This is a genomic window from Frigidibacter oleivorans (assembly GCF_003993775.1).
Lineage (GTDB): Bacteria > Pseudomonadota > Alphaproteobacteria > Rhodobacterales > Rhodobacteraceae > Frigidibacter > Frigidibacter oleivorans.
Genome location: NZ_RJRZ01000001.1, coordinates 495,326 through 548,968 on the forward strand (window position 1 = coordinate 495,326; position 53,643 = coordinate 548,968).

General features: G+C 70.8%; 58 protein-coding genes (2 of these 58 only partly in view). 25 read left to right on the plus strand and 33 right to left on the minus strand.

The annotated features are described in order from the left end of the window. Together EEY80_RS02550 and EEY80_RS02555 are read left to right on the plus strand one after the other, a co-directional pair. A protein-coding gene (locus EEY80_RS02550; RefSeq protein WP_235829685.1) for an oxidoreductase crosses the window boundary here: on the plus strand, positions 1–132 show its final stretch. 1,920 nt of this gene lie to the left of the window's left edge; 132 of the gene's 2,052 nt are visible here — the last part of the coding sequence; its start codon lies beyond the left edge, outside the window; its stop codon occupies positions 130–132. A 169-nt stretch (positions 133–301) separates the two neighbouring features. Further along, positions 302–1,207: a LysR family transcriptional regulator gene (locus EEY80_RS02555; protein ID WP_126974965.1), complete on the plus strand. Its 906-nt coding sequence runs from the start codon at positions 302–304 to the stop codon at positions 1,205–1,207. A gap of 75 nt (positions 1,208–1,282) precedes the next feature. Here the strand turns inward: EEY80_RS02555 and EEY80_RS02560 are convergent, their stop codons facing one another. The 3 genes from EEY80_RS02560 to EEY80_RS02570 are packed head-to-tail and all read right to left on the minus strand — an operon-like array spanning position 1,283 to position 3,792. Beyond that, positions 1,283–2,311, minus strand: coding sequence for an OmpA family protein (locus EEY80_RS02560; RefSeq protein WP_126974966.1), 1,029 nt, complete (start codon positions 2,309–2,311; stop codon positions 1,283–1,285). A 54-nt stretch (positions 2,312–2,365) separates the two neighbouring features. Then, the gene (locus EEY80_RS02565) at positions 2,366–3,043 is read right to left on the minus strand and encodes a GNAT family N-acetyltransferase (RefSeq protein ID WP_126975104.1); all 678 of its coding nucleotides are present in this window, start codon (positions 3,041–3,043) and stop codon (positions 2,366–2,368) included. Positions 3,044–3,063: 20 nt separating this feature from the next. After that, positions 3,064–3,792: a competence/damage-inducible protein A gene (locus EEY80_RS02570; protein WP_126974967.1), complete on the minus strand. Its 729-nt coding sequence runs from the start codon at positions 3,790–3,792 to the stop codon at positions 3,064–3,066. 127 nt (positions 3,793–3,919) lie between these two features. Here EEY80_RS02570 and map point away from each other — a divergent pair, with 127 nt between their 5' ends. Further along, positions 3,920–4,729 (plus strand): type I methionyl aminopeptidase, encoded by an 810-nt coding sequence (gene map, locus EEY80_RS02575; RefSeq protein WP_126974968.1) that lies wholly within the window; start codon positions 3,920–3,922, stop codon positions 4,727–4,729. A 128-nt stretch (positions 4,730–4,857) separates the two neighbouring features. On the opposite strand, the gene rpsU is transcribed toward map, so the two are convergent. Next, positions 4,858–5,064 carry a 30S ribosomal protein S21 gene (rpsU, locus tag EEY80_RS02580; protein WP_011748553.1) on the minus strand — a complete coding sequence of 69 codons (207 nt, stop codon included), beginning with the start codon at positions 5,062–5,064 and terminating at the stop codon, positions 4,858–4,860. Between the two features lie 122 nt (positions 5,065–5,186). Between rpsU and EEY80_RS02585 the strand changes: the two genes are divergently transcribed. Beyond that, positions 5,187–5,924, plus strand: coding sequence for a COQ9 family protein (locus tag EEY80_RS02585; RefSeq protein WP_126974969.1), 738 nt, complete (start codon positions 5,187–5,189; stop codon positions 5,922–5,924). 32 nt (positions 5,925–5,956) lie between these two features. After that, positions 5,957–6,925 (plus strand): NAD(P)H-quinone oxidoreductase, encoded by a 969-nt coding sequence (locus tag EEY80_RS02590; protein WP_126975105.1) that lies wholly within the window; start codon positions 5,957–5,959, stop codon positions 6,923–6,925. 8 nt (positions 6,926–6,933) lie between these two features. Here EEY80_RS02590 and EEY80_RS02595 read toward each other — a convergent pair whose 3' ends face one another. Beyond that, positions 6,934–7,581 carry a ribonuclease T2 family protein gene (locus EEY80_RS02595; protein WP_126974970.1) on the minus strand — a complete coding sequence of 216 codons (648 nt, stop codon included), beginning with the start codon at positions 7,579–7,581 and terminating at the stop codon, positions 6,934–6,936. A 128-nt stretch (positions 7,582–7,709) separates the two neighbouring features. On the opposite strand from EEY80_RS02595, the gene EEY80_RS02600 reads away from it, so the two are divergent. Continuing rightward, the gene (locus EEY80_RS02600; protein ID WP_126974971.1) at positions 7,710–8,462 is read left to right on the plus strand and encodes a DUF1013 domain-containing protein; all 753 of its coding nucleotides are present in this window, start codon (positions 7,710–7,712) and stop codon (positions 8,460–8,462) included. A 181-nt stretch (positions 8,463–8,643) separates the two neighbouring features. Here the strand turns inward: EEY80_RS02600 and mscL are convergent, their stop codons facing one another. Then, on the minus strand, positions 8,644–9,081 hold the full coding sequence (gene mscL / locus EEY80_RS02605; RefSeq protein ID WP_164738111.1) for a large conductance mechanosensitive channel protein MscL: 438 nt from the start codon (positions 9,079–9,081) through the stop codon (positions 8,644–8,646). A gap of 142 nt (positions 9,082–9,223) precedes the next feature. On the opposite strand from mscL, the gene EEY80_RS02610 reads away from it, so the two are divergent. Beyond that, on the plus strand, positions 9,224–9,937 hold the full coding sequence (locus EEY80_RS02610; protein ID WP_126974972.1) for a glutathione S-transferase C-terminal domain-containing protein: 714 nt from the start codon (positions 9,224–9,226) through the stop codon (positions 9,935–9,937). 4 nt (positions 9,938–9,941) lie between these two features. On the opposite strand, the gene EEY80_RS02615 is transcribed toward EEY80_RS02610, so the two are convergent. The 3 genes from EEY80_RS02615 to EEY80_RS02625 form a co-directional block, all read right to left on the minus strand. After that, on the minus strand, positions 9,942–11,981 hold the full coding sequence (locus EEY80_RS02615) for an NADH:flavin oxidoreductase (protein WP_126974973.1): 2,040 nt from the start codon (positions 11,979–11,981) through the stop codon (positions 9,942–9,944). 97 nt (positions 11,982–12,078) lie between these two features. Next, complete coding sequence (locus EEY80_RS02620; RefSeq protein ID WP_126974974.1) at positions 12,079–12,369, minus strand: type II toxin-antitoxin system RelE/ParE family toxin; 291 nt, start codon at positions 12,367–12,369, stop codon at positions 12,079–12,081. 2 nt (positions 12,370–12,371) lie between these two features. Then, positions 12,372–12,635 carry a type II toxin-antitoxin system ParD family antitoxin gene (locus EEY80_RS02625; protein ID WP_126974975.1) on the minus strand — a complete coding sequence of 88 codons (264 nt, stop codon included), beginning with the start codon at positions 12,633–12,635 and terminating at the stop codon, positions 12,372–12,374. Positions 12,636–12,747: 112 nt separating this feature from the next. Between EEY80_RS02625 and EEY80_RS02630 the strand changes: the two genes are divergently transcribed. Beyond that, positions 12,748–13,791: a class I SAM-dependent methyltransferase gene (locus tag EEY80_RS02630; RefSeq protein ID WP_126974976.1), complete on the plus strand. Its 1,044-nt coding sequence runs from the start codon at positions 12,748–12,750 to the stop codon at positions 13,789–13,791. A 55-nt stretch (positions 13,792–13,846) separates the two neighbouring features. Next, complete coding sequence (locus tag EEY80_RS02635) at positions 13,847–14,671, plus strand: SDR family NAD(P)-dependent oxidoreductase (protein ID WP_126974977.1); 825 nt, start codon at positions 13,847–13,849, stop codon at positions 14,669–14,671. Positions 14,672–14,682: 11 nt separating this feature from the next. Here EEY80_RS02635 and EEY80_RS02640 read toward each other — a convergent pair whose 3' ends face one another. Together EEY80_RS02640 and EEY80_RS02645 are read right to left on the minus strand one after the other, a co-directional pair. After that, complete coding sequence (locus EEY80_RS02640) at positions 14,683–15,090, minus strand: hypothetical protein (RefSeq protein ID WP_235829686.1); 408 nt, start codon at positions 15,088–15,090, stop codon at positions 14,683–14,685. 2 nt (positions 15,091–15,092) lie between these two features. Beyond that, positions 15,093–15,518, minus strand: coding sequence for a hypothetical protein (locus EEY80_RS02645; RefSeq protein WP_126974978.1), 426 nt, complete (start codon positions 15,516–15,518; stop codon positions 15,093–15,095). A gap of 127 nt (positions 15,519–15,645) precedes the next feature. Between EEY80_RS02645 and hemF the strand changes: the two genes are divergently transcribed. From hemF to EEY80_RS02690, 9 genes are all read left to right on the plus strand, one after another. Then, positions 15,646–16,545: an oxygen-dependent coproporphyrinogen oxidase gene (gene hemF / locus EEY80_RS02650; RefSeq protein WP_235829687.1), complete on the plus strand. Its 900-nt coding sequence runs from the start codon at positions 15,646–15,648 to the stop codon at positions 16,543–16,545. Between the two features lie 4 nt (positions 16,546–16,549). Further along, positions 16,550–17,170 carry a LysE family translocator gene (locus EEY80_RS02655; RefSeq protein WP_126974979.1) on the plus strand — a complete coding sequence of 207 codons (621 nt, stop codon included), beginning with the start codon at positions 16,550–16,552 and terminating at the stop codon, positions 17,168–17,170. A 3-nt stretch (positions 17,171–17,173) separates the two neighbouring features. Then, positions 17,174–17,512 (plus strand): hypothetical protein, encoded by a 339-nt coding sequence (locus EEY80_RS02660; RefSeq protein WP_126974980.1) that lies wholly within the window; start codon positions 17,174–17,176, stop codon positions 17,510–17,512. Positions 17,513–17,610: 98 nt separating this feature from the next. After that, the gene (locus EEY80_RS02665) at positions 17,611–18,075 is read left to right on the plus strand and encodes a RidA family protein (RefSeq protein ID WP_126974981.1); all 465 of its coding nucleotides are present in this window, start codon (positions 17,611–17,613) and stop codon (positions 18,073–18,075) included. Beyond that, the gene (locus EEY80_RS02670; protein WP_126974982.1) at positions 18,075–18,857 is read left to right on the plus strand and encodes a glycerophosphodiester phosphodiesterase family protein; all 783 of its coding nucleotides are present in this window, start codon (positions 18,075–18,077) and stop codon (positions 18,855–18,857) included. The genes EEY80_RS02665 and EEY80_RS02670 overlap by 1 nt, the downstream gene beginning before the upstream one ends. A 114-nt stretch (positions 18,858–18,971) precedes the next feature. Next, on the plus strand, positions 18,972–20,141 hold the full coding sequence (locus tag EEY80_RS02675) for a GNAT family N-acetyltransferase (protein ID WP_235829688.1): 1,170 nt from the start codon (positions 18,972–18,974) through the stop codon (positions 20,139–20,141). Positions 20,142–20,219: 78 nt separating this feature from the next. Then, the gene (locus tag EEY80_RS02680) at positions 20,220–20,834 is read left to right on the plus strand and encodes a glutathione S-transferase family protein (protein ID WP_126974984.1); all 615 of its coding nucleotides are present in this window, start codon (positions 20,220–20,222) and stop codon (positions 20,832–20,834) included. After that, positions 20,831–21,193: a 4a-hydroxytetrahydrobiopterin dehydratase gene (locus EEY80_RS02685; RefSeq protein WP_126974985.1), complete on the plus strand. Its 363-nt coding sequence runs from the start codon at positions 20,831–20,833 to the stop codon at positions 21,191–21,193. The genes EEY80_RS02680 and EEY80_RS02685 overlap by 4 nt, the downstream gene beginning before the upstream one ends. A gap of 94 nt (positions 21,194–21,287) precedes the next feature. After that, complete coding sequence (locus EEY80_RS02690; protein ID WP_126974986.1) at positions 21,288–22,166, plus strand: mechanosensitive ion channel family protein; 879 nt, start codon at positions 21,288–21,290, stop codon at positions 22,164–22,166. A gap of 42 nt (positions 22,167–22,208) precedes the next feature. On the opposite strand, the gene EEY80_RS02695 is transcribed toward EEY80_RS02690, so the two are convergent. After that, positions 22,209–22,697, minus strand: coding sequence for a peroxiredoxin (locus EEY80_RS02695; protein ID WP_126974987.1), 489 nt, complete (start codon positions 22,695–22,697; stop codon positions 22,209–22,211). Between the two features lie 128 nt (positions 22,698–22,825). On the opposite strand from EEY80_RS02695, the gene EEY80_RS02700 reads away from it, so the two are divergent. Beyond that, complete coding sequence (locus EEY80_RS02700; protein ID WP_126974988.1) at positions 22,826–24,025, plus strand: NAD(P)/FAD-dependent oxidoreductase; 1,200 nt, start codon at positions 22,826–22,828, stop codon at positions 24,023–24,025. 10 nt (positions 24,026–24,035) lie between these two features. Next, entirely contained in the window at positions 24,036–24,614 is a 579-nt protein-coding gene (gene rsmD, locus EEY80_RS02705) for a 16S rRNA (guanine(966)-N(2))-methyltransferase RsmD (protein WP_126974989.1), read from the plus strand. A gap of 41 nt (positions 24,615–24,655) precedes the next feature. Here the strand turns inward: rsmD and brnA are convergent, their stop codons facing one another. Genes brnA through EEY80_RS02720 form a run of 3 tightly spaced genes read right to left on the minus strand, consistent with a single transcriptional unit; the run spans position 24,656 to position 25,637 of the window. After that, positions 24,656–24,871 (minus strand): type II toxin-antitoxin system BrnA family antitoxin, encoded by a 216-nt coding sequence (brnA, locus tag EEY80_RS02710; RefSeq protein WP_126974990.1) that lies wholly within the window; start codon positions 24,869–24,871, stop codon positions 24,656–24,658. Then, entirely contained in the window at positions 24,858–25,121 is a 264-nt protein-coding gene (locus EEY80_RS02715; RefSeq protein WP_126974991.1) for a BrnT family toxin, read from the minus strand. Before EEY80_RS02715 ends, brnA begins: the two co-directional genes overlap by 14 nt. Before the next feature lie 57 nt (positions 25,122–25,178). Continuing rightward, positions 25,179–25,637 carry an Lrp/AsnC family transcriptional regulator gene (locus EEY80_RS02720; RefSeq protein WP_126974992.1) on the minus strand — a complete coding sequence of 153 codons (459 nt, stop codon included), beginning with the start codon at positions 25,635–25,637 and terminating at the stop codon, positions 25,179–25,181. 142 nt (positions 25,638–25,779) lie between these two features. Between EEY80_RS02720 and ald the strand changes: the two genes are divergently transcribed. Then, on the plus strand, positions 25,780–26,898 hold the full coding sequence (ald, locus tag EEY80_RS02725; protein WP_126974993.1) for an alanine dehydrogenase: 1,119 nt from the start codon (positions 25,780–25,782) through the stop codon (positions 26,896–26,898). Here the strand turns inward: ald and EEY80_RS02730 are convergent. The 7 genes from EEY80_RS02730 to EEY80_RS02760 all read right to left on the minus strand — a co-directional run bounded on the left by EEY80_RS02730 (position 26,895) and on the right by EEY80_RS02760 (position 35,890). Beyond that, positions 26,895–28,721: an ABC transporter ATP-binding protein gene (locus EEY80_RS02730; protein WP_126974994.1), complete on the minus strand. Its 1,827-nt coding sequence runs from the start codon at positions 28,719–28,721 to the stop codon at positions 26,895–26,897. The genes ald and EEY80_RS02730 overlap by 4 nt on opposite strands. Before the next feature lies 1 nt (position 28,722). Then, positions 28,723–29,658 (minus strand): ABC transporter permease subunit, encoded by a 936-nt coding sequence (locus tag EEY80_RS02735; RefSeq protein ID WP_126974995.1) that lies wholly within the window; start codon positions 29,656–29,658, stop codon positions 28,723–28,725. A gap of 10 nt (positions 29,659–29,668) precedes the next feature. Then, the gene (gene oppB / locus EEY80_RS02740; RefSeq protein WP_126974996.1) at positions 29,669–30,592 is read right to left on the minus strand and encodes an oligopeptide ABC transporter permease OppB; all 924 of its coding nucleotides are present in this window, start codon (positions 30,590–30,592) and stop codon (positions 29,669–29,671) included. A 140-nt stretch (positions 30,593–30,732) separates the two neighbouring features. Next, positions 30,733–32,361 (minus strand): peptide ABC transporter substrate-binding protein, encoded by a 1,629-nt coding sequence (locus EEY80_RS02745; protein ID WP_126974997.1) that lies wholly within the window; start codon positions 32,359–32,361, stop codon positions 30,733–30,735. A gap of 225 nt (positions 32,362–32,586) precedes the next feature. Further along, positions 32,587–34,140, minus strand: a complete 1,554-nt coding sequence (locus EEY80_RS02750) for a dipeptide ABC transporter ATP-binding protein (protein ID WP_126974998.1) — start codon at positions 34,138–34,140, stop codon at positions 32,587–32,589. Beyond that, positions 34,137–34,949, minus strand: a complete 813-nt coding sequence (locus EEY80_RS02755; RefSeq protein WP_126974999.1) for an ABC transporter permease — start codon at positions 34,947–34,949, stop codon at positions 34,137–34,139. The genes EEY80_RS02750 and EEY80_RS02755 overlap by 4 nt, the downstream gene beginning before the upstream one ends. Then, positions 34,946–35,890 (minus strand): ABC transporter permease, encoded by a 945-nt coding sequence (locus EEY80_RS02760; protein WP_126975109.1) that lies wholly within the window; start codon positions 35,888–35,890, stop codon positions 34,946–34,948. Before EEY80_RS02760 ends, EEY80_RS02755 begins: the two co-directional genes overlap by 4 nt. Positions 35,891–36,010: 120 nt before the next feature. On the opposite strand from EEY80_RS02760, the gene EEY80_RS02765 reads away from it, so the two are divergent. Continuing rightward, positions 36,011–37,030 carry a P1 family peptidase gene (locus tag EEY80_RS02765; protein WP_126975000.1) on the plus strand — a complete coding sequence of 340 codons (1,020 nt, stop codon included), beginning with the start codon at positions 36,011–36,013 and terminating at the stop codon, positions 37,028–37,030. Positions 37,031–37,063: 33 nt separating this feature from the next. Beyond that, entirely contained in the window at positions 37,064–38,542 is a 1,479-nt protein-coding gene (locus tag EEY80_RS02770) for an NAD-dependent succinate-semialdehyde dehydrogenase (RefSeq protein ID WP_126975001.1), read from the plus strand. A 90-nt stretch (positions 38,543–38,632) separates the two neighbouring features. Here EEY80_RS02770 and EEY80_RS02775 read toward each other — a convergent pair whose 3' ends face one another. The 5 genes from EEY80_RS02775 to EEY80_RS02795 all read right to left on the minus strand — a co-directional run bounded on the left by EEY80_RS02775 (position 38,633) and on the right by EEY80_RS02795 (position 44,431). Further along, positions 38,633–39,121, minus strand: a complete 489-nt coding sequence (locus EEY80_RS02775; RefSeq protein ID WP_126975002.1) for an Hsp20 family protein — start codon at positions 39,119–39,121, stop codon at positions 38,633–38,635. Positions 39,122–39,285: 164 nt separating this feature from the next. Then, positions 39,286–40,098 carry a trypsin-like serine peptidase gene (locus EEY80_RS02780; protein ID WP_126975003.1) on the minus strand — a complete coding sequence of 271 codons (813 nt, stop codon included), beginning with the start codon at positions 40,096–40,098 and terminating at the stop codon, positions 39,286–39,288. A 351-nt stretch (positions 40,099–40,449) separates the two neighbouring features. After that, positions 40,450–41,826 (minus strand): glycolate oxidase subunit GlcF, encoded by a 1,377-nt coding sequence (glcF, locus tag EEY80_RS02785; protein WP_126975004.1) that lies wholly within the window; start codon positions 41,824–41,826, stop codon positions 40,450–40,452. Positions 41,827–41,835: 9 nt separating this feature from the next. Continuing rightward, complete coding sequence (locus EEY80_RS02790; protein WP_126975005.1) at positions 41,836–42,933, minus strand: FAD-binding protein; 1,098 nt, start codon at positions 42,931–42,933, stop codon at positions 41,836–41,838. A gap of 67 nt (positions 42,934–43,000) precedes the next feature. Then, positions 43,001–44,431, minus strand: coding sequence for an FAD-linked oxidase C-terminal domain-containing protein (locus EEY80_RS02795; protein ID WP_126975006.1), 1,431 nt, complete (start codon positions 44,429–44,431; stop codon positions 43,001–43,003). A 93-nt stretch (positions 44,432–44,524) separates the two neighbouring features. Here EEY80_RS02795 and EEY80_RS02800 point away from each other — a divergent pair, with 93 nt between their 5' ends. Further along, the gene (locus EEY80_RS02800) at positions 44,525–45,229 is read left to right on the plus strand and encodes a DUF599 domain-containing protein (RefSeq protein WP_126975007.1); all 705 of its coding nucleotides are present in this window, start codon (positions 44,525–44,527) and stop codon (positions 45,227–45,229) included. A 7-nt stretch (positions 45,230–45,236) separates the two neighbouring features. Here the strand turns inward: EEY80_RS02800 and EEY80_RS02805 are convergent, their stop codons facing one another. The 4 genes from EEY80_RS02805 to EEY80_RS02820 form a co-directional block, all read right to left on the minus strand. Further along, positions 45,237–47,330, minus strand: a complete 2,094-nt coding sequence (locus EEY80_RS02805) for a hypothetical protein (protein ID WP_126975110.1) — start codon at positions 47,328–47,330, stop codon at positions 45,237–45,239. Positions 47,331–47,345: 15 nt separating this feature from the next. Next, complete coding sequence (locus EEY80_RS02810) at positions 47,346–50,147, minus strand: DUF4159 domain-containing protein (RefSeq protein WP_126975008.1); 2,802 nt, start codon at positions 50,145–50,147, stop codon at positions 47,346–47,348. Continuing rightward, on the minus strand, positions 50,144–50,983 hold the full coding sequence (locus tag EEY80_RS02815; RefSeq protein WP_126975111.1) for a DUF58 domain-containing protein: 840 nt from the start codon (positions 50,981–50,983) through the stop codon (positions 50,144–50,146). Before EEY80_RS02815 ends, EEY80_RS02810 begins: the two co-directional genes overlap by 4 nt. An 80-nt stretch (positions 50,984–51,063) precedes the next feature. Further along, complete coding sequence (locus EEY80_RS02820) at positions 51,064–52,098, minus strand: AAA family ATPase (protein WP_126975009.1); 1,035 nt, start codon at positions 52,096–52,098, stop codon at positions 51,064–51,066. Positions 52,099–52,159: 61 nt separating this feature from the next. On the opposite strand from EEY80_RS02820, the gene EEY80_RS02825 reads away from it, so the two are divergent. Next, positions 52,160–52,774, plus strand: a complete 615-nt coding sequence (locus EEY80_RS02825) for a DUF1285 domain-containing protein (protein WP_126975010.1) — start codon at positions 52,160–52,162, stop codon at positions 52,772–52,774. A gap of 2 nt (positions 52,775–52,776) precedes the next feature. Here EEY80_RS02825 and EEY80_RS02830 read toward each other — a convergent pair whose 3' ends face one another. Continuing rightward, entirely contained in the window at positions 52,777–53,565 is a 789-nt protein-coding gene (locus tag EEY80_RS02830) for an endonuclease (RefSeq protein ID WP_126975011.1), read from the minus strand. Continuing rightward, positions 53,558–53,643 carry the 3' portion of a DNA cytosine methyltransferase gene (locus tag EEY80_RS02835; RefSeq protein ID WP_235829689.1) on the minus strand. Its footprint extends 1,273 nt past the window's final position, so the window shows 86 of its 1,359 coding nt (coding positions 1,274–1,359); its start codon lies off the right edge, out of view; the stop codon is at positions 53,558–53,560. The genes EEY80_RS02830 and EEY80_RS02835 overlap by 8 nt, the downstream gene beginning before the upstream one ends.

Below are 53,643 nucleotides of genomic sequence, written 5' to 3' on the forward strand. Positions count from 1 at the left end.
GTCCGCGATCTGGCCGAGGCGCTGGCGGCGCAGGGCCGGACGGTGCATGTCATCGGCGGCGCCGATGTCGCGGCGGAACTGGACGCGAAGCGCGCCATAGACCAGGCGGCGCGGCTGGCGGCGGCGCTCTGACCCTGCCCTGCACCTGAGGCAATATCCCGAGCTGGGTCCGGGGAGCAGCCTCCCCGCGCCGGATTGCCCGCCGGCGACAAATCCGGGAAATGCCGGCTCCTTTCCCCAATCCTGCCCGATTTGTCGCCGATACCCGGTCCTGAGCTGGAGTGTTCATCGAAGGTGCACAATGGACCGACTGACGGAAATGGAAGCGTTCGCCACGGTGGTGGATCAGGGTGGGTTCACCGACGCGGCCAAGAAGATGGGCATTTCCAAGTCGGCCGTCTCGAAACATGTCTCGGCGCTGGAGGCGCGGTTGGGCGCGCGGCTGCTGAACCGCACCACCCGCCGGGTCAGCCCGACAGAGATCGGCCTGGCCTATTACGACCGGGCGCGGCGGGTCCTGAACGACGCGGGCGAGGCGGATGCGCTGGTCACCTCGATGCAATCGGCGCCCTCGGGGCTGCTGCGCATCTCGGTCGCCACGGATTTCGGGGTCAGCCTGCTGTCGCCGGTGCTGGGCGACTTCCTGCAGGCCTTCCCCGAGATCACCGTGAACATGGTGCTGAACAACCGCTATGTCGAACTGATCTCGGAAGGCTTCGACATGGCGATCCGTATCGGCGAGCTGGAGGATTCCACCCTGCGCGCCCGCAAGCTGACCGACACGGTGCGCCGGATGATCGGCTCGCCCGACTATTTCGAACGCTACGGCCGGCCGCAGAAGATCGACGACCTGAACGACCACAAGCTGCTGCATTACTCCAACCAGTCCAGCGCCAATGTCTGGCGGATCACCGCCGCCTCGGGCGAAAAGCGGCAGGTGCGGACGGCGGGCTGGCTGACGGTCAATGACGGGCAGTCGCTGCTGAATGCCGCGGTCTCGGGCCTCGGCATCGCCTACCTGCCCTCGTTCCTCTATGCCGACGCGATGCGCAAGGGGCTGGTCGTGGACGCGATTCCCGAACTGCCGCAAGAGGTTCTGGGCATCTATGCCGTCTATCCGCCGGGCCGGTTCACCCAGCCCAAGGTGCGCGCCTTCATCGACTTCCTGGCCGAGACTTTTGCGGACAAGGGACCCGATCACTGGTAAGAACCGGCGGTGCGCCGTGCGCGCCGCGCAATCATCAGGGGCGCCGTGCGTCCCCGCAAATCCCGAGGGACTTGCCTACTGGGTCGAGGTCAGCATGGCCTCGACCCGCCTGTTTCTGGCCCGCCCCTCGTCCGTCAGGTTGCTGGCGCGCGGGGCCAGCCAGCCCGCGCCCTCGGCCGACAGGCGCGCGCGGGGCACGCCGTAGCTGTCGACCAGCCGTTCGACCACCGCCTCGGCCCGGGCGCGGGACAGCGCGATATTCGCGGACAGGCCGCCCGTCGCGTCGGTATGGCCGACCAGCGTCACGCTGCGGTCGGGATGCGCGTCCAGATAGGCGGCCAGCGCCGCAAGCGAGGCGAACGCCCCCTCGGCCAGCCCCGACGCGCCCGAGGCGAAGACGAGGTCGTCCAGCGGCACGGCACCGCGGTCTTCCAGCGCCGCCGCGAAGCCGGCGGCACCGGTATCGGGCGGGGTTGACGGCCGGTCCGCGCCAGCGCCAGGCGACGCGTCGGTCGCATCGGGCTCCTCGGCCCCGGCGGGCGTGATGGCGGTGACCTGCACATATCCCGCGGCGTCGGACCGGCTGACCCACAGTTCCAGATACTCGGCTGCCGCGCCCTCGCCCCGGCGGGCGGCGAGATAGCGGTAGTCGCCCAGATCCACATGCATGTCCGGTTCCGGCAACAGGAAGCCGCGATAGCGGAAGTCGAAGCCGCCGCAATCGCGCGCCTCGCAGGAATAGAGCGGGGTGAAGCCGAGGGCGACCAGCCGGTCGCGCAGCGGCGCGAGCAGGGACAGCGTACCCTGCCCCGCCCCGCCCTGGCCCGCCTCCTCCGGCGTCCGCCACGCGCGCCGGTCGATGCGGCCCTCGAGCTCGATCACCGGGACGCGTCCGCCGGCGAAGGGACCGACCGGCAGGCGATGGCTCGACAGCGGCTCGATGCGCGCCACGGCCAGCTCGCCCCGCTGGGGGCGCAGCAGCGGCGGCGGCAGGGGCTGGGTCCCATCCGGCGCCGCATCCGGCACCCCCTCCTGCGCAAAGCCGGCCGGGGCGGACAGGATCGCGACGGCCAGCAACAGCCGGCGAAGGGCAGAAACGGTCATCCGCACCCCATGCCAGAACAGGCCCTCCGGCCCGCCATCATCGAAACCCGGGCGTCATCGCACCCTGTAGTGGTAGGCGCCCGCAATCTCCAGCCCCAGCCCGGAATAGAGCGCGCGCGCCGGCGCGTTCCCGCTAGTGACGGCCAGCGCGATCCGCGCGCAGCCCCGGGCCTGCGCCCATTGCGCCGCCGCCCGCATCATCTGCCGTGCCAGCCCCCGCCGGCGCCAGGGCGGCAGCACCTCGACGGCATGCACCATCGCCAGATCGCCCGCACGGGCCACGAAGGCCGCACCCGCGGCACGATCCTCGATGCGCCCCAGGATCGCCGTCTTGTCGCCCCCCACGCGGGCCATCACCGCCAGCCGTTCCGGCCCGATCCCCTGTTCGGCCCACAGATCGCGCTGGATCGCCAGCGGCGGCCAGACATCGAAGGCGGTCACCGGCGTCAGCACGCCCGCCGCCACGGCATCGACCGGCCCGGCCATCAGCAGCACCGGATCGACCAGGCGATAGCCCGCCGCCTCCAGCCGCGCATCCAGCGCCTCCTGCCCCGGACGGATCATCGCCAGCGCCGGCTGGCCCAGGGCCTGCTGCGCCGCCTCCATCGCCGCGATGTCGGCATCCGGCCGGGCGGTGCTGGCGGCCGAGACGCGCTTGCCGCCGCCCCGCCCCTCGCGCAGCAGCCAGTCGCCGGCGCGGTGCAGCGCCGCCGCGGGCCAGGTCGCGTCCATCGCCTCGAACAGATCGTCGGTCACGCGGGCCCACCGAAGGCATCGGCCAGCGCCGTCATCGCCGCCGACACCGCCTCGGCCTCGGGGCCGCGCACCACGAGGTTGGTGCCATAGGCCCCGTCCTGCACGAAGGGGTAAGAGCCCATGCTGACGCCCGGATGCGCGGCGGCGAGTTCCCCCAGACGGCCCGCCACCTCGCCCTCGGGCCGCATCACCCGCAGCGACTGCGACAATAGCGGCCGCCCGCCGGTGATCCGCGGCAGGACCGAGGCGACCATCGCCTGAAACACCTGCGGCACACCCGCCATCACATGGACATTGCCGATGGTGAAGCCGGGGGCGATCGACACCGGGTTGTCGATCAGATCGGCGCCGTCCGGGATACGGGCCATCCGCATCCGCGACTCGTTGAACTCCACCCCGCGCTTGTCGTAATGCGCGGCCATCAGCGCCCGCGCGTCGTCCCGCACCCCGATCGCCGCGCCGAAGGCCGCGGCCACCGCATCGGCGGTGATGTCGTCATGGGTGGGGCCGATCCCGCCCGAGGTGAACAGATGGTCGTGCCCCGCGCGCAGCGCGTTCACCGCCGCAACGATGGCCGCGTGATCGTCGGGCACCACCCGGATCTCGCGCAGGTCCACGCCCACCCGCGCCAGTTCCTGGGCCAGGAAATGCGCATTTCCCTCGCGCGTGCGGCCCGACAGGATCTCGTCCCCGATCACGAGGATGGCGGCGGTGGGGTTGGGCATCGCGGATCTCCGGCTGGCGGCTCTGCCAAGGGTATAGGCCCGACCCCCGCGCTCGGAAAGGCCGCAGGTCTGGCCAAGGGCGCAATTGTCCCTTATCTAGTCCGCGTTGCAGGGAAGGGATGACGTGGTGGACGATCCGCGCGGCCGGCTGACGAAGGACGGCATCAGGATTTACGAGCGGGGCGATTTCGCCGGGATGCAGGCGGCCGGCGAATGCGCGGCGCGCATCCTCGACGAGGTGGCGCCGCTGGTGCAGCCGGGCGCCACCACCGAGGCGCTGGACGACTTCATCCGCAACCGCGTCACCGAACTGGGCGCCACCTCGGCCACCATCGGCTATCGCGGCTATCGCCATGCCAGCTGCATCAGCGTCAATCACGTCGTCTGCCACGGCATCCCGGGGCCGAAGGTGCTGAAGGACGGCGACATCCTCAACATCGACGTGACCGTGATCCTCGACGGCTGGTTCGGCGATACCAGCCGGATGTATGTGGCCGGCACGCTCAGCCGCAAGGCGGAACGGCTGCTCGACGTCACCCATGACGCGCTGATGATCGGGATCGAGAAGGTGAAGCCCGGCAATACCTTCGGCGACATCGGCCACGCGATCCAGACCTACGTCGAATCGCAGCGGATGAGCGTGGTGCGCGATTTCTGCGGCCATGGCGTGGGCCGGGTGTTCCACGCGCCGCCGAACGTGCTGCATTACGGCCGCCCCGGCACCGGCGCCACGCTGGAGGAAGGCATGATCTTCACCATCGAGCCGATGGTGAACCTTGGCCGCCCCGAAACCAAGGTGCTGGCCGACGACTGGACCGCCGTGACCCGGGACAAGAGCCTGTCGGCGCAGTACGAACATTCGGTGGGCGTGACGGCCGACGGCTGCGAGATCTTCACCCTCAGCCCCGGCGGGCGGTTCCACCCCACCTGGGGCTAGGCCGGGCGGACGGGCCGACCGCCACCCATGAAAAACCCCCGCGAGCCTTCGCCCCGGGGGTTGATCGTGATTGCGGGTTTCCCCGCCAGCGTCACAGGGCCTTGCGGCCCGCCAGCCGTCGAATTCGCTCAGAGAGCGCCTTCGCGTTGGGCCTTCTTGCGCGCCAGTTTGCGGGCGCGGCGGACGGCCTCGGCCTTCTCGCGGGCTTTCTTCACGGACGGTTTCTCGAAATGCTGCTTGAGCTTCATTTCGCGGAACACGCCCTCGCGCTGAAGTTTCTTCTTCAGGGCACGAAGCGCCTGTTCGACATTGTTGTCGCGAACGCTGACCTGCATGTGGTTGTCACCACCTTCCTAAGTTAGAGTTGCATGTCCTTGCAGGAAGCCGCCCTATATCAGCGGGACCGGACCTTGTCCACTGTCCCGACACCCGGAACCCGCAACCCGGAGACCGCGCCATGACCACCGATCCGACCGGCCCCGAAGCCGCCCGCGACAGCCGCACCGCGGCCGAACCGCCCACCCTTGCCGCCACGCGCGAGGCGTTGCTGGACGCGGCCCTGCCGCATGTCGTCTTCGACGGCTGGACCGAGCCCACCTTCCGCGCCGCCGCCCGCGATGCCGGCGTCGACCTGCCGATGGCGCGGCTGGCCTGCCCGCGCGGCGGGCTCGACCTTGCCGTGGCCTATCACCGGCGCGGCGACGCGGCGATGCGCCTGGCGCTGGCGCAGGAGGATCTGGCCGAATGGCGCTTTCGCGACCGGGTGGCGCGGGCCGTGCGGCTGCGGCTGGAGACCGCCGACCGCGAGGCGGTGCGCCGGGGGATGACGCTGTTCGCCCTGCCGCAGAACGCGGCCACCGGCAGCCGGCTGGTCTGGGACACGGCAGACGCGATCTGGACCGCGCTCGGCGACACGGCCGAGGATCTGAACTGGTACACCAAGCGCGCGACGCTGGCCGCGGTCTATTCCTCGACCGTGCTCTACTGGCTGGGCGACGACAGCGAGGGGCAGGCGGCGACCTGGGCCTTCCTCGACCGGCGCATCGACAACGTGATGCAGATCGAGAAGGCCAAGGCGCAGGTGCGCGAGAACCGCCTGCTGCACACGCTGTTCGCCGGTCCGATCTGGCTGGCCGGCCAGATCAAGCCGCCGCGCCGCACCGATGACCTGCCCGGCCGGGAAGGTTCGTTGTGAGCGGCGGGTCGGCCGGCGCGCTGCCCGCAACGATGCGCGCGATGCATATCGCCGCCCCCGGCGGGCCCGAGGCGCTGCAACCGACGGACTGGCCCGTGCCCGAACCCGGCGCGGGGCAGATCCTGATCCGCATCGCCTGGGCCGGGGTGAACCGGCCCGACGCGCTGCAACGGGCCGGGGCCTACGATCCGCCGCCCGGCGCCTCGCCCCTGCCGGGGCTGGAGGCGGCGGGCCATGTCGCCGCGCTCGGCCCCGGCGTCACGGGATGGGAACTGGGCGACCCGGTTTGCGCGCTGCTGCCGGGCGGAGGATATGCGGAATATGCCGTCACCTCCGCCGCCCATGCGCTGCCGGTGCCGCAGGGGATGGCGCTGCGCGAGGCCGCCTGCCTGCCGGAAACCCTGTTCACCGTCTGGTCGAACGTGGTCACGCGGGGCGGGCTGCGCGCGGGCGAACGGTTTCTGGTGCATGGCGGATCGTCGGGCATCGGCACCACGGCGATCCAGCTGGCCCGCGCGCTTGGCGCCCGCGTCTTCGCCACCGCCGGATCGCCGGCCAAATGTGCCGCCTGCGCGGAACTGGGCGCCACCGCCATCAACTACCGCGAGGAGGATTTCGTCGAGGTGCTGCGCGCCGAGGACGGGGCCGACCTGATCCTCGACATGGTGGGCGGCAGCTATATCCCGCGCAACCTGCGCGCGCTGGCCGATGACGGGCGGCTGGTGATGATCGCCTTCCTCGAAGGCCGGACGGCCGAGGTGAACTTCGCGCAGATCATGGCCCGGCGGCTGACGGTGACGGGATCGACCCTGCGCCCACAATCCGAACTCGCCAAGGCCCGCATCGCCGCCGACCTGCGCACCCAGGTCTGGCCGCTGATCGAGGCGGGCCGCCTGTCGCCGGTGATGGACAGCGAATTCCCGCTGGACCGCGCGGCCGAGGCCCATGCCCGGATGGAAAGCTCCGGCCATATCGGCAAGATCGTGCTGAAGGTAGCCTGACGCCCGCCCTAGCGCACGCCCGGCAGCAGCGCGTCGGTCATCCGGCAGTCGCGCGCCACGTCGCTGCCGCAGGGGCGCGGCGCGAGGTCGCGGGTCAGGCAGATCCGCACCTCGCGGATCATGCCGCCGCCGCAGGTGACGGTGACGCCGTCCGCCGCGAGGTCGGGGTTGGACTCCAGAAACGCCTCCTCGACCACGCGGGCGGGCAGGCGCACGTCGCGGTCGAGGTCGCGCAGCACCTGCGGTATCTCGACGCGGGCAAAGGCCTCGCGCGACAGGCGGAAATAACCCGCGGCGTCGACGCCCGAACAGCGGCCATGCTTCTGCCATTCGTGCCAGGCGAGGCCCGAGGACCCCATGATATCGGCCATCGCCGCGGTCTCGGCCCGGGACGGGTCGCGCGCCGTGCTGCGGCAGTCCGAAGGCCAGCCGACCTCGTGCTGCGGCCACAGCCCGTGCAGGATGAAGGCATGGTCGTGGCGGGGATCGCACTGATCCTCGCCCCGCGCATCGCCCTCGGCCAGGCAGAAGCTCGACGACCAGGACAGCGCCATCACATAGTAGGCGAACTCCCCCGGCCGGTCGGCGGCGGCGGGCCGCGCCAGCATCGCGAGGACCGCCAGAACCAGCGCGGCGGGGGTGGCAAAGTGGCGCATTTCCTCTTCCCTCGGGCGGTCAACGGCACTATATGGGCCGATGACTTCCCCCGAAAACGAGGAAAGGCGGCGCCCCGGGCCCGCAGCCGTTTTCCCGGCACGGGAGAGATTTGTAAAGGAGTGATCCGATGTCGAAACCTCTGATGGCCAAGGCGACCGCCGTCTGGCTGGTGGACAACACCACGCTCAGCTTCAAGCAGATCGCCGATTTCTGCGGGATGCACGAGCTGGAGGTGCAGGGGATTGCCGATGGCGACGTAGCCACCGGCGTCAAGGGCTTCGACCCGATCGCGAACAGCCAGCTCGACCAGGCCGAGATCGACAAGGGCGAGAAGGACCCGCTCTACAAGCTGCGGCTGAAGCATAACCCGGCCGCCGCGGGCGAAGAGAAACGCCGCGGCCCACGCTATACCCCGCTGTCCAAGCGGCAGGACCGGCCGAACGCGATCCTGTGGCTGGTGAAGTTCCACCCGGAACTGCCCGACGCGACCATCGCCAAGCTGATCGGCACCACCAAGCCCACCATCCAGGCGATCCGCGAACGCACCCACTGGAACATCGCCAACATGCAGCCGATCGACCCGGTGGCGCTTGGCCTGTGCCGGCAGTCGGAACTCGACCTCGCGGTGCAGAAGGCGGCGAAGAAGCGCGCGACCGAGGGCGTGGCCCTGTCTGACGACGAGCGGCGCAAGCTCCTGTCCACCGAACAGTCGCTGGGCATGGCGCCGGAACCGCGCATCCCTTCCTCGATCGCCGGGCTCGAGAACTTCACCCTGACCCGCCGCGAGGACGAGGAAGCCGCGCCCAAGGACTTCTCCGACGCCGACAGCTTCTTCAACCTGCCGGGCGGGGATGAGGACGAGGACGAGGACGACAAGTAACCGTCGGCCGCGGCCCGGGCCGCGGCGGGGGGTTTCGCACCCCCCGCACCCCCCGCGGGATATTTGTGCCGACAAGAAGCAGCAGGCCCGCCTCCGGGAAGGATGCGGGCCTTGTCATTCCGGTCGCCTGCCATGCTGCGGCGGGCTTCTTGCCCGAGGGCACCCCCGTCGCGACGGCCGGTCAGACCGGGCGGGATTTCAGCAGGTCGCGGATTTCGGTCAGCAGCTGCTCCGACGAGGGGGCGGCGGGTTTCTGCTCGGGCGGCGCCTCTTCCGCCTTCTTGTGCGCGGCTTCCTTCACGCGGTTGACCATCTTGACCAGCAGGAACACCACGAAGGCGACGATCAGGAAGTTGATCACCGCGGTGAGGAAGCTGCCATAGGCGAAGACCGGCGCGCCCGCCTCTTTCGCGGCGGCAAGGCTGGCGTAGTCGCCGTCGCCCAGATTGATGAACAGGTTGGAAAAATCGATGCCGCCGGTGATGACGCCGATCACCGGGTTGATGAGGTCCGCCACCATCGAGGTGACGATGGCGGTGAAAGCGGCACCGATGATGATCCCTACGGCCATGTCCATGACATTGCCGCGTGCGATGAAATCCCTGAATTCCTTGAGCACGTTACGCCCCCGATCACTGTCCGTTGCATTCACGCGGCACTTGTGCGCCTGCGCAGGTCGACCCTAGCAGATTTGCGCCCCGCAAGGGGTTCTTTTCGCCGCACCGGCCGCTAGGCTGCCCCCGGAAACCGAGGAGACCGCCATGACCGATGCCGCGCCCGATCTGTCCGCCTTCCCGATCACCGCGAAATGGCCGCCGCGCGACCCGCGTGCGATCCAGCTCTATTCCCTGCCCACGCCGAACGGGGTCAAGGTCTCGGTCGCGCTGGAAGAGATGGGACTGCCCTACGATGCGCATCTTGTGTCGTTCCAGACGAACGACCAGATGAGCCCCGAGTTCCTTTCCCTCAATCCGAACAACAAGATCCCCGCGATCATCGACCCCGAGGGGCCTGACGGGCGGCCGCTGCCGCTGTTCGAAAGCGGGGCGATCCTGATCTGGCTGGCGGAGAAGACCGGAACCTTCCTGCCCGCCGGCGCCGCCCGCTATGAATGCCTGCAATGGCTGATGTTCCAGATGGGCGGCATCGGCCCGATGTTCGGGCAGTTCGGCTTCTTCCACGCCTTCGCGGGGAAGGAGATCGAGGATACCCGCCCGAAGGCGCGCTATGCCGACGAGGCCCGCCGGCTGCTGGGGGTGCTGGACCGGCGCCTGCAGGGGCGCGACTGGGTGATGGGCGGCGACTATACCATCGCCGACATGGCGATCGCGCCCTGGCTGCGCGCGATGCGCGAGACCTACAAGGGCGCCGAACTGGTGGGCTGGGACGATCTGGCGAATGTGCCGGCCTATCTGGACCGGTTCCTTGCCCGCCCGGCAGTGCAGCGCGGGCTGAACCAGCCGCCCCGGCCCTGACGCCCTACCAGCGGATGCCGAAGCGCAGCGCGTCGTAGATCGCGGCGTGGATGTTGCGCGACTGGACCGCATCCCCGATCCGGTAGAGCGTAAAGCGCGCCGCCGGGTCGGCCTCGGGGAAGACCGGCCCCGCCCCACCGGTCAGCGCGGGATAGTCCACCGCGCCGCGATTGCGGCTGAGCGGCTTCAGCGCCCGGTACAGCTCGTCCATCGGCCGGGTGCCATGATCCACCACCACGGCATCAACCTGCCGTTCCTCGACCGCACCGGGGGCGAAGTCCGACCCCAGCACCACCGCAAAGCCGTTCCCCGACCGCCGGATCGTCCGCAGCCGCCAGGCGGGCGTCAACCGCGCCCCCGCCCGGTGCAGCGCCGCGAGGTAGGGCACCACGTTCATGCCGCCGATATCGGGCGAGATCATGCGTTCCGGGGCGACATATTCGACCTCGGCCCCGTTGCGGGCCAGCACCTCGGCCGCGCCGATCCCGGCATGGGCGGCGCCGTCGTCATAGACCAGCACCCGGCCCGCCGGCCGGGCATCGCCCGCGATCACGTCCCAGGAGGTCAGCGCCAGATCCGCGCCCTCGGCCTCGGGCGGTTGCGGCAGGCCGCCGGTCGCGATCACCACCATCTCGGGGTCCAGCGCCAGCACGTCGTCGGCATCGGCATAGCTGTTGCAGCGCAGATCGACACCCAGCCGGTCCAGTTCCGCCAGCCGCCAGTCGATCAGCCCCCACATCTCGCGCCGCCGGGGATGGCGGACCAGCAGCCCGACCTGCCCGCCCGGCTGCGGCGCGGCCTCGAGCAGCGTCACCCGGTGGCCGCGTTCGGCCGCCACGCGCGCCGCCTCCAGCCCGCCGGGACCGGCGCCGACGATCACCGCGCGGCCCGGCCTGTCGGCAGGCGGGATGACATGGGGCATCGACGCCTCGCGCCCCGTCGCCGCATTGTGGATGCAGAGCGCGCCGCCGCCCTCGTAGATCCGGTCGAGGCAATAGGTCGCCCCCACGCAGGGGCGGATGCGATCCTCCAGCCCCGCCGCGATCTTCCGCACGATATGCGGGTCGGCGATATGGGCGCGGGTCAGCCCCACCATGTCGAGCTTGCCCGAGGCCACGGCATGGCGCGCCGTCGCCACGTCGGGGATGCGCGCGGCGTGGAACATCGCGATGCCGGTGGCCGCCCGGACCTCGCCCGCGAAGTCCAGATGCGGCGCGCTGGCCATGCCCTGGATCGGGATCACATTGGTCAGCGCGGCATCGCTGTCGATATGGCCGCGGATCAGGTTGATGAAGTCGAACTTGCCGCTGGCGGCGATGCGGCGCGCGATCTCCACCCCCTCGTCGCGGGTGAGGCCGTTCTCCATCTGCTCGTCGGCGACCATGCGGATGCCGACGATGAAGTCGGGGCCCACCGCGCCCCGCACCGCGTCGATCACCGCCCAGGTAAAGCGCAGCCGGTTGTCGAGACTGCCGCCCCAGTCGTCTTCGCGCCGGTTGGTGGCGGGCGACCAGAAGCTGTCCATCAGGTGGCCGTAGGATTCGAACTCGATCCCGTCCAGCCCCGCCGCCTGCATCCGCTGCGCCGCCGCCGCGTAGTCGGCGACGATGCGGTCGATGTCCCAGTCCTCGATCTCTTTCGGAAAGGCGCGATGCGCCGCCTCGCGCACCGGGCTGGCCGAGACGACGGGCAGCCAGTCGGCCCGGTTCCAGCCGGTGCGGCGGCCCAGATGGGTGATCTGGATCATCACCGCGCAGTCGTGTTCGTGGCAATCCTCGGCCAATCGCGCCAGCCATGGCACGATCTCGTCGCGGTAGGCATGCAGGTTGCCGAAGGCCTCGGGGCTGTCGGGGCTGACGATGGCCGACCCCGCCGTCATCGTCAGCGCGATCCCGCCCCGCGCCTTTTCCCGGTGATAGAGCCGGTAGCGGTCCTTCGGCAGCCCGTCCTCGGAATAGGCGGGTTCATGCGCGGTCGACATAATCCGGTTCTTCAGGGTCAGGTGCTTCAGCCGGTAGGGCTGAAGAAGCGGATCGTTCTGCATCGGCTGGCTCCTCTGGCTGCCCCATGCTGCGGCGCGGGCGCGGCGGGCTCTGGTCCAGAAGCGACAGTCCGGGTCGGGTCCCGCCGCGGCGGCGGGGTCAGCCGAAGACGCGGGACAGGTCGCGGGCGCCATGCAGCACCCGCACCACGCGCACCTCGTCTTCGGTGCAGAGGAAGAAGATCATGTAACGCCCGTGCCGCGCCGACCGCAGCCCCGCGACAAGATCATCGCGGGCGGGAAAGCTGGCCGGGCGGGCGGCGGCCTCGGCCATCCGGGACTGCAGCTCGGCAAGGAAGGACACGGCGCGCGCGGGGCTGTCCTGCGCAATGAAGTCGCCGATCTCGATCAGATCGTCGCGCGCCGCCGGCAGGATGACGAGGCGCGGCAAGATCAGGCCGTCTTGTCGTAGCGGGCGCGCAGTTCCGCGAAGACCTGCTCCGCAGGAATCGCCGGCCCGCTGTCCAGTCCGGCCCTGATCGCCGCGCGCAGCGTTTCCAGCTCTTGCCGCTCGGCGTCGCGCCGGCGGGTCCAGTCGCGCAGCGCCTCGCGCACCACTTCGGAGGTGGAGGCATATTCGCCCCCCGCGACCGTCTGGCGCAGCCGTTCGGCCAGTTCCACCGGCATCGTGATCGTCATGCGTTCGACTGCGGGCATTGGGACACCTCCTTTCCGCTCAGCATACTTGATCATACCTATGATGCAACGGACGGGCTGGAACCCGTGCCCCGCCGGGTCTATAGGGGCGGATCGGAAACCGGAGGCCGCGATGAGAGAGACGAGGCTGGCCACCGCGCTGTCGGCCGAACCGCTGCCCTCGGAGGGCACGGTGCTGGTGCTGGGCGCGGCGGGGGATGCCGACCTGGCCGGGATGCCGGCAGACCGGCTGCGCGTGGTGCAGGGCTTCCGCCCCGATCACGATGCGCTGGCGGCGCGGGGGCTGCGCGTGATGCCCGAGCCGGAGGGGCAGGACCATGCCGCCGCCGTGGTCTTCCTGCCGCGATCCCGCGCGGAGGGCCGCGACCGGGTGGCGCAGGCGATGGCCCGTTGCCGCCCCGGCGCCCCGGTCTGGATCGACGGGCAGAAGACCGACGGAATCGACACGATGCTGCGCGACCTGCGGGCGCGGCTGCCGGTCCCGGACCCGCTGGCGCAGGCGCATGGCAAATGCGTCCGCATCGCGGCCGATCCAGCGGCGCTGGCGGACTGGCAGGCGGACGACCTGATCCCCGCGCCGGGTTTCGTCACCCGGCCCGGCGTCTTTTCCGCCGAGGCGGTCGATGCCGGTTCGGCGCTGCTGGCCGGCGCGCTGCCGGTGGAGATGAAGGGCCGCGTCGTCGATCTGGGTGCGGGCTGGGGCTGGCTCGCGGCGCAGGTGCTGGCCCGGCCCGGGGTGACGCAGCTCGACCTGATCGAGGCCGATCACACGGCGCTGGCCTGCGCCCGGTCCAACATCGACGACCCGCGCGCGGCCTTCCACTGGGCCGATGCGACAAGGCTGACGGCGGGCGAGCCCTATCAGGCGGTGGTCTGCAACCCGCCCTTCCACACGGGCCGCGCCACAGACCCGACGCTGGGGCAGGCCTTCATCGCCGCCGCCGCGCGCATCCTGTCCGGCTCGGGCACGCTGTGGCTGGTGGCGAACCGGCAGCTGCCCTACGAGGCGGCGCTGGCCGCCAGCTTTCGCGAGGTGGAGCCCCTCGCCGTTTCGGGCGGGTTCAAGCTGTTCCGCGCCGCGCAACCGCAATCGCGCCGGCCCCGGCCTGCCGCCCCTGCCGCGCCGCAGCGCGCGACCAGTCGCGGCCGGCGCTGAAATCCGCTATGCTGTCCGCGACAGGCCGCGGGGGGCCGATCACAGACGGGACTTCATGACCTATTCCATCTCTGGCAAGACTGCCATCGTCACCGGCGCCGCGCATGGCATCGGGCTGGCGGTCGCACGCCATTTCGTCGAACGCGGCGCCAATGTCATGTTCGCCGACATCGACGAGGACAAGCTCGAGGCCGAGATCGGCGATCAGGCGCGGGCCGAGGGGCCGGTGCGGCTGTTCACCGGCGACTTGTGCCAGAAGCTGAGCGTGGCGAACCTCGTGTCGGCCACGGTCGATGCCTTCGACCGGATCGACATCCTGGTGAATGCCAGCCGGCAGATCGCGCTGTCCAATCCGTTGTGCCCGGAAGAGACGCCCATCGACGACATGCTGCGGCAGAACGTGCTGGGCGGGCTGAAGCTGACGCAGGCGGTGGCCAAGCGCATGGTGGCGCAGGCCGAACGCGACCGCGAGGCGGGCGAGCTGCCGGCGGCAGGGATCGGGTCCATCGTCAACCTGTCCACGGTGGCGGGGCAGTGCACGCAGCCGGAATTCCTGGCCTATTCCATCGCCATGGCGGCGCTGGATCAGGCGACGCGGTCGCTGGCCGTGGCCTATGCCCCCCACCGGATCCGCGTGAACGGCGTGGCCTTCGGCAGCGTGATGAGCATGAGCCTGCAGGCCGGCTTGCGCGACCATCCGGGCTGGCGCGAACGCATCGTCGAGGCGACGCCCCTCGGCCGGATCGCCCCGGCCAACGAACTGGCCGAGGCGGTGCAGTTCCTCGCCTCGGGCGCGGCGGGTTTCGTCACCGGGCAGATCCTGACCGTGGATGGCGGGCGCACGCTGCTGGACCCGGTGCGGGGCGCGCCCCTGCTGTAGGCGGCCGAGCGTCAGCTTTCGGGATATTGCGCCTTGCAGGCCTCGATCTGCCGGGCGGCCTCGCGGTTCAGCTCGCGCTGCTTGACCAGCATCGAGTCGAGCTTGCGCTGTTCGGCGGCAAGGTCGATCGACACCGGCCGGCGGCGGGTGTCGACATAGTCTTCCATGCACATGTAGGGGCGGTTCACCAGCTTGCCGTCGCTGGTCTTCACGGTGGTGTAGCAGGTCTCCCACCGCGACAGGCGGACGGTGTATTCCTCATAGGCATAGCCGCGCGCGACATTCGCCCGGGTGTCCTCGATCAGGTCGTTCAGCACCCGCAGGTCGCGGGTCGCGCGGCCGATGCACTGTTCCTGCGGCGTGCCACAGGCGGCCAGCGCCAGCAGGACCACGCCCATCCCGATCCGACCCGTGCCCATCGTCACCTCCCTGCCGTGCCCACCGCACCCTGCGCAGAGGCGCAGGCGATGGCCTCTTCCTGTGCGCGGGCGGCGGCCGCCACGCGCTGCGCCTCCATCTGTTTCAGCCGGGCGCGCTCCGCGTCAAGGTCCACCGCGACCGGGCCGCTGCGGCGATAGCCGCCATCGCCGGTGCAGAAGCTGATGCCTACATTGTCGGACCCGCTGCCGAGGCAGACATTGACGCTGGCATTGCCCGACCGGCCGGCGGGTCCGATGGCATAGCCGCGGTCGAGCGTGGCGCGGCTGTCGGCGATCAGCCCGTCCAGCGTCTGCAGATCGCGCGCGGCGGTCCCCCGGCAGGCGGCGGGCTGCTGGACGCAACCGGCCGCCAGCGCGACCAGCAGCAGCGGCATGAGGGGCGACGGCGGGAGGGGCAAGAGGGGCATGGGCGGAATTCCTTGATCCCCGGCAATCTAACCCGCCACAGCAGCGTGGCAAATCACGATGCGGGCCAAGCGGGGCATTGGCGCGGTGGCCCTGACGCGCTAGTGGGAACCAAGCAGGGGGAAGACAGTGACGCAAGGTTCCGATCCGTTCATCGACCGCAAGGCGCGCGCCGCGCACTGGTTCCGGCAGCTGCGCGACCGCATCGTCGCCGCCTTCGAGGCGCTGGAGGATCGGCCGGGCAGTCCCGGCACCGACGGGCTGCCCCCCGGACGGTTCGAAGTGACGACGACCCTGCGCGCCCCCCGCGAGGGCGGCGATGCCGGCGGTGGGCTGATGAGCGTGATGCGCGGCGGCCGCCTGTTCGAGAAGGTGGGCGTCAACGTCTCGACCGTGCACGGGGAACTGGGCGAACGGGCGCAGCGGGCGATGGCCGCGCGCGGCGTGCCGGGGATGGCCGAGGATCCGCGGTTCTGGGCCTCGGGCATCAGCCTCGTTGCCCATATGCGCAACCCGCATGTGCCGGCGGTGCACATGAACACGCGGATGTTCTGGACGCCGCGGGCCTGGTGGTTCGGGGGCGGGTCCGACCTCAACCCCTGCCTCGACTACCCCGAGGATACCTCGCATTTCCACGCGGTGCTGGCCGCGGCCTGCGACGGGCACGATGCCTCCTACTACGAACGGTTCAAGGCCTGGGCGGACGAGTATTTCTTCGTCCCGCACCGGGGCCGGGCACGCGGCGTGGGCGGCATCTTCTACGACGACCTCAACACCGGGGACTGGGAGGCGGATTTCGCCTTCACCCGCGCGGTGGGCGAGGCCTTCCTGCCTGCCTTCCTGCCGCTGGTGGAACGGCGCCGCGACATGCCCTGGACCGCGGCCGACCGCGAGGCGCAGCTGGTGCATCGCGGTCTTTATGCCGAATACAACCTCGTCTACGACCGGGGCACGAAATTCGGGCTGGAAAGCGGACATGACGCCAACGCGGTGCTGATGAGCCTGCCGCCGCTGGCGAAATGGGTGTGACGCGATGCACGGGGCGGCGGTCGCCGGCTTCGCCCTCGCCGCGCTGATCGTCGAACTGACGCCCGGGCCGAACATGGCCTGGCTCGCCATCACCGCCGCGACCGAAGGCCGGCGCACCGGGCTTGCCGCCGTGGCGGGCGTCGCGCTCGGGCTGGCGCTGGTCGGGGTGGCGGCGGCGCTTGGCGCGGCGGCGCTGGTGCTGGCCAGCCCGGCGCTGTGGCAGGCGATGCGCTGGACCGGCGCCGCTTGGCTGCTGTGGCTGGCATGGGACGGCTGGCGGGCGGCGGGGGCGGCCGATGCCACGGTTCCGGCGCGCGCCCTGTCGCCCGGGCGGGCCTTTCGCCGGGGGCTGGCCACCAACCTGCTGAACCCCAAGGCCGCCGTGTTCTACCTTGCCGTCCTGCCGGGATTTCTGGCACAGGGGGCCGGGCCGCGGGCGGCGCTGGTCCTGACCGCCACCTATGTCGCGGTGGCGACGGCGGTCCATGCCGGGATCGTCCTGCTGGCCGGCACGGCGCGCCGCTGGCTGACCGATCTCCGGCGCGAACGCCGCCTGCGCCGGGGCCTGAGCCTTGCGCTGGCGGGGGTGGCGGTATGGTTTGCGCTGACGACGGGACAGGAGTGACCGATGGCCGATATCGAGATCGTGGCCGAATATTGCGAGGCGCTGGACGAGCCGGACGAGACCTTCGCCGCCTTCGCCGCCAGCGAGGACCCGGAAGAGGGCTATGCGCTGTTCCGGCGCGAGGGCGCGAAACTGTGGACCGAGGTGTCGGACGAGATCTTCGGCGCCCATGATGCGCTGGAGACGGTAGAGATCGGCGAGGGCCGCATCGCGCTGGCGATCCGCCCGGCACTGGCGGCGCGCTTCGGCATGATCCGCAGCGTCGAGATCCGCCGCGGCAAACAGGCCGAGGGCTGGGACGAGGCGGTGGCCCTGCTGCGCCGGCTGGTGCCGGCGGGCTGAAGGGGGGCCGCCCGCCGGGGTTTCGTCCGGGCGGGCTTGCCGCTAGCCTCGGGCCCGCAATCGGCCCCGGCCGACTCACTGCCCTGAAGGAGCCCCGCATGACCGGAACCATCGCCGCCCGCCTGTCCGACCTCGGCATCACCCTGCCCGACGCGCCCGCGCCGGCGGCGAACTACGTGCCCTTCGTGCAGACGGGCGACCTGCTGTTCGTCTCGGGCCAGATCAGCCAGGGGCCGGAGGGTCTGGTGAAGGGCAAGCTGGGCGCCGGGATGGACGTGGCCGCGGGCAAGGCGGCGGCGCGGCTGTGCGGGCTGGCGCTGCTGGCGCAGGCGCGGGCCGCGCTCGGCGGCGATCTGGACCGGGTGGTGCGGGTGGTGAAGCTGACGGGCTTCGTCAACTCCACCCCCGACTTCACCGACCAGCCCGAGGTGATCAACGGCTGTTCCGACCTGATGGTCGAGGTGCTGGGCGATGCCGGCCGCCACGCCCGCGCCGCCGTCTCGGCCCCCGCCCTGCCGCGCGGCGTCGCGGTGGAAATCGAAGCCGTCTTCCAGATCGCCTGATGCCCGCCCCCCTGCACCCGGACTTCCTGCGCCTGCCCATTGCCCATCGCGCGCTGCATGACCGCGCGGCGGGCCGCATCGAGAACAGCCGCGCCGCGCTCCGGGCGGCGGTGGCGGCGGGCTACGGGATCGAGATCGACCTGCAGCCCTCGGCCGAGGGCGTGCCGATGGTCTTTCACGACGACCGGCTGGACCGGCTGACGGGCGAGACGGGTCCGGTCCGGGCACGCGGTGCCGCGGAACTGGCGGCCATCGCGCTGACCGGCGGCGGCGAGGGCATCCCGACGCTGGCCGAGGTGCTGGGGATCGTCGCGGGCCGGGTGCCGCTGCTGATCGAGATCAAGGACCAGGACGGTGCGATGGGCCCCGACACCGGCGGGTTCGAGCCGCGCGTGGCAGAGGCGCTGGCGGGTTATGCCGGCCCGCTGGCGGTGATGTCCTTCAACCCCCATTCGGTCGCGGCCTTCGCCGCCGCCGCACCGGGAGTGACGGTGGGGCTGACCACCTCGGCCTACGATCCGGAGGACTGGGCGCCGCTGCCGGCGGACGTCTGCGACAGGCTGCGCGGCATCCCCGACTATGACCGGGTGGGGGCCAGCTTCATCTCGCATGAATGGCGCGACCTTGCCCGCCCGCGCGTGGCCGAACTGGCGGCGCAGGGCGCGGCGGTGCTGTGCTGGACCATCCGCAGCCCCGCGGCCGAGGCCGAGGCGCGCCGGATCGCCGACAACGTCACCTTCGAGGGCTATGCCGCGCCCTTCCCGGACCGCACGACCGCGTGACGAGCGGGGCGGCGGGTGCCGCGACGGGTTGACGCCGCGCCGCGGCAGGCCATCCTTGCGGCCATGACCTGCGCGCCCGTTCCGGACCCCACTTCCCGAAGCGTCGAGATCACCATGCTCGACTCGCTGTCGGCCATCCCCGCCGCCGACTGGGATGCCTGCGCCTGCCCCGAGGCGGCGGACGGGGGCCGCCCCCTCGACCCATTCACCACCCACCGCTTCCTGTCGGCGCTGGAGGCCTCGCGTTCGGTCGGGGCCGGCAGCGGCTGGCAGCCGCGGCATCTGGTGGCGCGGGTCGGCGGCGCGGCGGTCGCGGTCATGCCCCTGTATGTGAAGTCGCACAGCCAGGGCGAATATATCTTCGACCACGGCTGGGCCGATGCCTGGGAACGGGCGGGCGGGCGCTATTACCCCAAACTGCAATCCGCCGTGCCCTTCACCCCCGCCACCGGGCGCCGCTTCCTGACACGCCCGGGATGGGAGGTCGCGGGCAGCGCCGCGCTGGTGCAGGCCATGGTGCAGATCGCCGCCGAAAACGGGCTGTCCTCGGCCCATGTCACCTTCTGCACCGAGGCCGAGGCGCTGGCGGGCGAGGAGATGGGGCTGCTGCGCCGCACCACCCAGCAATTCCACTGGCTGAACCGGGACTATGCCGGGTTCGACGCATTCCTCGCCGACCTCGCCTCGCGCAAGCGCAAGACCATCCGCAAGGAACGCGAACGCGCGCAGGCCTTCGGCGGCACGATCCGGGCGCTGACCGGCGATGCGATCCTTCCCGCGCATTGGGATGCCGTCTGGGCCTTCTACCAGGATACCGGCAGCCGCAAATGGGGCCGGCCCTATCTGACCCGCGCCTTCTTCGACATCGCGCATGATACCCTGCGCGACGACATCCTGCTGGTGCTGGCCGAACGCGACGGGCAGCCGGTGGCGGGGGCGCTGAACTTCATCGGGCGCGACTGCCTCTATGGCCGCTACTGGGGCGCGGTCGAGGATCACCCCTGCCTGCATTTCGAATGCTGCTATTACCAAGCCATCGACTGGGCCATCGCCGCGGGTCTGGCCCGGGTAGAGGCCGGGGCGCAGGGCGAACACAAGCTGGCGCGCGGCTATCTGCCCGCCGCCACCCATTCGCTGCACTGGATCGGCGACGCCGGCTTTCGCGACGCGGTGGCGCGTTTCCTGCAGGCCGAACGCGCGGCGGTGGACGAGGATATCGAGGTGCTGACGGCCTTCGGCCCCTTCCGGCAGACGGATGCGGACCGGGCGGCGGAAACCGACTGAGACCCTGCCCGCCCGGCTGGCCCCGCGCCCGATCCGCGCTAGTCTGATGGGCGAGTCTTCCCCTGCCCGGAGCAGATCATGTCCCTCACGCTCTATACCCACCCGATGTCGCGCGGCCGCGTGGCCCGCTGGATGCTGGAAGAGACCGGCCAGCCCTATGAGGCGGTCGTGCTGGATTTCGACGGCGCGATGAAGTCGCCCGACTATCTGTCGCTGAACCCGATGGGCAAGGTGCCGACGCTGGTCCATGACGGCCGGGTGGTGACCGAGAACGCAGCGATCTGCTGCTATCTGGCCGAGACCTTCCCCGGCACCGGCCTGGCCCCCCGGCCCGACGAGCGGGCGGATTACTACCGCTGGATGTTCTTCGCCGCCGCCCCGCTGGAACAGGCGACCACCAGTCGCGCCATGGGCTGGGAGGTCCCGGCGGACCGAGAACGGATGCTGGGCTTCGGCAACTACGACCGCACCATCGACGCGCTGGACGGCTGGCTGCAGGCGCATCCCTTCATCTGCGGCGACCGCTTCACCGCCGCCGATGTTTATGTGGGCGCGGGCGTGCTTTACGGCACCGGCTTCGGCACCATCCCCAAACGGCCCGCCCTCATGGACTATGCCGCCCGGCTGACCGCCCGCCCCGCCCATCAGGCCGCCTCGGCCAAGGACGACGCGCTGGCCGGGGCTTCGGCATGAGCGGTGCGACGCGGCTCGGCCCCGCCGAACGCGAGACGGCGCTGACCGCGCTCGGCGCCACGGGATGGGGCGCGATCGAGGACCGCGACGCGATCCGCAAGATCTGGAAGTTCCGCAGCTTTTCCGAAGCCTGGGGTTTCATGTCGCGCGCGGCGCTGGTGGCCGAGGGGCTGAACCACCATCCCGAATGGACGAACATCTACAACGTGGTGGACGTGACGCTGACGACGCACAGTTGCGGCGGCCTGTCGGCGCTGGACCTGCGGCTGGCCGAAGCGCTGGACCGGCTCGCGGGCGACGGGGTCGAGGTGCAGCGCGACCATTCCGCGCCGGTGGAATGCCTCTGCGGCAAGGGGTGACGGGCCGGCAGCCGGTGGGGGCGCCAGCTTCGGCAGGAACCCCCGCCCCGGCCCCGCGTTGGCCCGCAGGACCAACGACAGGGGACTTGGGCGCATGGAAGAGGAAACGACCGGCTGGAGCTGGCAGGGACTGATCGAGGATGACCGGGTCGCGGTGATCGTCGCGATGGCGATGAACGTGATCTATGCGATGCTGATCCTCGTCGTGGCGCTGATGCTGGCCAACTGGGCCAAGGCGCGGATCGAGGGCTTCGCCCGCCGCCACCCCAAGGTCGATGCGACGCTGTTCGGCTTCCTCGGCAACATCGCCAAATGGGCGGTGCTGGTCATCGCGCTGATCTTCGTGCTGAACCGCTTCGGCATCCAGACCACCTCGCTCGTCGCGGTGATCGGTGCCGCGGGTCTGGCCATCGGCCTGGCGCTGCAGGGGACTCTGTCGAACCTCGCCGCCGGGATCATGATGGTGGTGTTCCGCCCCTTCCGCGTCGGCCATTACATCGAGGCCGGCGGACAGGCGGGCAGCGTCATGGAAATCTCGCTCTTCTACACCGAGCTGAAGACCTATGACGGCCTGCAGGTGATCGTGCCGAACAGCGACATCTGGTCGTCGGCGATCAAGAACTATTCGGTCAACCCGACCCGGATGATGGACCTGACCGTGGGCGTGTCCTATGGCAGCGACCTGCAGAAGGCGCAGGAGATCCTAGAGCGGCTGGCGACGTCCGACCCGCGCGCGCTGAAGGATCCCGCGCCCTTCGTGAAGGTCAAGGAACTGGGGGCAAGCTCGGTCGATTTCGTCTTCCGGGTCTGGGCGAATTCCGGCGACTGGTGGGTGCTGAAATGCGACATCACCCGGCAGATCAAGGAGGAATTCGACGCGAACGGCATCGAGATCCCGTTCCCGACGCAAACGCTGTTCATGGACCGGGCCGCGTCCGACGGAACCGACCAGCCGGCGCTGATCCCGGCATAGGAAAACGGGGCCGGGCCTCGCGCCCGGCCCCCTGCGATCCGGTCAGATCGCGTCCAGCATTGCCTCGCCGGCCGAGATGTCGCACTGGCCGGGCGAGGTTTCCTTGTGCAGCACCTTGACCACGCCGTCCTCGACCAGCATCGCATAGCGGTGCGACCGGCCGATCAGCCCGGCGGGCGGCGCGGTGAAGTCCATCCCGATCGCCGCGGTGAAGGCACCCTCGGCATCGGCCAGCATGGTGATGCCGGCCGCAGTGGCGCCCGTCGCCTCGCCCCAGGCCTTCATCACGAAGGGATCGTTGACCGAGATGCAGATGATCTCGTCCACGCCCCTCGCGTCGAACTTGTCCTTGGTGCGGATGAAGCTGGGCACATGGGCGGTGGTGCAGACGCCGGTATAGGCCCCCGGCACCGCGAAGATCACCACCTTGCGGCCCGCCAGCCGGTCGGCCAGCTCGACCACTTCCGGCCCCGCCTCGCCGACCTTCAGGAACGCTGCCCCCGGCAGCCGGTCGCCTTCTGAAATCGTCATGTCCGTCCCCTCGCGCGTTGTGTTTTCCGACAAGCCGGTTATAGGCTCGCCCCCGTCCGAGAACCAGCGCCGGTCGCTGGAAACACGGCCGCGCTGCGGCCTCCGGACAAGGCGGAAAGGGTCGGCACATGGATCGCATCGTCATCATCGGCGCGGGGCAGGCCGCGGCTTCGCTGGCCGCAAAGCTGCGCGCGCTCGGCCATGAGGGCCCGGTGACGGTGCTGGGCGAGGAACCCGTGGCCCCCTACCAGCGCCCGCCCCTGTCGAAGGCCTATCTGCTGGGCGAGATGGGGCTGGACCGGCTGATGCTGCGCGGCGCGGACTGGTGGGGCGATCAGCGGATCGACCTGCGCACCGGCACGCGGGCGACCGCCATCGACCGGGCGGCACGGACGGTGACGGCGGGGGACGAGGTGCTGCCCTATGACACGCTGGTGCTGGCCACCGGATCGCGCCCGCGCCGGCTGCCCGCCGCGATCGGCGGCGATCTGGCGGGCGTGCATGTCGTGCGCACCCTCGCCGATGTCGATGCGATGGCGCCCGATCTTGCGGCGGGGCGGCGGCTGCTGATCGTCGGCGGCGGCTATATCGGGCTGGAGGCGGCGGCGGTCGCGGCGAAGCTGGGCCTGCAGGTGACGCTGATCGAGGCCGCGCCCCGCATCCTGGGCCGGGTGGCCAGCGTTGAGACGGCGGCCTGGTTCCGCAACCTGCATGCCGGCCATGGCGTGACCATCCGCGAAGGCGTGGCGCTGGACCGGCTGACGGGCGAGGGCCGCGTGACCGGGGCCCGGCTGGCGGACGGGAAGGAAATCGCGGCGGATGTGGTGATCCTCGGCGTCGGCATCGCGCCGGCGGACGATCTGGCCCGGGCGGCGGGCATCGCCTGCGACAACGGCATCGCGGTCGACGCGACGGGCCGAACCTCGGACCCCGCGATCTGGGCCGCGGGGGATTGCGCCAGCTTCCCCTTCGGCGGCGGGCGGCTGCGGCTGGAAAGCGTCGGCAACGCCATCGACATGGCCGAGGCGGTGGCAGCCAACATCCTCGGCGCCGGCCGGCCCTATCTGCCGAAGCCGTGGTTCTGGTCCGACCAGTACGACGTCAAGCTGCAGATCGCCGGGCTGAACATCGGCCATGACCGCGTCGTCACCCGCGCGGGCGGCGCCGGCATCTCGTTCTGGTATTACGCGGGCGAGCAGCTGCTGGCGGTGGACGCGGCCAACGACCCGCGCGCCTACATGATCGGCAAGCGGCTGATCGAGGCGGGGCGCAGCGCGCCGCCCGATCTGGTGGCCGATCCGGCGACCGAGCTGAAGGCGCTGCTGTGAGGGCGGTCTGATGCGCATCGTCGGCGGCGAACGGCGCGGGCTGAAACTGGCCGAGGTCGGCGCAGGCGATCCGGCGGCGCATCTGCGCCCCACCACCGACCGGGTGCGCGAGGCGATCTTCAACCTGCTGGTCAACGGCGGGCACACGGGACGTTCAGGGGGCGATCCCGTGACCGGGGCGCGGGTGCTCGACCTTTTCGCAGGGACCGGCGCGCTCGGGCTCGAGGCGCTGTCGCGCGGCGCGGCGCGGGTCGCCTTCGTCGATGACGGCACCGCCGCCCGGGCGCTGCTGCGCCGGAACATCGAGCTGATGCGCGCCATGGGCGTCACCGATGTCTGGCGGCGCGACGCGACGCGGATGGGGCCGAACCGGGGGCCGGGTTATGACCTGATCTTCCTCGACCCGCCCTATGGCATGGGTCTGGGGGAACGGGCGCTCGCCTCCTGCGTAGAGGGCGGCTGGCTCGCCCCCGGCGCGATGGCGGTGTGGGAGGAAAGCACCCCGCCCGTCCCCCCGCCCGGCTTCGCGCCCCTCGACCAGCGCCGCTATGGCGACACGCTGGTGACGCTGTTGCGGGCGCCGGGCTGACCTCGACGCGACGGCGCGACGGGAGGGTCGCGGTCAGGCGGCTATTGCAGCCGTTCGGCGATCCACAGCTTGATCAGCGACTGCCGGCTCACCCCCAGGTGGCGGGCCTGCTTGTCCAGCGCATCCACGACCCAGGCCGGAAAATCGACGTTCACACGCTTCAGCCGGTCATTCGGACGCTGCGCCTGCGACCAGTCCACCGCATCGCTGACATCTTCCCCCGCGTCGAAGCGGGCATCGAACTCAGTTGCCTTCATAGTAGCCGATCTCTTCCTTGCGGGCCCGCCGCATCGAGATGATGCGCACGGCGTCTCCCCGACGCGTCCAGACGCAGGTCCAATGCTTGCCGCCGATCCGGCCGATCGACAGGATGCGCGGCTCGTCCACGGTCTTCGCAGGTGCCTCCAGCATCCACGGATCGCTCCACAGCGCCTGCGCCTCTTCGAAGTCGATACCGTGCTTTTCGCGGTTCCGGACGCTCTTTTCGGGATCGTACTCGAAGATCATGGCTGAAACTGGGGCAACAACCCGGGCGTTTCAATCCCTGTGAGGATCATTTTGGCCCTATACCGGAATCGCCGTCGTCTGCTGCACGATCCGCAGCGCGAAGGAGGAATGCATCTGCGCCACCCCGGGCAGCCGGGCGAGGTGCTGGCGGTGGATGCGGGCGAAATCCTCGGTATCGGCGGCGAGGATCTTCAGCAGGTAGTCCGCCGTCCCCGCCATCAGGTGGCATTCCAGCACGTCGGGAATGCGCCGCACCTCGCGCTCGAAGGCCTCCAGCACCTCGTCGGCCTGTCCCTGCAGGGTGATCTCGACGAAGACGGTGGTGGTGCGGCCCAGCTTGCGCGCGTCCAGAAGCGCCACGTAATCGCGGATCAGGCCGTCCTCCTCCAGCCGCTGCACCCGGCGGTGGCAGGCCGAGGCCGACAGGTTCACCCGTTCGGCCAATTCGGCATTGGTGATCCGGCCCTGCTTTTGCAGCACGGTCAGGATCCGGCGGTCTGTCGCGTCAAGCTGCATCGCGGCGCAATCTTCTCCGATCCAAGGGATGTTCCGCCGCAGATATGATCACCGAATGCCGGCCGCGACAAACGGATTTGCGACCTGCTTGCGCGGTCCCGGGCGCAGCATGGACCCATCGGTCAATCAGGGAGGAGCGACCATGATCATCGGATGCCCGGCAGAGGTGAAGCCGCAGGAATTTCGCGTGGGCCTGACCCCCGCCGCCGCGCGCGAGGCGGTGGGGCATGGCCATGAGGTGCTGGTCGAGGCGGGCGCCGGCATGGGCGCGGGGTTTGCGGATGCGGATTACGAGGCGGCGGGGGCACGGATCGTCGCGACCGCGGCAGAGGTGTTCGACCGCGCCGAACTGATCGTCAAGGTGAAAGAGCCGCAGGCCGCCGAACGCGCGCGGCTGCGGGCCGGACAGGTGCTGTTCACCTATCTGCATCTCGCCCCCGATCCCGCCCAGACCCATGACCTGCTGAACAGCGGCGTCACCGCCATCGCCTATGAGACGGTGACCGATGCCGCGGGCGGGCTGCCGCTGCTGGCGCCGATGTCCGAGGTGGCGGGGCGGCTGGCCCCGCAGATGGGGGCATGGGCATTGCAAAAGGCCAATGGCGGGCGCGGCGTGTTGCTGGGCGGCGTGCCCGGCGTGGCCCCGGCGCGGGTGGCGGTGATCGGCGGCGGCGTCGTGGGCGTCAACGCGGCGCGGGTGGCCCGCGGCATGGGGGCCGAGGTCACGGTGCTGGACCGGTCGCTGCCCCGGCTGCGCTGGCTCGACGACACGTTCGGCGGCGCCTTCCGCAGCCTCTATGCGAGCGCCGCCGCGACGGCCGAGGCGGTGGCGGGCGCCGATCTGGTGATCGGGGCGGTGCTGGTGCCCGGGGCCGCGGCGCCGAAGCTGGTCAGCCGCGCGCAACTGGCAACGATGAAGCCGGGCGCGGCGATGGTGGACGTGGCCATCGACCAGGGCGGCTGCTTCGAGACCTCGCGCGCCACGACCCATGCCGACCCGATCTTCATCGAGGAAGGGATCGTGCATTACTGCGTGGCGAACATGCCGGGGGCGGTGGCCCGCACCGCGACGCAGGCGCTGTCGAACGCGACGATGCCCTTCCTGATGGCGCTGGCCGACAAGGGCTGGCGCGCCGCCTGCGAGGATGACCCGCATCTGCTGGCGGGGCTGAACACCCATGCCGGGCGGCTGACCTGCGCGCCCGTGGGGATCGCGCAGGGCATCGACGTGCTGTCGCCCCGGATGGCGCTGAAGCTCTAGGCCGCCACCCCCGGCCCTGCATCGTCCTCCTGCGCGAGGATCACCTCCAGCGGGTCGTGTTCCGCCACGAAATGTCCCGGCTCCGGTTCCGTCAGCCGGGGCAGGTAGCCGGGATCGCCGCGCCGCGACGGCAGGAAGCGCAGCTGCGCCCCCGGCTGCATCGGCGAGGGCAGTTCGCCCGGGATGCGGATGCGCTGGCGGCTGCGCTCGATCTTCGGGTCGGGGATCGGCACGGCCGAGATCAGCGCCTGCGTATAGGGGTGCAGCGGCGCGGCATAGAGCCGGTCGCGATCCGCCAGTTCGACGATCCGGCCGAGATACAGCACCAGAATGCGGTGCGAGATCTCGCGGATCACCGACAGGTCGTGGCTGATGAAGATCATCGACATGCCGAATTCCGACTGAAGCTCTTTCAGCAGCGCGATCACCTGCGCCTGGATCGACACGTCGAGCGCCGACACCGCCTCGTCGCAGACGATCAGCTTCGGCTTGTTGATCATCGCCCGCGCGATGCCCACCCGCTGGTTCTGCCCGCCCGACAGTTCATGCGGATAGCGGTTCATCATCACCGGCGGCAGGCCCACCCGGTCCATCATCGCCAGAACCTCGGCCCGGCGTTCGGACCGGCTGAGCCCCGGCTGGAAGGTGCGCAGCGGCTCGCCGATCGATTCCGCGATGGTCATCCGCGGGTCGAGCGAGGCGAGCGGGTCCTGGAAGACGATCTGCAGGTCCTTGCGGTGCCGGTTCAGCGCCCGGTGGCTCAGCCCGGCGATCTCTTGCCCCAGCCAGCTGACGCTGCCCGCCGTGGGCGGGATCAGCTGCAGCACGGCGCGCGCCAGCGTGGACTTGCCGCAGCCCGACTCGCCCACGATTCCCAGCGTCTCGCCCGCGCGGACGTCGAAGCTGACGCCATCCACCGCCTTCAGGTCGACGCTGCGGCCGAACAGCCCGCCGCCGACCTTGACCGGGAAATGCACCTTCACATCCTCGACCCGCAGCAGCCGTTCCTCGCGCACCACGGTGGCGGCGGTGGCGGCGGGCGCGTCGATGCGCGGCATCGCATCCAGCAGCATCCGGGTATAGTCGTCCTTCGGCGCGCCGAAGATCTGCTCGGCCGTCCCCTCCTCGACGAAGCGGCCATGGCGCATCACCTGGATGCGGTCGCACATCCGCGCCACCACGCCCATGTCATGGGTGATCAGCGCGATGGCCGTGCCCTCGTCGCGCTGCAGCCCCGCCATCAGGTCGAGGATCTCCGCCTGCACCGTCACGTCGAGCGCGGTGGTCGGCTCGTCGGCGATCAGCAGGCGCGGTTCGCACAGCATCGCCATGGCGATCATCACCCGCTGCCGCATCCCGCCCGACAGTTCGTGCGGATATTGCCCGATCCGGCGGCGGGCATCGGGGATGCGCACGCGGTCCAGCCAGTCGAGGCACAGCGTCTCGGCCGCGCGGCCGCGCATGTTGCGATGCGCCGACAGCACCTCGCGCAGCTGCGCGCCCACGGTCAGGTGCGGGGTCAGCGCGGTCAGCGGATCCTGGAAGATCATCGACATCGCCGCGCCGCGGATGCGGTTGGCGCGGCCGGGCGGCAGGCCCACCAGTTCCGTGCCCTCGAACCGGATCGAGCCCTCGGCCCGGCCGTTGCGCGCCAGAAGGCCCATCGCCGCCATGAAGGTCTGGCTTTTGCCCGATCCGGATTCGCCGACGATGCCCAGACATTCGCCGGGCGCGATCGACAGGTTGATGCCCTTCACCGCCTCGACCGTGCCGTCGGGGGTCTGGAAGGTGACCTTCAGGTCCTGAACGTCGAGAATGGCCATGTCAGCGATCCTTGGGGTCGAGCGCGTCACGCAGGCCGTCGCCGATGAAGAACAGCGACACGATGGTGACGAGGAAGAAGAACAGCGGGAAGGCAAGCTGCCAGACGGTGCCGAAGGTGATGGTCGCGGCGCCGGCCGAGATCAGCGCGCCCAGCGAGGTCGCCGGTTCCTGCACGCCGAGGCCGAGGAAGCTGATGAAACTTTCGGTCAGGATGATCTGCGGCACCAGCAGCGTCGCATAGACGACCACCACCCCCATCAGGTTCGGCACGATATGGCGCAGGATGATGGTCATCGTGCCCACCCCCGCCGCGCGCGCCGCCTCGATGAATTCGCGGTTGCGCAGCGACAGGGTCTGGCCGCGCACGATCCGGCTCATCTCCAGCCAGCTGACGGCGCCGATGCCGACGAAGAGCATGCTGAAGGACCGGCCGAACATCACCAGCAGCAGGATGATGATGAACATCGACGGCACCGCCAGCAGGATATCCACACCGCGCATCATCAGGTTGTCGGTCGAGCCGCCGACATAGCCCGCGAAGGCGCCATAGAGCGTGCCGATGATCACCGCCACCGCCGCGCCGATGATGCCCACGGTCAGCGAGGTGCCGGTGGCCTGGATCGTGCGTGCGTAGAGGTCGCGGCCCAGTTCGTCCAGCCCGAAGTAGTGGCCGTTGGCCAGCGACGGCCCGCCCTGCCCGGCCACGTCGCCCATCAGCGCCCAGTCGATCTCCTCGTTGGAAAAGCGGGCGAAGGCGGGGCCGACCAGCACGAAGGCCAGCACCAGCAGCAGCGCGATCACCGCGCCCACCGCGGCGCGGTTGCGCAGGAATCGCGACAGCGCATCGCGCCACAGCGACCGGCCGTGGATGGCGGCGTCGGTCATGGTCTCGGCGATGCGTTCGGTCCGGTCTTCGCGGGAAACTGTCTGTGTCATGGGATTGCCCTCAGTACCGGATCTTCGGGTCGAGCCAGGCATAGACCACGTCCGTCACCAGATTGAACAGGATGGTCAGCGCGCCGTAGAGGATGGTCAGCCCCAGCATCACCGAATAGTCGCGGTTCAGTGCCGAGTTGACGTAGAACAGCCCGATGCCGCCGGTGGAGAAATACATGTCGATGACCACCGACCCGGTGATCATGCCGACGAAGGCCGGTCCCAGGTAGCTGACCACCGGCATCATCGTGGGCTTCATCGCGTGGCGCCAGACGATGGTGCGCGCGGGCAGGCCCTTGGCCCGGGCGGTGCGGATGAAGTTGGAGTTCAGCACCTCCAGCATCGAGGACCGGGTGATCCGGGCGATGGAGGCCATGAACGAGGTGGACAGCGCGATCACCGGCATCACCACATAGGGCCAGGCGCCGTTGTTCCAGCCGCCGCCCGGCAGCCAGCCCAGCTTCCAGGTGAAGACGATCACCAGGATCGGCGCCATCACGAAATTCGGCAGCGCCTGCGCGGAAAAGCTGGTGCCGACGGCGATGTAGTCGATCCAGGTGTTCTGCCGCAGCGCCGCGGCCACGCCGAGGCTGACGCCCACCAGCACCGCCACGATGAACGAGATCGTGCCGTAGGTCAGCGTCACCGGGAAGCCCTGCGCGATGATGCCGTTCACCGTGCGGTCGCGGTAGACGAAGCTGGGGCCGAAGTCGAAGCGGGTGACGACCCCCACCAGATAGTCCCACAGCTGCAGGGGCAGCGGCTTGTCCAGGCCGTATTTGGCCTCGATATTTGCCAGCACCTGCGGCGGCAGGGCGCGTTCGCTGTTGAAGGGGCTGCCGGGCGCCGCGTGCATCAGCAGGAAGCACAGCACCACCAGCAACAGCAGGGTCGGAATGGCGACGAGCAGCCGTCGCAGGATATAGCTCAGCATCGGGGGAACCGGGTCCAGTCGTTGAATGCGGAAGACCCCGGTGCCCGGCCGCGCCTGCGGGGCGCGCCGGGACCGGGGCGGCGGTCAGGCCGGTGGGGCGAAAGGCCCTGCCCCGGCAACCGGGGCAAGGCCAGCCGCCGTCACTCGGCCTTCTTCCACATGTTCTTGACGTACCAGTTCTGCTCGACGTTGTTCACCGGCCAGTTGCCGACGTCGGTGTCCAGCATGTAGACGCCCGCATAGTGGTAGATCGGGATCACCGGCATCTCTTCGGCGATGATCTCTTCCACCTGCGTGTAGTTCGCCTGCGGATCCTCGGCGGTGCGCGCGTCCAACATCAGCCGGTCCACCTCGGGGTTGGAATACTTGCCGTCGTTCGACCCGGACGGCGTGGTCAGCAGGTCGAGGAAGGTCGAGGCCTCGTTATAGTCGCCGCACCAGGCGCCGCGGGCCAGGTCGAAGGCCTGCTGGCTGCGCGCGTCGAGGAAGGTCTGCCATTCCATGTTGCCAAGGCTGGCCTGCACGCCCAGCTTCTGCTTCCACATCTGCGACAGCGCCACGGCGATCTTCTGGTGATCTTCCGAGGTGTTGTAGAGCATGGTGAAGCTCAGCGGATTGTCGGGGCCATATCCGGCCTCGGCCAGCAGTTCCTTGGCCCGGGCGTCGCGCTCGGCCTGCGTCATCGAGGCCATCTCGACATCCGGCACGGTGAAGCCCGCGGTCGCGGCAGGGGTGAAGGTATAGGCCGGGGGCTGCCCGCCCGCGAGGATGTTGTTCACCACGATGTCGCGGTCCACCGCCAGCGCCAGCGCCTGACGCACCTTCACGTCCTTGAACGCCTCGGGGCCCGACTCGGACAGGTTGAAGGTGTAGTAGTAGTTGCACAGCCGCGGGAAGCTGACCGCCTCGTCGGGATGTTCCTGCTTCATCCGCGGGAACTGGCCCGCCGGCATCTCGGTCCGGTCCAGCTCGCCGGCGAGGAAGCGGGTCAGGCCCTGGCTCTCGTCATTGATGACCAGCGTGACGAAGCGGTCGATGATGACGTTTTCCGCATCCCAGTACTGGTCGTTCTTGACCGCGACGACGCGTTCGTTCGGCACATGCTCTTCCAGCTTGTAGGCGCCGTTCGACACGATGTTGCCGGGCTGGGTCCAGGCGTCGCCGAATTCCTCGACCACCTTCTGCGGGGCCGGGAAGGTCGTGGTATGCGTGGTCATCTGGGGGAAATAGGGCAGCGGCGCCGACAGCCGCACCTCCAGCGTGCGGTCGTCCACGGCGGTGACGCCCAGTTCCTCGACCGGCATCTCGCCCGCGATCACCGCATCGGCGTTCACGATCGACATCAGCCCGATGAACCACTGGTATTCCGAAGCGAGTTCCGGCGAGGCCGCGCGCTGCCAGGCGAAGACGAAGTCGCCCGCCGTCACCGGATCGCCGTTCGACCACTTCGCATCCTCGCGCAGGTGGAAGGTATAGGTCTTGCCATCCTCGCTGACGTCATAGCTTTCGGCGACGCCCGGCTCCAGCTCGCCGTTCTCGTCCTGCACCATCAGCCCCTCGAACAGCTGGCGCGAAATGTCGGACCCCGGCACGTCCTCGATCAGCTGCGGGTCGAGCGAGGTGTGCTCGTCCAGCATGCGAATGGTCAGGGTCTGGTCCTCGGCCAGCGCATCGCCGTTCGGCGCGGTTTCCTGCGCGGCCAGCGGTGCCGCGACCAGGGCGGTGGAAAGCATCAGACCGGCCGTCGCGCGGCGGATATGCAGGGTCATGGAGAGCTCCTCCTGAAGCATCGGGTTGAACGGCGCGGGCGCGGGCGGGGCCGCGCGGGCCGTCATATGGGGTTCTTCCGGCGGCGGGGCGGGCCCGCGCATCGGTCGATGGGCCAGTGGAACCGCCTGTACAGGCAGCTGTCGATACTGACCTCGCGGCAGATCGCGCGGCTCGGCGGGAACCTGCCTAAAACGCGGGCAGTCCCGCTGCCCGAACCGCGGGCATCAGACCGCCGCCACCAGCGCCCGGGTCAGCGAATGGGCCGGCGCGTCGAAGACCTGCGCCGTCGGCCCCGCCTCAACGATCCGTCCCGCCTGCATCACCAGCACCCGGTCGGTCATGGCGCGGATCACGCCCATGTCGTGGCTGATCACCAGATAGGACAGGCCGTGATCCGCCTGCAGCCCCGCCAGCAGGTCCAGCACCTGCGCCCGCACCCGCGCGTCGAGCGCGCTCGCCGCCTCGTCCAGCACGATCAGCGCGGGGCGCGTCACCAGCGCCCGGGCGATGGCGATGCGCTGGCGCTGGCCGCCGGAAAATTCGTGGATGTGCCGGGTCGTCGCATCGGCGGGCAGCCCCACCGCCGCCAGCGCCGCCGCCACCCGGTCGCGCCAGTCGGGCGGACGGCGGGGCAGCAGGTGGAAGGGTTCGGCCACCAGCCGCCCCACCCGCCAGCGCGGATCGAAGCTGCCCTGCGGATCCTGGAACACCGCCTGCATCGCCGCCCGCCGCGCGCGGGGCATGTCCGGGGTCACCGGCTGCCCGTCCAGCAGCACCCGCCCGCCCTGCAGCGGGTCGAGGCCCAGGATCGCCCGCGCCAACGTGGACTTGCCGCAGCCGCTCTCCCCCACCAGACCCACGCTTTCGCCCCGGTGCAGGGTCAGGTCGACCCCGTCCACCGCCCGCCGCTGGCGACGCGGGGCGAAGGGATGCGGGCGCGGCAGCGGATAGTCGCGCCGCGCCGCCTCGACCTGCAGCAGCGGCGGACCGGGCATCGCGGCGGCACGGACGGGCCGGTGCCGCCATGCGGCGATCAGGTCGCGCGTGTAGCCCTGCGCCGGGGCCTGCATCACCTGCGCCGCCGGCCCCGCCTCGACCACCCGGCCCGCCTGCATCACCGCCACCCGGTCCGCCGCCTGCCGCACCACGGCAAGGTCATGGGTGATCAGCAGCAGGCCCATGCCCTCGTCCCGCGCCAGATCGCGCAGCAGGGTCAGGATCTGCGCCTGCACCGTCACGTCCAGCGCGCTGGTCGGCTCGTCCGCGATCAGCAGCGCCGGGCGCAGCGCGATGGCCATGGCGATGCAGACCCGCTGCCGCTGCCCCCCCGACAGCTGATGCGGATACAGCGTCGGAGGAAAGCGGTCCGCCGGCAGCCCCACCCGGTCCAGCCTTGCGGCGGCGATGCGCCGCGCCTCCGCCCGGTCCGCGGCGCGATGGATGCGCAGCGTTTCTGCCACCTGATCGCCGATGGTCTGCATCGGGTCGAGCGCGGTCATCGGCTCCTGAAACACCATGCCGATCCGCGCGCCGCGCAGCGCCCGCCGGTCGCGGTCCGGCAGGGGCAGCAGGTCGCGCCCCTCCAGCGCCACCTGCCCCGCCGCCCGCGCCCCCGGCGGCAACAGGCCCAGCACCGCCAGCGCCGTCATCGACTTGCCCGATCCGCTTTCGCCGACCAGCGCCAGCACCTCGCCCCGCCCGACCGCCAGCGACACGCCCGACAGGATCGGCGCGGCACCGATGGACAGGTCGAGCCCGTCGATCCGCAGCAGGCTCATGCCCGCACCCGGCGCGGATCGAGCCGGTCGCGCAGGCCGTCGCCCAGCAGGTTCAGCCCCAGCACCGTCAGCACGATCGCGAGCCCCGGCATCAGCGCGACATGCGGGGCCAGCGTCACCATCGTCTGCGCCTCGGCCAGCATCCGTCCCCAGCTGGGCGTGGGCGGCTGCGCGCCGAGGCCCACATAGCTCAGCCCCGCCTCGGCAAGGATGCCCAGCGAGAACTGGATCGTCGCCTGCACGATCAGCAGCGGCGCGATGTTCGGCAGCACATGTTCGGCGGCGATCCTCAGCCGCCCCTTCCCCGCCAGCCGCGCGGCGCGGATATAGTCCAGCGTCCAGACCGGCAGCGCCGCCCCCCGCGCCACCCGCGCGAAGACCGGGATGTTGAAGATGCCGATGGCGAGGATCGCGTTTGTCGCCGAGGGGCCGAAGACGGCGGTGATCAGGATGGCGATGACAAGGCTCGGGAAGGCGAAGATCAGGTCGTTGCCGCGCATCACCAGATCGTCCAGCCACTGTCCCGCCCGCGCCGAGGCGATCAGCCCCAGCGGCACGCCGATCCCCAGCCCGATCCCCACCGCGACCAGCGCCACCGCGATCGACACCCGTGCGCCGGCCATCAGCATCGCGGCGATGTCGCGGCCCAGATGATCGGTGCCCAGCCAGTGCGCCGCCGAGGGCGGTTGCAGCCGGTCCGCCACCGACAGGACCAGCGGGTCCGCCGGCAGCCACAGGAACGAAACCAGCGCCGCGGCCAGCGCCGCCCCCGACAGCGCGAGCCCCAGGGCCAGCGACAGCCGCCTCATCCCGCCCGCCTCAGCCGCGGATCGACCAGCGCATAGGCGAGGTCGGTCAGGAAGGTGACGAGGATCACCGCCACCACCAGCAGCATCACCGCGGATTCGACCACGATCAGGTCGCGCTGCGTGATGGCCTGAAAGATCAGCCGCCCCAGACCGGGCAGGTAGAACACGTTCTCGACGATGATCGCCCCGGCCAGCAGGAAGGAAAACTGCATCCCGAGGATGGTCAGCACCGGCACCAGCGCATTGCGCAACCCGTGGGCCAGCAGCGCGCCCGTGCGGCTGCGACCCTTGGCGCGGACGGTGCGGATATAGTCCTCGGCCATCGTCTCGATCAGCGCGGCGCGCAGCACCCGGGCCAGGATCGCCGCCTGCGGCAGGGCCAGCGCCACCGCGGGCAGGATCAGCGCCCGCAGCGCCGCCGCAGGATCCGACCAGCCGGGAAAGCCACCCGCCGGCAGCCAGCGCAGGTTCACCGCGAAGACCAGCACCAGCAGCATCGCCAGCCAGAAATTCGGCAGCGCGATGCCGAATTGCGCCGCCCCCATCGCCACCGCATCCCCGGCCCGCCCCTGCCGCGCGGCCGCGAACAGCCCCACCGGCAGCGCCAGCGCCGCCGACAGCGCCAGCGCCAGCGCCGCCAGCGGCAGCGACACCGCCAGCCGGTCCGCGACCAGGTCGGCCACCGGCGTCCTGTAGGTGTAGGAGATGCCGAAATCCCCCCGCAGCATCCCCGCGACCCAGTCGAGATAGCGCAGGGGCGCCGGCTGGCCGAGGCCCAGCGTCTGCTGCAGCGCCGCCACCGTCTCGGGCGTCGCGTTCATCCCCAGCATGAAGGCCGCCGGGTTCCCCGGCACCACCTCGACCGCGGTGAAGACCACGAGGCTCGCCACGACCAGCGAGAGCATCAGCACGAGGAGGCGGCGCGCGAGGAAGGCGATCATGGCCCGCAAAGGCTAGAGCCTCGGGCGGAAAGCGTCCAGTATCGGCGGCGCAGGCCGGGGGCTTCGCGCCCCCGGACCCCCGCGGGATAGTTCCGCCGACAAGAAGGAGCCGCCAGCGCCATGAGGCCCGGACCGCGCAACCTGATCACCGACGTGCCGGGCCTGCGGGTCGGCAATGCCGCCTGCGACCGGCTGAAAAGCGGGGTGACGGTGCTGACCGCCGATGCGCCCTTCACCGCCGCCGTCAGCGTCATGGGCGGCGCGCCCGGCACGCGCGAGACCGACCTGCTGGCTCCGGACCGGCTGGTGCAGCAGGTGGATGCGCTGGTGCTGTCGGGCGGCTCGGCCTTCGGGCTCGACGCGGCCTCGGGCGTGGCCGAGGGGCTGCGCGCGGCGGGGCGCGGCTTTGCGGTGGGCGACATGCGGGTGCCGATCGTGCCGGGGGCCATCCTCTTCGACCTGCTGAACGGCGGCGACAAGGGCTGGACCGACAATCCCTATGGTCCGCTCGGCCGGGCGGCGCTGGCGGCGGCGGGGCCGGAGTTCGCGCTCGGCACCCAGGGCGCGGGCACGGGCGCGACCTGCCGCGGGCTGAAGGGCGGGCTGGGATCCGCCTCGGCAGTCCTTGCCTCGGGCGTGACGGTCGGCGCGCTGGTCGCGGTCAACGCGCTCGGCAGCGTGACGGTGGGCGACGGGCCGCAGTTCTGGGCCGCGCCCTGGGAGATGAGGGCAGAGTTCGGCGGGCTCGGCCTGCCCGCGGCCCTGCCCGACCCGGGATGGGAGCCGGCCCCGTCGAAGGCGCCGGGCGCGGCCACCACCATCGCCATCGTCGCCACCGATGCCCGGCTGGATCAGGCGCAGGCGCAGCGGATGGCGGTGGCGGCGCAGGACGGCATGGCGCGGGCCATCCTGCCCAGCCACACCCCGCTGGACGGCGATCTGGTCTTCACGGCTGCGACGGGGGCGCGGGCGCTGGCCGATCCGGTCGCCGACAGCTTCCTGCTGGGCCATGCCGCAGCCTGCTGCCTTGCCCGGGCCATCGCCCGCGCCGTCCATGCCGCCCGCGCCGCGCCGGGCGACCCGCTGCCCTGCTGGCAGGACCGCTTCGGCGCAGGTCTGGACAGTGCCCGGCGCGGGTGATCTGTTGCGCCCGGTATCAGACAGGAGGGCAAGATGCTCGACTCCGCCACCGACCTTTCCGCCCGGCTGAAGGATCCGACCCTGCTCGCGACCCGCGCGTTCGTCGCGGGCGCCTGGATCGAGGCCGATGACGGCGCCCGGTTCGAGGTCAGGAACCCCGCCCGCGGCGACGTGATCTGCACCGTGCCCGATCTGGGCCGCGCCGAGACCGCCCGCGCCATCGCCGCCGCCGGGACCGCCATGACGGACTGGGCCGCCCGCACAGGGAAAGAGCGCGCGGCCGTGCTGCGCAAGTGGTTCGACCTGATGATGGCGAACCAGGACGATCTGGGCACGATCCTGACCGCCGAGATGGGCAAGCCCCTGGCCGAGGCGAAGGGCGAGATCGCCTATGGCGCGGGCTTCATCGAATGGTTCGGCGAAGAGGCCAAGCGCATCTATGGCGAGACGATCCCCGGCCATATGCGCGACAAGCGCATCACCGTGCTGCGCCAGCCGGTGGGCGTGGTGGGCTCGATCACGCCCTGGAATTTCCCCAACGCCATGATCGCGCGCAAATGCGCGCCGGCGCTGGCGGCGGGCTGCGGCTTCGTCGCCCGGCCGGCCTCGGAAACGCCGCTTTCGGCGCTGGCGATGGCGGTGCTGGGCGAACGGGCGGGGCTGCCCGCGGGCATCCTGTCGGTCGTGACCTCCAGCCGCGCCTCGGACATCGGCAAGGAGTTCTGCGAGAACCCGGCGGTGCGCAAGCTGACCTTCACCGGCTCGACCGAGACGGGGCGGATCCTGCTGCGGCAGGCGGCGGATCAGGTGATGAAATGCTCGATGGAACTGGGCGGCAATGCGCCCTTCATCGTCTTCGACGACGCCGATCTGGACGAGGCGGTGAAGGGCGCGATGGCCTCGAAATTCCGCAACAACGGCCAGACCTGCGTCTGCGCCAACCGCATCTATGTTCAGGCCGGCGTCCATGACGCCTTCGCCGAGAAGCTGGCGGCGGCGGTGGAGAAGCTGACGGTCGGCGACGGGCTGGAACCGGGAACGGAGGCCGGGCCGCTGATCACCGAGACGGCGGTGGAAAAGGTCGAGGAGCATATCCGCGACGTGCTGGCGGGGGGCGGTGCGGTGCTGACCGGCGGCAAGCGGCACGACCTGGGCGGCACCTTCTTCCAGCCGACGGTGGTGACCGGGGTCACGCAGGAGATGAAGGTGGCGCGCGAGGAGACCTTCGGCCCGCTCGCCCCCCTCTTCCGCTTCGAAACCGAGGCAGAGGCGGTGGAGGCCGCGAATGCCACGATCTTCGGCCTCGCCTCCTATTTCTACGCCCGCGACATCGGCCGCATCACCCGGGTGCAGGAGGCGCTGGAATACGGCATCGTCGGCGTCAACACCGGCCTGATCTCGACCGAGGTGGCACCCTTCGGCGGGGTGAAGCAATCCGGCCTCGGCCGCGAGGGCAGCCGCCACGGGATTGAGGACTATCTGGAGATGAAGTACGTCTGCCTCAGCGTCTGAACGCGCCTCGGCGTCTGACCGGGCGCGGCCGGCCAAGGAAAAGGGCGCGCCATCGCGGCGCGCCCTTCGTCATCGTGAAGATGGGGCCGGTCAGGCCTGCGCGCTGTCCAGCGCCTTCGCCTCGACCGTGGTGTCCACCGCGGTCTCGGCCGGGGTGCTGCGGGCGATCTCGATCCGGCGCGGCTTCAGCGCCTCGGGGATCTCGCGCACCAGGTCGATATGCAGCATGCCATCGGCATGGGTGGCGCCGGTGACACGGACATGGTCGGCCAGCGCGAAGCGACGCTCGAAGGCGCGGGTGGCGATGCCCCGGTGCAGATAGCTGCGGCCGGTGTCCTCGGCGGCCTTGCGGGCGGCCACGACCAGCGCGCCTTCCTTGACCTCGACGCTCAGTTCCTCGGCGGCGAAGCCGGCGACGGCGATCGAGATGCGATAGGCGTTCTCGGCGGTCTTCTCGATGTTGTAGGGCGGGTAGGCAGGCTGGGCCACATCGGCCGCAAGGGCGCGATCCATCAGGTCGGCGATACGGTCGAAGCCCACGGTGGCGCGATAGAGCGGCGCCAGATCGAAGTTGCGCATGTCATCCTCCAATGAGCGATGTCTGATCCCCTTCCCGCGCGGACAGGGGACGGTTGGCAAATGCACCGGGACCCGAACGCGGCACCCCGGCCCCCTTCAGATGGGAAGCGGCGACCGGGGCGTCAAGACCCCGGTTCCGCAGGAAAATCGCTGTGGGGATCGCCTCAGGGGCGGATGAACTTCGCGCCCTCGCCCTGCCCCGCGCCCGGGCGCAGCACCCGCCCGCCCGAGGGCAGCCCGGTCCCCGCCATCGCCGCGCGAAGTTCCGTCAGCGGCCCGGCCAGCGAGGTGCCGAGCGAGACCGGCTGCCCCTCGACCTCGGCCTTGGCCGAGACGACCGAGACGATGCGCGGCCGCCCCCCGGCGAAGGTGAAGATCGGCGCGCCCGAGGCGCCGAAATCGACGCTGCAGCTGAGCACGAGGATCTGGTCCTGTTCGTCGAGGACATGGCACATGTCCTGCAGCGAGGGTGCCTCGGACCGGTCGAGCGCATAGGAGACGACCCCCACCGCATCGCCAGGCCGGGGCAGCAGGTCCGTCTCGAACGGCGCGATCGAGGGCAGGCGGATCGGCTGCGTCAGTTCCAGCAGCGCCAGATCCTGCCCGACGCGGCCGATATCGCCGCCGCCCCGGTTGACATAGCCCGGATGCGGCAGGGCGCGGCGCACGTCGCGATAGGCCGCCGCCCGCCCGCCGCGCCAGCCGGCGAGAAAGCGGATCTCCGAGGCGGCGAAGGCCTGCCCGGTGGTCTTGTCGAACAGGCAATGCGCCGCGGTCAGCACCAGATCCGGCGCGATCAGCGCCCCGGTGCAGAACCCCCGCCCGGCAAGGTCGATCCGCCCGACGGCATCCCAGCCCCGGCTGTCATCGGCGGTCAGCAGCGAATGCAGCTGCGAATCCTGCGCTCCGCTGGCCTGCGCCAGCCCGAGGCACAGCAGGATCGACAGGCAGAGGGGGCGTGTCAGGCGGCGGATCATCCGGCATCCGGTCGGTGGGTCGGGCGCGATCCTGCGGGCCGCCCCCGGCTTTGGCAAGCGCCCCTGATACACGCGGGCCGGCAACGGGCGCCGACTGTTGCGCCCTCCGCCACAGCTGCGCGATCCCGACGCTTTTTGTCGGGCGCTGGCGTCGCATGGGCTGCGACAGCGGCAGGGCGTAAGTCAGTCACCAGAGGGCCGCCAGCCAGCGTCGATGCCAGCCAGCCCCGCCTGACCCCTCGCGGTCCCGCCAGCCCTCGTGCCAGCCGCCGGACCCTGCTAGCCAGCCATTCGCTCGCCAGCCCCGCCAGCTTTTGCCAGCCCCGCGAAGGCCGCGCCCCGGCTTGCGCCTCAGGCCGCCTCGACAGCCTCGGCCAGCGCGCGGGGCATCGGCCCGCCCGTCGCCCAGTCCAGCAGTTCGACGGTATGCACGACCGGCACCCCGGCGGCGGAACCGATCTGCATCATGCAGCCGATATTGCCCGCGGCGATGACCTGCGGCGCCACCGCCTGCAGCGTCGCGACCTTGCGCCGCTTCAGTTCCGCCGACAGCGCCGGTTGCAGCAGGTTGTAGGTGCCCGCCGATCCGCAGCACAGATGGCTGTCCGCCGGTTCCACCACCTCGAACCCCGCGGCCTTCAGCAGCGCCTTGGGATGGTCCTTGATCTGCTGGCCATGCTGCAGCGAACAGGCGGCGTGATAGGCGACGCGCAGGCCCCGCCCCTCGGCCAGGGCGTGGCGGTCCGCCGCCGGCGCGCCGGTGCCCGCAATGCCGTCCGTCGCCGGCTGGTGCGGCCAGACCGGCGCCTCGGGCATCAGCCGCGCCAGCAGTTCCGACACGTCGCAGGCCAGCCGCGAGACCTCGGCCGCCTCGGCGGCGAGCGGATCGTTGCGGAACATGTGGCCGTAATCCTTCACCGTCGTACCGCAGCCCGAGGTGTTGATGACAATGGCGTCGAGCCCGCCCGCCGCCTTCTCGCCCATCCAGGCCCGGATATTGGCCGCCGCCTGATCGTGGCTGTCCCCGACCCGGCCCATGTGATGCGTCAGCGCCCCGCAGCAGCCCATGCCGCGCGCCACCACCACCTCGCATCCCAGCCGCCGCAGCAGCCGGATCGTGGCGTCGTTGATGTCGGTGTTCAGCGCCTTCTGCGCGCAGCCGGTCAACAGCGCCACCCGCATCCGCCGCGCCCCCCGCGCCGGGAAGGTCTGCGGATCGTCGTTGCGGCTGACCGGCGGCACCTGCGCCGGCGCCATCGCCAGCATGGCGCGCAGCCGCGCATCGGGCAGCAGCCGCGCAAAGGGCCGCGCGATCTTCGCCCCCAGCAGCGCCAGCCGGAACCGGCCGGGATAGGGGATCACCGCGGCCAGCACCCGCCGCAACATCCGGTCCATGAACGGCCGCCGGTAGGTCGCCTCGATATGGGCGCGAGCATGGTCCACCAGATGCATGTAATGCACGCCGGACGGGCAGGTCGTCATGCAGGCAAGGCAGGACAGGCAGCGATCGACATGCTTGACCGTCTTCGCGTCGGCCGGGCGGCCGCTTTCCAGCATCTCCTTGATCAGGTAGATGCGCCCGCGCGGGCTGTCCAGCTCGTCGCCCAGCACCTGATAGGTGGGGCAGGTCGCGGTGCAGAACCCGCAATGCACGCAGGCGCGCAGGATCTGGTTGGCGCGGGCGATGCCGGGATCGGCCAGCTGTTCGGGCGTGAAGTTCGTCTGCATGTCGTCCTCTCAGCCCATGAGCCCGGGGTTCAGGATGCCGCGCGGGTCGAACTGCGCGCGCAGGGCCGCCGACAGCGCGGCGACCGGCGCGGGTTCGGGATGAAACCGCGCCGCCCCCGTGCCGCGGACCAGCGTCGCATGGCCGGGCAGGTCCGTCAGCCGCGCCCGCGCATCCGCGCCCTCGGGGTAAAGCGCCGTCACCAGCCCGCCGCCCCAGTCCATCACCGCCTCGCCCCCCAGCCGTTCCACCACCTCCGGCCCGTCGGAGGGCCGGACCGAGATGCGCCACGGCGCGCCCGTGCCCCCCGCCAGCGGCGCCGCTGCCCGCAGGTCCCGCCACAGCGCCGTGACGCGGGCCGGATCGCGTTCCACCACCGCCGCCCCGTGCGGGGCCAGCGCCACCGCCAGCCGCCCGCAGCGATAGTCCACCGATTCCGCCAGCCCCTCGACCCGGATCAGCGCGCCGGTCCCGGGCATCCACCCCGCCCCGGTCACATCATAGGGCGAGGACATCGCCGCCCGCAGCGCGGCCCCCGCCGCCTTGGCCGACAGGCCGGGCAGGATCACCGTCGCCGCCGCGGGCGGCACCGGCTGCAGCTTGAAGGCCAGTTCGGTCAGAACCCCCAGCGTGCCGTGGCTGCCGGCCAGCAGCTTCACCAGGTCATAGCCGGTGACGTTCTTCATCACCCGCCCGCCATTCTTCACCACCGTGCCCCGCCCGTCGACGAAACGCACGCCGATCAGCGCGTCGCGGCAGGCGCCCGCCTGAAACCGGCGCGGGCCGCAGGCATTGGTGGCCGCCACCCCGCCCATCGTCGATCCCGGTGCGCCGCCCGGCTCGAAGGGCAGGCGCTGGTTCTCGGCCGCGAGCAGCGCCTCCACCTCGGCCAGGGGCGTGCCCGCCCGCACCACCAGGGTCAGCGCGGCGGGTTCATAGAGGACGATGCCCGACAGCCCCCCCGTGTCCAGCACCTCCAGGCCCGCCGGGGGCACAATCCGGGTGCCGCCGCCGCGGACCCAGACCGGCCCTTTCGCGGCGCGGATCATCCCCGCAAGCTCGTCTTCCGTCCCGGGACGCGAGGAGGCTGCAACCGTGGTCTGGCTCATCTTCTGTTCCCAAATATCCTCGGGGTGGGGTCCGGGGAGGGGCAGACAGCCCCTCCCCGGCCGGCCGTCAGCCGCGCCGTCCGGCGCTCGTCTCCAGCGGAAAGACCTTGGCGGGGTTCAGCAGCCACCGCGGGTCGAAGACGTCCTTCACCCGCATCTGCGCCTCCAGGTCGGCGGGGGCGAACTGCACCGTCATCAGGTCGCGCTTCTCGATCCCCACGCCATGTTCGCCGCTGAGGCAGCCCCCCGCCTCGACGCAGAGCGTCAGGATCTCGGCCCCCAGCCTCTCGCACAGCTCCAGCTGCCCCGGCTGGTTGGCATTGTAGAGGATCAGCGGATGCATGTTGCCGTCGCCCGCGTGGAAGACATTGGCGACCCGCAGCCCGTACTCCGCCGACAATTCGCCGATCCGCCGCAGCACCATAGGCAGCGCAGAGACCGGGATCGTGCCGTCGAGGCACATGTAGTCGCCCATCACCCCCATCGCCCCGAAGGCCGATTTCCGCCCCAGCCAGATGCGCTTCGATTCCGCCTCGGACCGGCTTTCGCGGATCTCTACCGGGTCGTGGCGCAGGGCGATCTCGCGGATCAGGCGCAGCTGTTCGTCGATCTCGGCGGGCGCGCCCTCGACCTCGATGATCAGCAGCGCCTCGCAATCGGGATAGCCCGCGCCGCAGAAGGCTTCGGTCGCCTCGATGCAGGGCCGGTCCATGAACTCGATGGCGACGGGCAGGATGCCGGCGCGGATGATGTCGGCGACGCAGGCCCCGGCGATGTCCGAGGCGGCGAAGCCGATCAGAACCGGCCGCGCACCCTCGGGCTTGGGCAGGATGCGCAGCGTGGCCTCGGTCACCACGCCCAGCTGGCCCTCGGACCCGCAGATCACCCCCAGCAGGTCCAGCCCGCCTGCATCGCAGAACGGCCCGCCGAGCCCGATCACCTCGCCCTGCATGGTGACCAGCGTCACGCCCAGCAGGTTGTTGGTCGTCACCCCGTATTTCAGGCAATGCGCCCCGCCGGAATTCATGCCGATATTGCCGGCGATGGCGCAGGCCAGCTGGCTGGAGGGGTCGGGGGCGTAGAAGAACCCCTCCGCCTCCACCGCGCCGGTGACGGAAAGGTTGGTGCGCCCGGCCTCGACCCGAATGAAGCGGTTGTCGTAATCGACTTCCAGCACCCGGGTCAGCCGCGCCACGCCGAGGATCACCGCATCCTCGCTGGGCATCGACCCGCCCGACAGGCTGGTGCCGGCGCCGCGCGGCACCACCTTCACCCCCATCTCGGCGCAGGTGCGCAGCGCCGCCGCGACCTCGGCCGTCGTGCGGGGCAGCACCGCGGCCAGCGGCGGGCAGCGATAGGCCGACAGCGCATCGCATTCATAGGCGCGCAGTTCCACCGGATCGTCGATCACCGCCTCGCCCGGCAGGGCGGCGCGCAGGCGGGCGACGATCTCGGCCTTGCGGGACAGGATCGCCCGGTCGGGCGGGGGCATCTGCATGGCGGGCTCCTGGGCTGTGCTGGCCGATGCGGTAAGTTTGCCTGACCAATTTAGCGATTTGGCAAGCCGCTGGCCAGAGGTTAGTTTCGGCATATGGACTCTCCCATCGGCCTCGCGCATCTGCTGCATTTCGGCACGCTGGACTGTGTGGCGGTGGCCCTGCTGTTTGCGGGCTGGCTGGTCATCGGCCGCGCGATCGAGCATCCGCCGCATGGCAAGGCTTCCGTTTCGGTGCTGATGCGCGACTTCCGCCGCCAGTGGATGCGGGAATTCGTCACCCGCAGCCCGCGCATCTTCGACAGCGCCATCATCGACAGCCTGCGGCAGGGCACTTCCTTCTTCGTCTCGGCCACGATGATCGCCATCGGCGGCGGGCTGGCGCTGCTCGGCAATGCCGATCAGCTGTCCGGGCTGGCGCGGGACCTGACGCAGACCGGCGTGCCGACCGTGGTGTGGGAAATCAAGATCATCGTGATCCTGCTCTTGGTCACCGATGCCTTCCTGAAATTCGTCTGGGCGCACCGGCTGTTCGGCTATTGCGCCATCCTGATGGCCGCGGTGCCCAACGATCCGAACGACCCCGACGCCTATCCCCGCGCCGACCAGGCGGCGGATGTGAACATCCAGGCTGCGCGCAACTTCAACGCGGGGCTGCGCTCGGTCTATTTCGCGCTCGGCGCGCTGCCCTGGCTGCTGGGGGCGCTGCCGCTGCTGGCGTCGGTCGCGGCGACGGTCTGGGTGCTGTGGCGGCGGGAATTCGCGTCGCGGTCGCGGATGGTGATGCTGCGCCGGACCTGAGCGGCGCCTATCGCCGGCCCTCGCGCAGCCAGGCCCCCACGATCAGCGCCGAGGCCATCAGCAGGAAGACCCAGGCCGGCAACAGCGGCGATTGCGAGATGCCGACCGTCGCATGGGCGGCGCGCGGCGTGATCCCGATCCAGCCGCGCCCGGCGGCGGGGCGGCCCTCGCGCACGGTGCGGATGTCGGGCAGGCCCTCTTCCAGCCGCACCGCGCCGCCATTCGTGGGGGTCATCACCGGCCCCAGCAGTTCGTCCGAGGCGATGGTCGCCTCGAATTCCTTCGGGGCCGAGGGGCCGACGGCGAAGACCCGTTCCAGATCGCCCTCGCGCAGGCGGTACAGCCCGATATCCGGCGCGTCGAAGACGGCGGTAAAGCGGCCCGGCGCGGCCTCCTCCATCGGCAGCACCGTTTCGGTCCCGTCGGGGGCGGTGATCGTCAGCTCGCGCGGGCCCTCGCCCAGCGTGCGGCGGGTGATGGTCATCCGCTGACCCTCGGCCGTGGCGGTCAGCGCCTCTTCCTCGAGGTCGGGCTCCTTCATCATCCAGTGCGCCAGCCGGCGCAGCAGTTCCAGCTGCGGCCCGCCGCCCTCGAACCCCCGCGACCACAGCCATGCCTGGTCGGACGCCAGCAGCGCCACCCGGCCCTCGCCCGCGCGGTCGAGCACCAGCAGCGGCCGGCCGTCGGCACCCTCCATCACCGTCTCGCCCCGCGTTTCGGACAGGTCGATCATCCGCATCCAGCGCCCCCAGCGGGGACCCTCGCCCTCGGCCGTGGGGGTGGCGGAGACGCCTTCGGGCTCATAGGCGGCCAGACCCTGCGTCACCGGATGACGCTCGCCCAGCGAGGGCACGGTGGGAAGAAAGCCGCGCTCGATCACGCGCGAGGTCGGCCGCGCCGGCAGGATGTCGGACAGGGCGGAGTGATAGACGCTCTCGACGCTGGCGAATTCCGGCCCGGCCGAGACCAGCACCGCGCCGCCTTCCATGACATAGTCGCGGATGTTCTGGAAATAGACCGGCGGCAGGATTCCGCGCTGGCTGTAGCGGTCGAAGATGATCAGGTCGAATTCGTCGATCTTCTCGACGAACAGCTCCTGCGTCGGGAAGGCGATCAGCGACAGTTCGGTGACCGGCACGCCATCCTGCTTTTCCGGCGGGCGCAGGATGGTGAAATGCACGAGGTCCACCGCCGAATCCGATTTCAGCAGGTTGCGCCAGGTCCGTTCGCCCGCATGCGGCTCGCCCGACACCAGCAGCACCCGCAACCGGTCGCGCACGCCGTTGATCTGCACCACCGCGGCATTGTTGCGGTCGGTCAGTTCGCCTTCCTCGGCGGCGAGGTCGAACTGCACCACGTTCTGCCCGCCATGTTCCAGCGTCAGGTCCAGCGCGAGGTCGGTGTTCACCGGCACGGTAAACCGTTCGGGCTCTGCCCCGTCGATGGCGAGGTCCACCTCGACCGGGCGGCCCTGCAGCGCGGCGGGCATCTCGCCCATCTCCTCGACCCGGACCACCACCTGCAGCGTCTCGCCGATGATGCCGAAGGCGGGCGCGGTGCGGATCACCAGACGGCGGTCCCAGTCGGCGGCGCGGCCGGTCTGCAACAGGGTCAGCGGCGCGGGCATCTGCGGCGTCGCCGGCAGGTCATGCACCTGCCCGTCGGACACCAGGATCGCGCCCGCCACCCGGGCGCGCGGTTCTTCGGCCAGCGCGGCAGCCAGCGCGGTCATCAGTTCCGTCCCCGCATCCTCGGCGCCGTCGCCCAGCTCGATCTCGCGCAGTTCGGTATCGGGAAGGGCCGCGATCTCGGCGCGGACGCGGGCCACCGCCGCATCCGTCTGCGCGGCGCGGCCGGGCAGCGACTGGCTGGACGAACGGTCCACCACCATCAGCACGATGTCGGTCAGGGGCTGGCGTTCCTCGGTCTCCAGCGCCGGCGCGGCCAGCGCGGCGATCAGGGCCAGCGCCGCCAGACCGCGCAGCCACCAGCCCGGCAGGCCGCGCCACAGCGCCAGCGCTACGGCCAGCGCCGACAGCGCCGCCACGATCCAGATCGCGGCCCAGGGCAGGGCGGGGTCGAAGACGATGCGTTGCGCCATGTCCATGACGGCCCCCTACTGGCCCAGCCGTTCGAGCAGCGCCGGAACGTGGACCTGATCGGATTTGTAGTTGCCGGTCAGCACATGCATGATCAGGTTCACCCCGAAGCGATAGGCGATCTCGCGCTGGCGGTCGCCGGCCATGCCCCGCCCGACCGGGTACATCGGCCGGCCCGCATCGTCCACCGCCCAGGCCGAGGCCCAGTCGTTGCCGCCGATCACCACCGGCGTCACCCCGTCATTGAGGTTGCGGAAGGGCATGCCCTCGGCCTGTTCCTCTGCCTGCGGCGCGGCCTCGACCCAGATGCCGCGGCCCTGATAGCGGCCGGGGAAGTCCTGCAGCAGATAGAAGGTGCGGGTCAGCACGTGATCGGCCGGGATCGGCTCGATCGGCGGGATGTCCAGCGGCGCGGCCAGCGCCTGCAACCGCCGCCCGGCGGGCGAGGCGGCACCGAAATCGGCGACATCGGCATCGCGGGTATCGAAGAGGATCAGCCCCCCCGTGCGCAGGAAACGGTTCAGCTTCAGATAGGCCTCGGGCGAGGGCGCGGGCTGGTCGGGCGTCACCGGCCAGTAGAGGAAGGAGAACACCGCAAGGTCATCGGTGTCGAGGTTGACGGCCATCGGCGCGCCCGGCTCGACCGAGGTGCGCGCGGCCAGCACCAGACCCAGGCCCCGCAGCCCCGCCTCGGCCACCCGGTCCACCTGCGTATCGCCGGTGGCGACATGGCCCAGCACCACTTCGGAGGTCGCGCGCAGGGCCAGACGGTCGGCCGCGCTGTCCGCGGGCGGCTCCTGCGCGGCGGCGGGCGGCGCCATTCCGGGCAGGCCTGCCCCCAGCACCACGCCCAGCACTAGCAGCGCCGCGACCCGGCGCAGCCGCGACAGCCGCCCGCCCAGCCACAGCGAGGCGAGGATGTCGGCCATCAGCAGGGCCAGCGCGATCAGCAGCAGCGGCGATTGCAGCCGCATCTCGGCCGGGGCGGCATCGCCCTCGATCGCGACGCCCGCGGGCCAGTTGGCCGGTTCCAGCACCCGTCCCGGCGCGATGGCATTGACGGCAAGGCTGCGGTCGCCCGAACGATACAGGCCCGGCGGCAGATCCGGGCCCGGCACCGGGTCGGCCAGCCGCGCCCCGGGCACGCCCGGCATCTCGCCCGCATCCTCCAGCGCGCCGAAGGCATCGAGCACGCGATCCGCGACCCAGGTCGTGCCGTCCAGATCGGCGGCCTCGGGCTGGGCGCCGCCGCTGGCCAGCGCGAGCCGTTCCAGCATCTGCACGAACAGGCCCGACAGCGGCAGGCTCGACCATTCCGCGTTGGCGGTGACGTGGAACAGCACGATCTGGCCCGCGCCCTCGGCCCGGGCGGTCACCAGCGGCGTTCCGTCGGCAAGCGCCGCGATGGTGCGTTCGGTCAGCTGCGGGTCGGGTTCGGCCATCACCTGCGCCCGCACCTCGACATCCGGGGGCACGGCCAGCCCATGGAAAGGCGAGCCTTCGGGAAAGGGCATCAGCGTCTTGGGCTCGCCCCAGCTCATCGCGCCGCCGACGCTGCGCCCGCCCGCGCGCAGCCGCACCGGCAGCAGCGGGTCCATCGCCGCGCGCCCCTCGTCGCTGGCCGCCAGCCGCGGCCCGGCAAAGCGCACCAGGAGGCCGCCGCCCTCGATCCAGTCCAGCAGGCCGGCGCTTTCGCCCTCGGTGATCCGCGCGACATCGGCCATGACGATGGCATCGGGGTCGGCCAGCAGGATATCGGCCAGCGTGCCGCGGATCAGGTCGGCCGAGGGCGCCAGCGCCTGTTCGAGGTAATGGGTCGGGGCCAGCAGCTCCAGCCCCTCCCGCGAGGCGCCACCCCCGTCGATCAGCGCGATCTCGCGCCGGCGCAGGGTGTCGCCGGCCAGCGACACCGCGCCCGCCGTCTGTTCGCCCACCAGTTCGAAGCGGGCGACGCGGTTGCGCAGTTCCGGCGGCAGGTCGAAGACCGCCTCGGCCTGCGCCTCGCCCGCGGCAAAGGACACCGGCCCCCGCGCCAGTTCCCGCAGCACCCCCAGCGGATCGAGCCCCACCGCCGCCACCTCGGCCTCGGCCGCCGGTCCGGGACCGGCGCGCAGCACCGGCACCCGCAGCGCCCCGTCCGCCTGTTCGCCCGGCCCGATGGCGCGCAGGAGGCGCGGGCTTTCGCGCACCGTCACCGGCCCCTCGGCCATCAGCACCTCCAGCAGTTGGGCGCGGCCCGGCCGCGCCAGCCCGTCGGACAGCCACAGCGTCTCGAACCCGCCATCGGGCAGGCTGTCGACGAAGGCCGCCATTTCGGCCTCTGACGGCTCCCATGCGCGGGGGGCGAGGCCCGGCAGCCCCGCCGCCACGTCGTTCGCCGCGGTGAAGACCGGCCCGCCCGCCGGCGGATCGGTCAGGCTGACCAGCGCCGCCGGCCGCCCCGCCGCCGCGGCCTGATCCAGCGCCGCCTCGATCCGGGCGCTGGCCTGCGTCCAGTCGCGGGCCGAGGCCCAGCTGCCATCGGTCAGCACCAGAAGCGGCCCCTGCCCGCCGCCCTCGGCGCGCGGGTTCAGCACCGGCCCGGCAAAGGCCAGGATCGCCGCCGCCACGGCCAGCATCCGCAGCGCGAGCAGCCACCAGGGCGTGCGGTCGGCCACCTGTTCGTCGTCGGTCAGCCCCAGCAGCAGCGCCACGCCCGGAAAGCGGCGGCGGATCGGCGCCGGCGGGACCGCGCGCAGCAGGAACCACAGCACCGGCAGCGCGGCCAGTCCCAGAAGCAGCCAGGGTGCGGTAAAGCCGAGGGGGCCGAGGATCATCATCGGGTCATCCGCTCCAGCGCGTGATACAGCCAGAGCAGCGCCACCGTGGGCGCGTCGCCGGTGTGGTGGCACTGATATTGCCAGCCGGTGCGGCGGGCGAGGTCGGCCAGCCGGTCCTTGCGTTCCGCCAGCCGCGACAGGTAGCGCTCGCGCAGGTCGCCGGCCTTGCGCGTCTCATGCGCCAGCGCGCCGGTCATGCTTTCGAAGATGGTGCGCCCGCGGAAGGGGAAGGCCTCTTCCACCGGGTCCAGCACCTGCAGCAGCGCGCCCGTCACCCCGCGGTCCGAGGCGCGGGTCAGCGCCGCCTCCACCCCCGCGGGGTCGCCCAGGAAATCCGACACGAAAACCGCGCGCGACCAGGGCTGCATCGCCTCGGCATCGGCCATGCCGTAATCGGCCTCGGCGGGCGGGGCGGTCAGGCGGGTGGCCAGCCGGACGAGCTGCCCCTCGCCCGCGCGGGGCGGGGTGCCCGCATCCGACAGGCCCACCCGTTCGCCCGCGCGGATCAGCAGCACCGCCAGCGCCAGCGCCAGCAGCCGGGCGCGATCGGCCTTGCTGGCGCGGCCCGGATCGCCGGTGAATTCCATCGACCGCGCGTCATCCACCCACAGATGCACGGATTGCGCCGCCTGCCATTCGCGTTCGCGCACGAAATGCGCATCCGCCCGGGCAGAGCGGCGCCAGTCGATGGCACGGGCCGGATCGCCGGAATGGGCGGGGCGGTACTGCCAGAACTCGTCGCCCAGACCCGCGCGCCGGCGGCCATGCGCGCCCAGCTGCACCGTGCTGGCCAGTTGCCGCGCCGCCGCCAGCAGCGGCGGCAGCACATGCGACATCTCTTCGGCCCGCCGCCGCAGCCCGGCCGAGGCATGAACGCCCCCCGGCACCGCCGTCAATGCGGGTCCGCCGCGCTCGGTCACGCAGCCGCCCCGACGCGCGTCGCCTGTTCGGTCACGCCCGAAATAATCTCGGACAGGCTTTCGCCCCGCGCGCGGGCCGCGAAGGACAGCGCCATGCGGTGGATCAGCACCGGCCGCGCCAGCGCCGCCACATCCTCGATGCCCGGCGCCAGACGGCCGTTCAGCAACGCCCGCGCCCGGACGCCCAGCATCAGCGCCTGTGCCGCGCGCGGGCCCGGCCCCCAGGCCACGCTGGCGCGCACGCGCTCGGCCGCCTCGGGTTCGCCGGGGCGGCAGGCGCGCACCAGGTCGAGGATCGCCTCGACCACTCCCTCGCCCACCGGCATCCGCCGCACCGTCTGCTGCGCGGCGATCAGGCTGTCGGCGGTGAAGACCTCGCTGACGCGCGCCTCCTCGATCCCGGTGGTGGCCAGCAGGATGTCCCGCTCCGTCCCACGGTCGGGATAGTCGACGTCGATCTGCACCAGGAAGCGGTCGAGCTGCGCCTCGGGCAGGGGATAGGTGCCCTCCTGCTCGATCGGGTTCTGGGTGGCGAGGACGTGGAAGGGCCGGCCGAGCGCACGGTGCACGCCGCCCACCGTCACCTCCTTCTCCTGCATCGCCTGCAGCAGCGCGGACTGGGTCCGGGGGCTGGCGCGGTTGATCTCGTCGGCCATCAGCAGCTGGCAGAAGACCGGGCCTTCGATGAAGCGGAACGACCGGCTGCCATCGGCGGCGGTTTCCAGAACCTCGGAGCCGAGGATATCGGCCGGCATCAGGTCGGGGGTGAACTGGATGCGGCTGCCCTTCAGCCCCATCACCGTGGACAGGGTATCGACCAGCATGGTCTTGCCCAGGCCGGGCAGGCCGACCAGCAGCCCGTGCCCGCCGCACAGCATCGCGGTCAGCACCAGTTCCACGACCCGGTCCTGCCCGATGAAGCGGCGGTCGATGGAACCCCGGGCCTCGGCCAGCCGTTCGGCCAGAGCCTCGATCTCCTCCACCAGCGCCGCACCTGCGGTTGCGCCGTCGCCTTGAGGGGTAGCGGTCATGACAACGCCTCCTGCCTGGTCCATAGTTCGACCATAGAGACAGATGCCCCGAGCCGCACCAATGGCAAAAGAGACTGACACAGAAGTGAACGCAGCCGCAGCGAAACCGCCCGATGCACAGGCGCTGGCGCGCGCGGCGCAGGCAGCCGGCAAGAAGGGCCTGCCGCCGGTCCACCTCTGGAACCCGCCCTTCTGCGGCGACCTCGACATCGAGATCCGGCGGGACGGCAGCTGGTTCTACCTCGGCACGCCGATCGGGCGGCCGGCGCTGGTGCGGCTGTTCTCGACGATCCTGAAGAAGGAGGGCGACCGCTACTTCCTCGTCACCCCGGTCGAGAAGGTGGGGATCCGGGTCGAGGATGCGCCCTTCCTCGCCGTCGATGCCGAGGTGACGGGCAGCGGGCCGGATCAGGCGATCCGCTTCACCACCCTGACCGAGGACACGGTGACCGCCGGTCCCGACCGCCCGATCCGGGTGGAGCGCGACCCGGCCACCGGCGAGCCCGCGCCCTATGTGCTGGTCCGTGCCGAGCTGGAGGCGCTGATCGACCGCAAGACCTTCTACCGGCTGGTCGAGATCGGCGAACACCGCCCGCACGAGGGCCGCGACTGGTTCGGCCTGCGGTCGGGCGGCGCGTTCTTTCCGCTGATCCCGTCGGAGGAGCTGGCGGGTTAGAGCTAATCTCGATAGTCGCGGATCGCTTCCCGCTTGAGTTCTTTGGCAGGAACGAGCCGGTAGTGTCGCTCCTCGACGACTTTGATCTCGTCGTCTTGAAGCGTCAGCTCGAACAGGGCAATAATTTCATCAGCCATAAACTGCGCGGCAATTGCCCGGCACCGCATACCCGGAAACTTCTGATCCACGAAGCGGATGTCCTGCGTGGTCTGAACGATGCCGATCTGGTCCTTGCCGCTCTTGGCCTGCACCGGGATGACATAGTGACAGCCCCGCCGGTCGAGACCGATGTAAAGTTCGTCTATCTCAATCTGTCCCATCCCGTCGACGGTGGTGCGCAGGTGATTTTGCAGGCTGTAAGTGGTCAGTCCGAGGAAGGTGTCGATCAGGCGGTTGTAGCGAACGATGGCGAGGAGCGCCTGCTCGTCGTCTAGTGCGTAGCCGCGGATCAACTCCGGCGTGGCGTCCGGGATATCGACCACGAAGAGATCCTCCCGCGGGACGATGCGGGTCTTCTTGACCAGCTTGAACCGGTATCGCCCTTTGCCCGCACCCTCGATGATCCACTCAAGCCCGTCAGGTTGGGTGGTGAGCACGCTGCCGGGCAATGCGTTGCGGTAGCGGAACGCGTACGGTATGTCGCCGATGTTCTTAATGCGTGGGAAACCGAGCGCGACGTAGCTCTGCTCCAATTCCTCCCGATCAAACTCGAACCCGGCCGAGCCGGCCGTGTAGTGATCGAAAAATATCTTCTCAATCGTGGCTTGATATCGATTGAGCGCTTTAGCCATAGGCGGCCTCTCGGTCGAGCCGTTCGCGCTCGATATCGGCCTGCTTCCGCTTCTTGGCTCCGCTCTTCTTGTCGCGGC

Excerpts from the sequence above, each read along its gene's own strand:
- EEY80_RS02700 (WP_126974988.1), top strand. The coding sequence starts at position 22,826 with ATGGATCGCATCGTCATCATCGGCGCGGGGCAGGCCGCGGCTTCGCTG.
- EEY80_RS02645 (WP_126974978.1), bottom strand. The coding sequence starts at position 15,518 with ATGCCCCTCTTGCCCCTCCCGCCGTCGCCCCTCATGCCGCTGCTGCTG.
- glcF (WP_126975004.1), bottom strand. The coding sequence starts at position 41,826 with ATGCAGACGAACTTCACGCCCGAACAGCTGGCCGATCCCGGCATCGCC.
- EEY80_RS02615 (WP_126974973.1), bottom strand. The coding sequence starts at position 11,981 with ATGCAGAACGATCCGCTTCTTCAGCCCTACCGGCTGAAGCACCTGACC.
- rpsU (WP_011748553.1), bottom strand. The coding sequence starts at position 5,064 with ATGCAGGTCAGCGTTCGCGACAACAATGTCGAACAGGCGCTTCGTGCC.
- EEY80_RS02760 (WP_126975109.1), bottom strand. The coding sequence starts at position 35,890 with ATGATCGCCTTCCTCGCGCGCCGCCTCCTCGTGCTGATGCTCTCGCTG.
- brnA (WP_126974990.1), bottom strand. The coding sequence starts at position 24,871 with ATGAAGGCAACTGAGTTCGATGCCCGCTTCGACGCGGGGGAAGATGTC.
- EEY80_RS02600 (WP_126974971.1), top strand. The coding sequence starts at position 7,710 with ATGTCGAAACCTCTGATGGCCAAGGCGACCGCCGTCTGGCTGGTGGAC.
- EEY80_RS02800 (WP_126975007.1), top strand. The coding sequence starts at position 44,525 with ATGGACTCTCCCATCGGCCTCGCGCATCTGCTGCATTTCGGCACGCTG.
- EEY80_RS02635 (WP_126974977.1), top strand. The coding sequence starts at position 13,847 with ATGACCTATTCCATCTCTGGCAAGACTGCCATCGTCACCGGCGCCGCG.
- EEY80_RS02610 (WP_126974972.1), top strand. The coding sequence starts at position 9,224 with ATGACCGATGCCGCGCCCGATCTGTCCGCCTTCCCGATCACCGCGAAA.
- EEY80_RS02665 (WP_126974981.1), top strand. The coding sequence starts at position 17,611 with ATGACCGGAACCATCGCCGCCCGCCTGTCCGACCTCGGCATCACCCTG.
- EEY80_RS02570 (WP_126974967.1), bottom strand. The coding sequence starts at position 3,792 with ATGCCCAACCCCACCGCCGCCATCCTCGTGATCGGGGACGAGATCCTG.
- EEY80_RS02815 (WP_126975111.1), bottom strand. The coding sequence starts at position 50,983 with ATGTCGCATGTGCTGCCGCCGCTGCTGGCGGCGGCGCGGCAACTGGCC.
- EEY80_RS02825 (WP_126975010.1), top strand. The coding sequence starts at position 52,160 with ATGGCAAAAGAGACTGACACAGAAGTGAACGCAGCCGCAGCGAAACCG.
- EEY80_RS02715 (WP_126974991.1), bottom strand. The coding sequence starts at position 25,121 with ATGATCTTCGAGTACGATCCCGAAAAGAGCGTCCGGAACCGCGAAAAG.
- EEY80_RS02555 (WP_126974965.1), top strand. The coding sequence starts at position 302 with ATGGACCGACTGACGGAAATGGAAGCGTTCGCCACGGTGGTGGATCAG.
- EEY80_RS02735 (WP_126974995.1), bottom strand. The coding sequence starts at position 29,658 with ATGACACAGACAGTTTCCCGCGAAGACCGGACCGAACGCATCGCCGAG.
- EEY80_RS02770 (WP_126975001.1), top strand. The coding sequence starts at position 37,064 with ATGCTCGACTCCGCCACCGACCTTTCCGCCCGGCTGAAGGATCCGACC.
- EEY80_RS02690 (WP_126974986.1), top strand. The coding sequence starts at position 21,288 with ATGGAAGAGGAAACGACCGGCTGGAGCTGGCAGGGACTGATCGAGGAT.
- EEY80_RS02675 (WP_235829688.1), top strand. The coding sequence starts at position 18,972 with ATGCTCGACTCGCTGTCGGCCATCCCCGCCGCCGACTGGGATGCCTGC.
- EEY80_RS02810 (WP_126975008.1), bottom strand. The coding sequence starts at position 50,147 with ATGATGATCCTCGGCCCCCTCGGCTTTACCGCACCCTGGCTGCTTCTG.
- EEY80_RS02685 (WP_126974985.1), top strand. The coding sequence starts at position 20,831 with ATGAGCGGTGCGACGCGGCTCGGCCCCGCCGAACGCGAGACGGCGCTG.
- EEY80_RS02585 (WP_126974969.1), top strand. The coding sequence starts at position 5,187 with ATGACCACCGATCCGACCGGCCCCGAAGCCGCCCGCGACAGCCGCACC.
- EEY80_RS02630 (WP_126974976.1), top strand. The coding sequence starts at position 12,748 with ATGAGAGAGACGAGGCTGGCCACCGCGCTGTCGGCCGAACCGCTGCCC.
- EEY80_RS02670 (WP_126974982.1), top strand. The coding sequence starts at position 18,075 with ATGCCCGCCCCCCTGCACCCGGACTTCCTGCGCCTGCCCATTGCCCAT.
- ald (WP_126974993.1), top strand. The coding sequence starts at position 25,780 with ATGATCATCGGATGCCCGGCAGAGGTGAAGCCGCAGGAATTTCGCGTG.
- EEY80_RS02730 (WP_126974994.1), bottom strand. The coding sequence starts at position 28,721 with ATGGCCATTCTCGACGTTCAGGACCTGAAGGTCACCTTCCAGACCCCC.
- EEY80_RS02595 (WP_126974970.1), bottom strand. The coding sequence starts at position 7,581 with ATGCGCCACTTTGCCACCCCCGCCGCGCTGGTTCTGGCGGTCCTCGCG.
- EEY80_RS02660 (WP_126974980.1), top strand. The coding sequence starts at position 17,174 with ATGGCCGATATCGAGATCGTGGCCGAATATTGCGAGGCGCTGGACGAG.
- EEY80_RS02560 (WP_126974966.1), bottom strand. The coding sequence starts at position 2,311 with ATGACCGTTTCTGCCCTTCGCCGGCTGTTGCTGGCCGTCGCGATCCTG.
- oppB (WP_126974996.1), bottom strand. The coding sequence starts at position 30,592 with ATGCTGAGCTATATCCTGCGACGGCTGCTCGTCGCCATTCCGACCCTG.
- EEY80_RS02790 (WP_126975005.1), bottom strand. The coding sequence starts at position 42,933 with ATGAGCCAGACCACGGTTGCAGCCTCCTCGCGTCCCGGGACGGAAGAC.
- EEY80_RS02695 (WP_126974987.1), bottom strand. The coding sequence starts at position 22,697 with ATGACGATTTCAGAAGGCGACCGGCTGCCGGGGGCAGCGTTCCTGAAG.
- EEY80_RS02780 (WP_126975003.1), bottom strand. The coding sequence starts at position 40,098 with ATGATCCGCCGCCTGACACGCCCCCTCTGCCTGTCGATCCTGCTGTGC.
- EEY80_RS02820 (WP_126975009.1), bottom strand. The coding sequence starts at position 52,098 with ATGACCGCTACCCCTCAAGGCGACGGCGCAACCGCAGGTGCGGCGCTG.
- EEY80_RS02655 (WP_126974979.1), top strand. The coding sequence starts at position 16,550 with ATGCACGGGGCGGCGGTCGCCGGCTTCGCCCTCGCCGCGCTGATCGTC.
- EEY80_RS02640 (WP_235829686.1), bottom strand. The coding sequence starts at position 15,090 with ATGGGCACGGGTCGGATCGGGATGGGCGTGGTCCTGCTGGCGCTGGCC.
- EEY80_RS02750 (WP_126974998.1), bottom strand. The coding sequence starts at position 34,140 with ATGAGCCTGCTGCGGATCGACGGGCTCGACCTGTCCATCGGTGCCGCG.
- EEY80_RS02830 (WP_126975011.1), bottom strand. The coding sequence starts at position 53,565 with ATGGCTAAAGCGCTCAATCGATATCAAGCCACGATTGAGAAGATATTT.
- EEY80_RS02765 (WP_126975000.1), top strand. The coding sequence starts at position 36,011 with ATGAGGCCCGGACCGCGCAACCTGATCACCGACGTGCCGGGCCTGCGG.
- EEY80_RS02745 (WP_126974997.1), bottom strand. The coding sequence starts at position 32,361 with ATGACCCTGCATATCCGCCGCGCGACGGCCGGTCTGATGCTTTCCACC.
- EEY80_RS02755 (WP_126974999.1), bottom strand. The coding sequence starts at position 34,949 with ATGAGGCGGCTGTCGCTGGCCCTGGGGCTCGCGCTGTCGGGGGCGGCG.
- rsmD (WP_126974989.1), top strand. The coding sequence starts at position 24,036 with ATGCGCATCGTCGGCGGCGAACGGCGCGGGCTGAAACTGGCCGAGGTC.
- EEY80_RS02805 (WP_126975110.1), bottom strand. The coding sequence starts at position 47,330 with ATGGCGCAACGCATCGTCTTCGACCCCGCCCTGCCCTGGGCCGCGATC.
- EEY80_RS02680 (WP_126974984.1), top strand. The coding sequence starts at position 20,220 with ATGTCCCTCACGCTCTATACCCACCCGATGTCGCGCGGCCGCGTGGCC.
- EEY80_RS02775 (WP_126975002.1), bottom strand. The coding sequence starts at position 39,121 with ATGCGCAACTTCGATCTGGCGCCGCTCTATCGCGCCACCGTGGGCTTC.
- EEY80_RS02720 (WP_126974992.1), bottom strand. The coding sequence starts at position 25,637 with ATGCAGCTTGACGCGACAGACCGCCGGATCCTGACCGTGCTGCAAAAG.
- EEY80_RS02565 (WP_126975104.1), bottom strand. The coding sequence starts at position 3,043 with ATGGACGCGACCTGGCCCGCGGCGGCGCTGCACCGCGCCGGCGACTGG.
- EEY80_RS02795 (WP_126975006.1), bottom strand. The coding sequence starts at position 44,431 with ATGCAGATGCCCCCGCCCGACCGGGCGATCCTGTCCCGCAAGGCCGAG.
- EEY80_RS02590 (WP_126975105.1), top strand. The coding sequence starts at position 5,957 with ATGCGCGCGATGCATATCGCCGCCCCCGGCGGGCCCGAGGCGCTGCAA.
- EEY80_RS02625 (WP_126974975.1), bottom strand. The coding sequence starts at position 12,635 with ATGCCCGCAGTCGAACGCATGACGATCACGATGCCGGTGGAACTGGCC.